We start from the raw sequence: 55,436 nt of genomic DNA, 5'->3' as shown, positions 1-55,436 counted from the left end.
AGAATGACGCCGACGGCCATCATCAGCAGGCCCGGCCAGTTCTGCGACAGGCCGAGAAAACGGAGCCCGCGTCGTCGCGGCTCCAGAGTCGGACCTGGTGTTGCGAGATTGGGCGTCGGACTGTCCGGCGCGGTGGAGACAGCGGCCGGCTCACTAAGCCGCCCGCGCATGATGGCCGCAATAGCCATATACACGAGGCCGGCGACAGTCAGTAACGCGCCGATGAGGATGACAGCCATTTCTCCTCGTTTTCCGATGGTTCTGCGCCCGATGCGGCAGCTGCGCTACGTTGACGACGTATCACGAGCAGCCGCTCAGGCGGACCTACCAACACAAACGGTCTAGCCGCCCAGCAAGTTCCGAAAACGGGGTTTTTGAGGTGCGTTCCACAGCGCCGCGTGCTCTGCGAGCCTTTTTGGAATCATGCACTGCCAGGCGCAACGCGAACTGGCACCAAATCCGTCAGCCAATATCCGAGGACGGCACCTTCTCGCCTTCGCGCTTGGCGCGTCTCGAATAGGCCCGCACGCTGAACGGCAAGAAGACCAGATAGCCGGCAACCGAGGCCGTCAGCGTATACCAGGGATAGGTCATCAAAAGCAGGACGTAGAGGACGACTGCGAGGATGATCGGCAGCACCCTGTCGCCCGGTATCCTGACGCTCTTGCCGGAATAGACGGGCAGTCTGCTGACCAGCAGGAACGCCACCAATATTGTAAAGCCGGTGGCAATGAAGGCTGCCAGGCGGCTGGGTTCAAGCCCAAGCCTGAGGAAGAACAGATAGAGCGGCAGCATTACAAGCACCGCACCCGCCGGCGCCGGCACGCCGACGAAATATTCGGTTTGCCACTGCGGACGGTCGAGCTCTTCGTCGAGCACGTTGAAACGGGCAAGCCTCATCCCACAGGCGATGGTGAACAGCAGCGCGGCGATCCAGCCCGGCGAACCTGCCCTGTCGAGCAGAAAGGCATAGAGCACCAGCGCCGGTGCCACGCCGAAATTGACGATATCGGCCAGCGAATCCATCTGGGCGCCGAATTTGGAAGTCGCCTTCAGCATTCGCGCTAGACGGCCGTCGATACCATCGAGGAAGGCGGCGAGCAGCACCATCACCACCGCTGGCTCGAAGCGGCCCTCGAAGCCGAAGCGAATACCGGACAGGCCGGCGCAGATGGCAAGCACCGTGACCAGATTGGGCAGCACCATGCGCATCGGGATTTCGCGAATGCGCGGGCCACCGCCGCCATGCGCCTCGAATTTCTTGAACGGCGGCGCCACCGGTCAGGAGACCCGCACGAGCGGCGTTGCGGCAACGCCGCCGAATTCCGCCAGCACCGTCTCACCGCCAACCGCGGTCTGGCCGACGGCGACACGCGGCGTCGCGGTCGAGGGCAGGAATACATCGACGCGCGAGCCAAAGCGGATCAGCCCGAAGCGCTGGCCGGTGCCGATGGCGCCGCCGGGCTCGGCCCAGCAGACGATGCGCCGCGCCACCAGGCCGGCAATCTGCACCGCGGCGACCGTTCCATTGGGGCTTTCGATGACCAGCCCGTTGCGCTCGTTCTCGGTGCTTGCCTTGTCGAGCTCGGCGTTGAGGAATTTTCCTGGTCGATGCTCGATCCTGGAAATGCGGCCACGCACCGGCGAGCGGTTAACGTGGCAGGAAAAGACGTTCATGAATACCGAGATGCGGGTCATTTCGCCGCCGCCGAGGCCAAGCTCGCGCGGCGGCACGGCCGGGCCAACCGCCGAGACGATGCCGTCGGCCGGGCTGACAACCAGCCGGTCGTCGATCGGCGTGACGCGCTCGGGATCGCGGAAGAAATAGGCGCACCAGGCCGTCAGGATGAGACCGATCCAGAACAGGGTCGAGGAGAAATAGCCAAGAAAGAGCGTCGCCGTGCCGAACGCAGCGATAAAGGGATAACCCTCGCGGTGGATCGGAACGAACGCATTCTTGATCGTGTCAACGAGGCTCATGGGATGAGGGCAACCTTGGTTCCAAGTCCGGCCTCAATAGCGGAAACACCCCGCGGTCGCAACGCGACAATGAGAGCGCTCGGGGGTGGCGGTCACCGCCGTTTCAGGATGCCGTTAGCAGCATCCGGACTGCCGAAGTGATCAACCGGAAATGTTCATTGCGATTGTCGGAACGCAGCACTCTCGCCCGTCCTTGGCAAGACGGCGCCTCTCATCGGCCTTTCGGCCATGACGATTTGCGCAAACCCGGAGGTTCTCGGCCCATGCAGAAATCAGCAGCTAGGCAAGTGCAAGTGGTGATGAACGGCTTGGCCTTCGGCGAGTCACCGCGCTGGCACGACGGCCGGCTGTGGCTCTGCAACTGGGGCACGGGCCAGATCATCGCCGTTGACGCCCTAGGCAACAGCGAGATCGTGCTCACCGTGCCGGCCACCCTGCCCTATTCCATTGACTGGCTGCCGGACGGGCGCCTGCTTGTCGTGTCCGGCCGCGAAGGGCTGATCCTCAGGCAGGAGGCAGACGGGACATTGGTCACCCATGCCGATCTGAGACAACTATCAAAGAGCCCCTGGAACGAGATGGTGGTCGATGGGCGCGGCAACATATACGTCAATGGCGGTGGGCCTGCTCCGGCCCTCGGCCAGCATTTCGGTCCCGGCACCATCGTGCAAGTTGCACCGGATGGCTCGGTTCAGCAGGTGGCTGAGAACCTCGCGTTCGCCAATGGCATGGCGGTGACGCCCGACAACAAGACGCTGGTCGTTGCCGAGTCCCACGCCAACCGGCTGACCGCCTTCGACATCGCTGCCGATGGTGGCCTTTCCAACCGCAGGATCTGGGCCAATCTCGGCAACGGTTTTCCCGACGGCATCTGCCTCGATGCCGAAGGTGCGGCCTGGTATGCCGACGTTCCGAACCGGCATTGCGTGCGGGTGCGCGAGGGCGGCGCGATGCTCGAAAGCGTCGATGTCGACCGCGGCTGCTTTGCCTGCATGCTCGGCGGCAGCGAGGGAAAAACGCTGTTCATCGTCGCCGCCGAATGGCGCGGCTTCGAACATATGATCAGCGATGCCCGTACCGGCCAAGTGCTCAGCGTCGACGCTACTGCGCCGGGCGCCGGCTGGCCGTAGAGAACTTACATCCCGGGAATCCGCTGATAGTTGGCAATATCGGCCTTGACGCCAAGTCGCGAAATGGTCTCCTGAGGATTGAAGCCGCTGCGCTCATGCGCAGCCTTGATGATCGGCACGACCTTGTCGACGGCGGCCTGCCCTTCCCATTCGACAATGGTCACGAGGTTGAACTCGCCCGGCCCCGAGAATTGCTCGAGCAGGAAATCCTGGACGAACCCTTGCTGCTGGCGCAGCAATTCATGCGTCATCCGGACCTTGGCAAGAATCTCCTCGCGGGCGTTGGCCGGAACGACAAACTTGTCCACCCGGAATACGCTGCCGCCAGTACCTGCCTGATTTATCCCATTCATATCGATTGTCTCCGTTTTTGAACGACGCATTTTGCTGCGATCCAAAACGGCCTACGATCTCAACTTAAGTTGAGGTCAAGCACGAATTTTCAGCTCACCTCCGAGGTGCGGCGGCGGACGACGACGCCGAACTCGTCGCTTTCGCGGGCAATGCGCAGCCGCTCCTCGGCCTCGCTTGCCTCGCGCTGGCGGTCCCACATCGATGCATAAAGGCCGCGCTTGGCTATCAAGGCGACATGGGTGCCGCGCTCGGCGATCTGGCCATCCTGCAGGACGATGATCTCGTCGGCCGAAATCACTGTGGACAGCCGATGGGCGATGACGAGGGTGGTGCGGCCCTGGCTGACCAGGTCGAGTGCCGCCTGGATCTCCTGCTCGGTGTGGCTGTCCAGTGCCGAGGTCGCCTCGTCGAGCATCAGGATCGGCGGTGCCTTCAAAATGGTGCGGGCAATCGCCACCCGCTGCTTCTCGCCGCCGGACAGTTTTAATCCGCGCTCGCCGACCATTGAGCGATAGCCGTCGGGCAGCCGCTCGATGAACGGTCCGATCTGGGCCAATTCTGCCGCCTTGCGCACATCCTCCTCGCTCGCGCCGACGCGGCCGTAGCGGATGTTGTAGGCGATGGTGTCGTTAAACAGCACCGTGTCCTGCGGCACCATGCCGATGGCAGCGCGCAAGCTCTCCTGCGTCACGTCGCGAATGTCCTGGCCGTCGATCAGAATCTTGCCGCGCTGGATGTCATAGAAGCGAAACAAGAGCCGCGAAATGGTCGACTTGCCGGCTCCGGAGGGGCCGACGATGGCCACCGTCTTGCCAGCTGGCACCTCGAAGCTGATGCCCTTCAGGATCTTGCGGTTGGGGTCGTAGGAAAAATGTACGTCGCGGAACTCGACCCTGCCGGCATCGACGACCAGCGGCTTGGCGCCCGGCCGATCGACGATCTCACGCTTGACGTCGAGCAGATCGAACATGTTTTCGATGTCGGTCAGGCCCTGGCGAATTTCGCGGTAGATCATGCCGATGAAATTCAGCGGCACCGAAAGCTGCATGAGCATGGCGTTGACGAAGACGAAATCGCCGACGCTCTGTGTGCCCGCCTTCACCTCGAGCGCCGACATCACCATGACGACGGTCATGCCGATGCCGAAGATCACACCTTGGCCGAAGTTCAGCCAGCCAAGCGAGGTCCAGGTCCTGGTCGCCGCCAACTCGTAGCGCGCCGTGGACCGGTCGAACCGCTCGGCCTCCATGGCTTCGTTATTGAAATATTTGACTGTTTCGTAGTTGAGCAGCGAGTCGATCGCCTTCGTGCTGGCTTCATTGTCGCTTTCGTTCATCTCACGGCGGATCGAAATACGCCAATCGCTCGCCCTGACGGTGAACCAGACATAGAGCCAGACCGTGACCGCGATCACCAAGACGTATAGCCAGCCATAGGTGACGGCGAAGATGCCGGCGGTGAGCGCGAATTCGACGATTGTCGGCGCCGTCGCCAGCATGGTGAAGCGGACGATCGTCTCGATGCCCTTGGTGCCGCGCTCGATTACGCGCGACAGTCCGCCGGTGCGCCGTTCGAGGTGGAAGCGCAGCGACAGTTCGTGCATGTGCACGAAGGTGCGGAAGGCGAGCCGGCGCACCGCGTGCTGGCCGACCCGTGCAAACAGGGCATCGCGTAACTGGTTGAAGCCGAGCTGCACCAGCCGTACGGAATTGTAGGCGACGACCAGCATGACCGGCGCCAGCAGCAGGGCCGGCAGCGGCGGCGGCGATTTGCTATCGCCGGCCAGTGCGTCGGTCGCCCATTTGAAGAAATAGGGTCCGGCCACCAGGGTCAGCTTGGCGACAACCAGCAGTACGGTGGCCCATACCACCCGGGCCCTCAGGTCCGCGCGGTCGGCCGGCCACATATAGGGCCAGAGATTGCGCAACGTTCTGAAGGTCGAGCCGGAATCTGCGGAAACGGTTTTCTCGGCCATTCTTGTTTACCTTATGATTTTAGCGGCCGGAGCAGCAGGAATCGACCAGCGCGGCCAGCGATGCCGAAACATCGGCGAGCGCGGCGCGGTCGAGCTCATAGCGGGAGCGCTGGCGGTCAGGCTCGAAGCGGATCAGCCCGGCCTCGACCAGGATCTTCAAATGCTGGGAAACGGTGGACTGCGCCAGGTCGAGATGTTCGACGACCTCGCGACAGCAGCAGGAACGGGTTGCGGAAAGGTGTTTGAGAATTTCGATCCGCGCTGGATGCGAAAGGGCCGCGAGCCGGACAGCGACGGCGCGGCTATCCGGCATGCAGTTGGCCGGCCAGTTGGCCGGCGGGCGTTCATCTGCCGCGCGGCTTCGGTCCGTTACGAGGGGGGATTCGGTCATCGTCCATCGGCGATAAACGATGACTGGCCCTGCCGCAAGCTATCCTGATGGGCAGAACGGCTATTCGGCCTTGACTGGCGCCGTCGTCATCTGGTCGCCCATTGCCTTGAGATCGGCGGGCTCGCCTTCCTTCGATTTCTCCGGCACCTTGAACACCTGCCCCGGCCAGATTCGGTTCGGATTGCTGATCTGGTCCTGGTTGGCGAGATAGATGGTCGAGTAGCGCATGCCCTGGCCATAGACCCGCCGCGAAATCCGCCACAGCGTGTCATGGCGGCGGATGATGACTGCGCCATCGGCATGTTCGAGCTTTGGCGCCACGGTCTCGGGCGTTTCGCCCGGAGGCGTTGCGACAGCCGTTTCGGCCGGGGCCTCGGTTGCAGGAGTGGGGGCAGTTGCGGGCGTTTCGGTGACCGTTGCCGGTGCGCCTTCGGTCGCCGGAGCATTCGGCTCGGCTGGTTTGATCCCGGCGGGCTTCTGCTCGGCCGGCGCCACGGCCGCAACCGCCTCACCAGGCTCGCGCTCGAACGGCACAGCCGCACGGGCAACCACCGTCACGCCGTCGGCATCGAGCGCATCGACGTGGATGGTGTAGGTGCCGACCGGGATGTCGCGTGTCGCTTCGACCAGGAAGTGGCGGTCGGGCGAGGTCTTCGCGTCACCGAGCAGGATATCGTTGGCATACGCACGCACCTTGCGGCCGGGATCGGCGACGCCGGCAACGAAAATCTTGTTGCCGTCGATTTCGACAGCTTCGACGACGATCTTCCGCTCCGCCGCGGAAGTAGCGGGCGCTGCCGGTGTGGCGGGCGCTGCCGGAGCCGGCGCGGCTTCAACAGCGGCCGGCGCGGCAGGAGCAGACGCTGCTGGAACATCAGCCGCCGGGGCGGCTGGCGCCGGCGCTGCGGCAGCCGGCAATTCGGTGCCCGTGGCGGGTGGCTGAACGGCCGCCTGTTCGCCGACAGGCGGCGAGGCGTCAGATTTCGCCTGAGGGGCCGGAACAGTGAGCAGTTCGGACGGCTTGCCCGGCTCCTCGACCATTGCCAGCACCTGGCCGGTGGAATTCTGGGGGATCGAAACGACCGCGGTCTGCGCCGAGGCGGTCACGACATTGCCAGCCGTCGAGCGCAGCGTGATCGTGTAGTCGCCGGGCTTCAGCGGATCGTCGAGAATAATGGCAAAGGCGCCGTCGGGACCGGCGACCGTCGAGCCGAGCACAGCCGAACCGTTGAGAATCTCGACCTTGGCGTTGGGCGCCGCATTGCCGGCGACGACGATCGAGCCGTTGCTTTCGACGCGCACGATGTCGAAGGTCGGCACGATTGCACCTGCTGTGGCCGGCGCGGCGGGCGCTGCCGCATCGGTGGACGCGGCAGACGCAGGCGGCAGCCGGTCCTCGGTCGCCGGAGCGGCCGGTTTCGAAGCCGGCGGCGTCAGCGCCGCGACCTCCGCAGGCCGGGTAGAATTGAGATACGGGTCGAGTGCGCCCGATACATAGGCGGTTCCCGCTGCTGCGACAGAGCCGCCAGCCGCGAACAAAAACGCCTTCAATGGATTAATTGCCATGTTTCCCTGCCCCTTAGCCACCTAATTTCGGTCTAGCCTGTTTTGCCAAAGCCGACAAGAAAAAGCCCGCCCCGGGGCTTGACCATGCCTATAGTCCCTATCACCAATCATAACATGAACACGATTCGATCTGTCTGCGTCTATTGCGGCTCGTCCCCGGGCCGAGATGAGACCTATATCAAGGCCGGACACCTGCTTGGCCGCTCGATCGGCAAGTCCGGCCTGCGTCTGATTTATGGCGGCGGCACTAAAGGGATCATGGGTGCCGTCGCTGAAGGGGCATTAAAGGCCGGTGGCAAGGTAACCGGCATAATTCCACGCTTTCTGATCAACCGGGAGGCGACCGAAACCGCGCTTAACCGGCTCGACGAGCTCGTCATCACCGACAACATGCACGAGCGCAAGCACAGGATGTTTGAGAAATCCGACGCCTTTGTGGCGTTGCCCGGCGGCATCGGCACGGTCGAGGAGATCGTCGAGATCATGACTTGGGCGCAGCTCGGCCATCACCGCAAGCCGATCGTCTTCGGCAACGTCGGAGGGTTCTGGGATCCGATGCTGGCGTTGCTCGACCACATGGCAACGGAGGGCTTCATCCACACGGCGCAACGGGTCAAGCCGCTGGTGGTCGAGGATCCGGAAGCAATCGTCGCCGCTATCATGGTGGCGGGATCCTCCGTCGATGCACCGACGGAGGGTGTGCAGTCGGTGATTGATAAGATGTAGAGTGAATGGTGAATGGTGAATGGTGAATGGTGAAGTAGAAGACTTTCCAAACCGGCGCCTGTCCATTCACTATTCACTATTCACTCCTTGCCTACTGCCTTCCTCAAGTCTCCGATGACCGCACGCTTGTCCTGACGCCGCCAGGCGAGATGGATCGAGACGGTGCGTTCAAACCACGGCAGATCGCGAAACACGGTCTGAGGCGGCGCGGCACTCCGCAGGCTGGCCTGCACCGTCGCCAGCCCAAGCCCGGCGCTGACCAGGCCCAACGACGTCAACGGATCGGTCGTCTCATAGGCAATGTCGGGCAGGAAGCCCGCCTTCGCGCAGGCGGCGAGAAATTGGCTGCGGTTGGTGTCGTCAGGCTGGCGCACCACCGTGATCCAGGTGCGTCCGTCCAGTTGCTGCGGCAGTATCTCCGCGATTTCTGCCAATGGATCGCCTTCCGGCATCGCCAGAACCAGCGGCTCGCGCATAATGAGCATGGCGGCGATGTCGGGATCGTCGGCAGGAGGAGGCGTGTAGACGAGGCCCAGATCGAGCGATCGTTCGCGCAGCGCTTCGATCTGGGCGGCGGAACGCTGACCCTTAAGTTGAAGATGAAATTCGGGCCGGTCGCGGCGAAACTGGCGCAGCATCCGAGCGACAAGCCCGGCATGGACCGCACCTTCCACATAACCGATGGCGAGACGGCCGACCGTACCGCTGGCGAGATTGCGGCTGAGCTCCTCCAGCCGTCTTGCATGGGCCAGCAGCGCACGCGCCTCGGCAAGAAAAGCGCGGCCCTCGGCATTGAGATGAACACGCTGCCTCGCCCTCTCGAACAGTGCGACGCCCAGCTGCTCCTCCAGCTGAATGATCTGACGGCTGAGCGGCGACTGCGAGATGTGCAGCAATTCGGCGGCACGCCCGACGTTGCCGGTTTCGGCCACCGTGATGAAATAGCGAAGCTGGCGCAGGTCGAACATTGTTGCTTCGATGCTCAAGTCCCGTGAGGTCTCAAATTTAGCCTAATCAGTCTTGGACTGTCTGGCCAGCAGAAGCGAATATTTCCGCCATTCCAACGGCCAACATCAGGAGATTCCGATGCAGTTCTTTGCCCTTCTTGCGCGCAACACCGAAAAGTTCACCGACGCCGATTTCGCGCCGCTGCTGCCTGGCGAGGCCGAGCAGCGCCGCACGCTCTATGCCGAAGGCGCCGTGCGTCAGGTGTGGAATCGGGGCGACATTCCCGGCAGCGGCATGATGTTCGAAGCCGGCAGCGATGTCGATGTGCGCCACCATCTTGCAACTTTACCGCTGGTCAAGGCCGGCATGATGGATATTGCCGCCGTCGTGCCGCTGCAGCCATATCCCGGCTTCGGGCCGAAGCGCTGAGCGCTCGTGAAAGACGCGGCTGCCGGCATTAAGACCGGCCAGCCGCCTTTCTTCGTTACGCGGCTCGAGCTGATGCGGAAACGGTCTTGCGCGCCGAAGAAAACATCGACCAGGAGTACATCGCCAGTGCCGCCCAGATCAGCCCGAAGGCTATGGCCTGAACACTGCCGAAAGGTTCGCCGAAAATCAGCACCGCGATCAAAAAGACGATCGTCGGCGCGATATATTGCATGATGCCGATGGTGGAGAGGCGCAGCAGCCTGGCGCCGAACGCAAACAACAGCAGAGGCACGGCGGTGACCGGACCGCAGCCGATCAGCAAGGCGGTGTCGTTCAGCGAGCTCGAGACGAAATGATCCTGTCCTGTGGCGATCAGGAAGATGATGTAGCCGAGTGCCGGCACCGACAGCAGCAGCACTTCAAGCAGGAAGCCCTGGCTCGGGCCGATTGGCAGCGTCTTGCGGAAGAAGCCATAGGCGGCAAAGGAAAAGGCCAGCACCAGCGACACCCAGGGCAGTTTGCCAGCGTCGATGGTCAGCACCGCGACCGCGATTGCCGCCAGCACCACCGCCGCGATCTGCAGACGGTCGAGCCGCTCGCCGAGGAGCAGCGCGCCGACAACGACGCTGACCAGCGGGTTGATGTAATAGCCGAGCGCGGTCTCGATGGTGCGGTCGACCGCGATCGCCCAGACATAGATGCCCCAGTTGACCGAGATCAGCGCCGCCGTCAGCACCGCCATCGAAATGATGCGCGGCGAACGAACTGCCGCTTTGAAATCGGCAGTGCGACCGGCCCAGACCAGGACAGCGGCCGCGATCGGCACCGACCAGACGATGCGGTGGGCGATAACTTCGGCCAGCGGCAGATGCGCGACAGCCTTCATGTAGAAGGGCAGCAGCCCCCAAAGCAGGTAGGCGCCGAGCGCCAGCAGGAAGCCGCGACAAGCTTTGGTGTCGGCCTCGATGTGAAGTGCTTGGGTAGTCATGGCCCAAGGCTATGCGCCAGCGGCTTGCCCAAAACCATCGCAAATTGCTGATGGATCAATGGAGTCTTGCTGATGGTTCAACACGACCGCTAAACGTCGAACAATTGCCGCTGTCTGCGAGAGTGATTGCAGGCCCGGCACGACACGGTCTCAAGGCGGAGCAGGCTTCTCCTTGAGTTCGAAAAAGACGTTGTCGGGCGAACCTTCATCGTGCCTAAAGCCCGTCAGTTCCGCCGCAAGATCGAGGGGAAGGTCAAAAACAAGATCGACCTCTGTACCTTTGCTATCTTCTTCATCCTGCTTTGAAAAACACTGTTGCTTCAGCGCTTCGAAAGACGCAGGGAGATCACCCGTGACATGCAAGTCCCGCACGGTCTTGTCGCCGCTGCGCCAGACTTTCCAGATGTTCCTTCCGTCGCGCCAGAGCTCGGCGCGCGCGAACATTACATGCTCCTCTATGTGCGCGATCACGATTTCCCGCTCTTGCGAAATCGCGGCCAGATATTGCTGAGGCGGGTTCGGAAAGCTGCAGGGATCGAGGATGATGATCGCCCAGTTCTTTTCGCTGGCATAGGCGTTCACAGGCGCTTCGAAAATCTCCGATGGATCGCCAATCTCGCGTCCGAACAACGCCGCAGCTTCCTTTATCCCGTAACCGCGAAAGCCCAGCCAACTTATCGAAAAGCCCATTTCTTACTCCGCCGCCGCCAAGCCCGCCATGTCGCGGTTCTTCATCAGCTTATAGACGATCGAATCCATCAGCGCCTGGAAGGAAGCATCGATGATGTTTTCGGAGACGCCGACCGTCCACCAGCGCGCACCGGTGCCGTCATGCGATTCAATCAGCACGCGGGTGATCGCCTCGGTGCCGCCGTTGAGGATACGCACCTTGAAGTCGGCCAGTTCGAGATCGGCGATCTCGCTCTGGAATTTGCCGAGATCCTTGCGCAGCGCAATGTCGAGCGCGTTGACCGGGCCGTGGCCTTCGGCCACCGACATCTTCTCCTCGCCCTCGACCAGCACTTTCACGATCGCCTCCGAGACCGTCTTCAGCTGGCCGTTGGCGTCGAACCGGCGCTCGACCATGCAGCGGAAAGAAGTGACGCGGAAGAATTCCGGCAGGCCGTGCAGCATCTTGCGCGCCAAAAGCTCAAAGCTGGCGTCGGCACCTTCGTAGGCATAGCCCTCGGCCTCGCGCTCCTTGACCACGGCGATCAGCGCGTCGAGGCGATGGTCGTCCCGGGGCATGTCGATGCCACGCCGTTTCAGCTCAGCCAGGAAATTGGCCTTGCCGCCCTGGTCCGAAACCATGACGCGGCGGCGGTTGCCGACGGTCTCTGGCGGCACATGCTCGTAGGTCGCCGGCTCCTTTGCCAGCGCCGAGGCATGGATGCCGGCCTTGGTAGCAAAAGCGGAGGCGCCGACATAGGGCGCCTGCGCTTCGGGCGCACGGTTCAGCAACTCGTCGAAGGCGCGGGACAGGCGCGATATACCGGTCAACGCCTCTGCCGAAATGCCTGTAGCAAAGCGGCGGGAAAAGGCCGGCTTCAACGCCAATGTCGGCACGATCGAGATCAGGTTGGCGTTGCCGCAGCGCTCGCCGATGCCATTCAGCGTGCCCTGGATCTGGCGGACGCCGGCCTCCACGGCGGCAAGCGAATTCGCCACCGCCTGGCCGGTGTCGTCATGGGCGTGGATGCCGAGATGGTCGCCCGGTATGCCAGTGGCGATCACCTTTTCGACGATGGCGCGCACCTCGGAGGGCTGCGTGCCGCCATTGGTGTCGCACAGCACCACCCAGCGCGCGCCGGCATCGTAGGCCGTCCTGGCGCAGGCCAGCGCATAATCGGGGTTGGCCTTGAAGCCGTCGAAGAAATGCTCGCAGTCGACCATCGCCTCCTTGCCGGCAGTGAGCGCCGCCTCGACCGAGGCCTTGATCGCCTCGAGGTTCTCCTCATTGGTGCAGCCGAGCGCGACGCGGACATGGTAGTCCCAACTCTTGGCGACGAAGCAGATGGCGTCCGACTTCGACTGGACCAGCGCGCCAAGCCCAGGATCGTTCGAGATCGACACTCCTGCCCGTTTGGTCATGCCAAAGGCAACGAACTTGGCATCGGCCGTGCGACGCTCGGCAAAGAAGGCGGTGTCGGTTGGATTGGCGCCGGGGTAGCCACCCTCGACGTAGTCGATGCCGAACTCGTCGAGCAGCTTGGCGATGGCGATCTTGTCCTCAACGGAGAAGTCGATACCCGGCGTCTGCTGACCATCGCGCAGCGTGGTGTCGAACAGATAAAGGCGCTCGCGAGCCATGGTCATTTCCCGGCAAACATGTCCGTTGCGCGGATCAGCCTGTCGAGGATGCCCGGCTCCGAATAGGCGTGGCCGGCGCCTTCGATCAGATGGAAATCCGCTTTCGGCCACGCCTTGTGCAGCGCCCAGGCGTAGCGCGCCGGGCACGGCATGTCGTAGCGGCCGTGAACGATGGTACCCGGGATATCCTTAAGCTTCCATGCATCGCGCAGCAGCTGTCCCTCTTCCAGCCAGCCGGCATGGACGAAATAGTGGTTCTCGATGCGGGCGAAAGCCAAGGCATAATCATCCTGGCCGAAGGGACCGCTGGTTTCCGGTTCCGGCAGCAGCGTGATCGTCTCGCCCTCCCACAGGCTCCAGGCGCGGGCGGCCTCGACCTGCGCCACAGGATCGCTGCCGACCAGCCGTTTGCGGTAGGCGGCCATCATGTCGCCGCGCTCGGCCTCCGGGATCGGCGCCAGAAACCGCTCCCACTTGTCGGGGAACATCTCCGACACGCCGAACTGGTAGTACCATTCGAGTTCGGCGCGGGTCAGCGTGTAGATGCCGCGCACGACCAGTTCGCTGACCCGCTCGGGGTGGGTCTCGGCAAAGGCCAGCGCCAGCGTCGAACCCCACGAACCGCCGAACACCAGCCATTTGTCGAAGCCGCACATTTTTCGCAGACGCTCGATGTCGGCGACCAGGTGCCAGGTGGTGTTGGCTTCAAGCGAGGCATTAGGCGTCGATTTTCCGCAGCCGCGCTGGTCGAACAGGATGACATCGTACAGCTTCGGATCGAACAGCCGCCGGTGCTTTGGCGAAATGGTGCCGCCCGGCCCGCCATGCAGGAAGACAGCCGGCTTGGCCCCTCTGGTGCCGGAGCGCTCCCAATAGACCTGATGGCCATCGCCAACGTCGAGCATGCCGGACTCGAAAGCCTCGATCTCGGGATAGAGGGTACGGAATTCGCTGCTCATAATTTCAGGCCCTGCTGCGGCCAGTTGGCCGTCTCGTGATCGGGATGCTGGAAGGAGATGATGGATTCCTGTCGCGCGTAGAAATCCGGGTCGTCATGGATCGGCGCGTCGAAGATCGTCTCGACCCAAGGCAGCCTGGCGGCGTAGTTAACCTGGATCTGCGGCGCCAGATCGGAACGGTCGTCGAAGGCGCCGATGGCGATCTCCAGCGCGCCGGGCTGGCGGTAGGTCAGCGGTGTGCCGCAGCGGGCGCAGAAGCCGCGATCGATGTTGACCGACGACTGAAAGTAACTCGGCTCCTCGCGCACCCATTCGACGCCGTCGCTCGGCACTGTCACCAGCGCGCCGAAAAACGACCCGAACTGTTTCTGGCACATGCGGCAATGACAAATGGACGGGCGGCCGAGCGCCCCGTGGATGCGAAAGCGCACGGCGCCGCACTGGCAGCCGCCGGTACGAACGGTTTCGGTCATGATTTTTCCTCCGGCGGCCATTGTTCGGTGTCGTGGTCGGGATGTTGGTAGGAGACGAGATCGGCGAGATAGGAGGCCGACGAGACGTCGGCCATCGTTTCCTCACCTGGCAATTCGTGGACGTGATCCACGTACGGGAGCTTGGCTTCGACACCCCATTGGATGGTCGGCGCAATCTCCTCGGGGTGGTCGAATGTGGCGATGGCGAGGGCCACCCCGTCGGGCGCTTCGAAGGTCAGCGGCGTGCCGCATTCGGCACAGAAACCGCGCAAAGCCGCGTTGGACGAGCGGAAGCGTTTGGGCTCACCGCGCGTCCAGTCCAGCCTTGCGCCGCGCACCGAGACCAGCGGCAGGTAGAAATTGCCGCTCGCCTTCTGGCACATGCGGCAATGGCATACGGAAGCATCGCCGAGAGCTCCTTCGACGCGGAAGCGCACCGCGCCGCACTGGCAGCCGCCTGTATAGACTGGTCTGTTGTCGAGGCTCATCGCGCACTACTCCGGGGCATGGCAAACCGCCTCGACATTGTTGCCGTCAGGATCGAAAACAAAAGCGCCATAATAGTTCGGATGGTAGTGCGGGCGCAGGCCCGGCCGGCCATTGTCCTTGCCGCCGGCGGCAATCGCCGCGGCGTGAAAGGCATCGACCTCGGCGCGGCTGCGAGCCGTGAAGGCGACATGCTGATGATCCTTCGGGTTGTCCTTGCCGGCATGCAGCCAAAACACCGGCCGGTCGCGGCCGTAGCCGCCGACCTTGGCGCCGCCGGTATATTCCTGCGGCACCATGTAGAGCAGCGAGGCGCCGAGCGGCGCCATCGCCTTGTCGTAAAAAGCCTTCGACGCGTCGAAATCCGAAACGGTGATGCCGAGATGATCGATCATCTTTTTACCTCCCAGGTGGTGATGCGTTCGCCGGTGACGGGGTCCTTGCCGTCCTTCAACTGGATGCCTTGCGTCAGCAACTCGTCGCGGATGCGGTCGGCCTCGGCCCAGTTCTTGGCGGCGATCAGCGCGAGGCGTTTGGCGATCGCCTTGGCAATGGCGTCTTCATCCACCTTGGCTGTTGCGATGTCGAAGCCGAGGAACAGAAGCGATGCCTTCAGTGAAGCGGCAGCATCGTTGTCTTCGGCGGCTGCGTTGCCGCTACCTGCGTTGAAATCAACAGCATCACCAGCCAACTGCGTCAGCAACTGGAATGCCGCGTAGGTGGCAAGGTCATCCGACAGCGCTTCGATCACATCCGCCGGCACCGGCTTTGCCGTCGGCGGCGCCAGATCGGCCGCCCGCTTCCATTTGCGCAGCGTATTCTCCGCCTCTTCCAGCTTGCGCACGGAAAAGTCGATCGGCTCGCGATAGTGCGTCATCAGCATCGCCAGCCTGAGCACCTCGCCCGGCCATTTGCGGCCGCCAAAGGTATCCATCTCCAGCAATTCGGTGATCGAATAGAAATTGCCCAGGCTCTTGGACATCTTCTGGCCCTCGACCTGCAGGAATCCGTTGTGCATCCAAACCTTGGCCATCGTTTCGGTGCCGTGGGCGCAACGCGATTGCGCGATCTCGTTCTCGTGGTGCGGAAAGATCAGGTCGAGACCACCGCCATGGATATCGAACACCTCGCCGAGATAGGCGGCCGACATCGCCGAGCACTCGATGTGCCAGCCCGGCCGACCCCTGCCCCACGGGCTGTCCCAGCCCGGCTCCTCGGGCGAAGACAATTTCCACAGCACGAAATCCTGCGGGTTCTTCTTGTGCTCATCGACGGCGACGCGGGCGCCGGCCTGCTGCTCATCGAGATTGCGCTTCGACAACTGCCCATAATCCGGCATGGAAGCGGTGTCGAACAAGACTTCTCCAGCCGCGACATAGGCATGGCCGCGTTCGATCAAGCGTTGAATCAAGAAGATCATGTCGACCTTGCCGTCGGGCCTGGGCTCGACGAACTCGGTGGCGCGCGGCTCGACCGTCGGTTCCAGGCAACCGAGCGCCGCGACGTCCTTGTGGAACTGACCGGCGGTCTTTTCGGTGACCCGCCTGATCGCTTCGTTCAGCGACAGCTTGCCCGATGCAATTTCGCCGCCGAAATCGTGCAGCGCGCGAGCGTTGATCTTGTCGTCGACGTCCGTAATGTTGCGGACGTAAGTGACGTGCGCTTGCCCGTAGAGATGGCGCAGCAAGCGGAACAGCACGTCGAAGACGATCACCGGCCGCGCATTGCCGATATGGGCGAAGTCATAGACCGTCGGGCCGCAGACATACATGCGCACGTTGCGCGGATCGATCGGGAAGAAATCCTCCTTGCTCCGCGTTAGCGTGTTGTAGAGGCGCAGGCTCTTCGATGCGTCAGACATACGTGCGTTCCCGGTGCGTTACTTTGGCATGACCTTTTGGGATCGTGCTCTGGATGGAGTCGGTTGCGCCGAGGCGCAAATCGGCTCCAGCCTGCTGGCCGGGGCGTTTGTCCAATCTGGGAGGAGATGAGGCGAAAACGTCCAGGACCAGCGCGAGGCTAGCCAATAATGCAAATGCCACAAATGGCGAAAGACGTTCTCATGGCCGGCTTTATCGCCTTGCCCGGTGTTGCCGTCAAGTCGCTACCTTCGCCAAAAATATCGTTGGCTCACAGGAATTGAGCCACTGAAACATTTTATTAAACAGGTCGGCACTGTGATGAAACATTCGCCGGCTAGATCAGCAAGCGTCACGATTTGGTCGGATTCGGCCAGCAAACGCAGACACGAAGACGTTACCAGGGAAGAGAACAATGCCTAAGCAAGAATCCAACCGCGCCAAGCAACCGGCGCTCGCCAGCCATTACCGGGCGATCGGCCCGGCAGCAATCGTCGCAGCTCTTCTGCACACCGCGAAGAAGAAGAAGCCGGCGCAAAAAATCGTTTCGCCGCGCGCTGCCTGAGAATGCCGTCGGGAAAGATTGAGGCGCTCACGGCGAACCAGTAATAGTAGCTTTTGCTAAAATAAACTCATCTGACTGTCGTTCGCGCCGGACTTCCGGCGCTTGACCTTGTCGGGCTCAAGCTCGACGACGCCCTTCTCCTGAATCTCCGGCCCGGTATTGGCGACCTTGTTGACGAGGTCGGAAATCGGGATCGCTTCGAAGAAATCGAGCTGGGCGGGTCTCAGCAGATCGGCCACGTCGCGCGGCTCGAGCGTGCGGCAATCCAGCCAGCGCGCGAAATCTTCGGGATGGATCACCACCGGCATGCGGTCGTGGATATGGGCAGTGTCGGCATTGGCGTGGGCGGTCAGAATGGCGCCGGTGTCCATTTCCGAGCCGCCCGGCTCGGCATAGGTCTCAATCAGCCCGGCGAAGGCGACAAGCCCGCCACGCCTTGGCCGCACCCAATAGGGCTGCCCTCTTCTTCCACCGGTTTGGTGCCATTCGTAGAATCCCGAAGCCGGTACCAGAGCGCGGCGATGGCGCATGGCAGCGCGAAACGACGCCTTTTCCGACGCCCCCTCAGAACGCGCGTTGAACAGCAGCGGGAAGTTACGCGTATCCTTGACCCAGGCCGGGATCAGGCCCCAGCGCACCAGCATCGAGCGGCGGGCGGGCAGGTTCGAGCCCGGCGCCTGCGGCAATCCGGCGAGCGCCATCAGCACCGGCTGCGTCGGCGCGATGTTGTAGCGGGCCGGAAACTCCTCAAGTTCCGCCAGGCTGAGAAAGGCGGCGGTCTGGTCCGGAGTGGCGGTCAAGGCAAAGCGTCCGCACATGAATTCAGCTCTCGAATTGGTGGCATGTGAAAGTGGCCATGGAACCCGCCTTTCGCAACCGCTAAAGCTGTTCGCCGACGGCCGGTCCACAACGGGCTATGCCAATCGAGCGATCCGAAGCCCATGGAAGCACGCAAGATCATTCCGGCAGTCTCGGTCTGCGTCGTGCGCGGGAACACGGTGCTGCTGGTCAAGCGGGCCAGGCCGCCCGCGCAAGGCCTCCATGCCTTTCCCGGCGGCAAGGTCGAAGCCGGCGAGACGCTGGAACAGGCAGCACGGCGCGAATTGCTGGAAGAGACCGGATTGCAGGCGTGCAGCTACCGGCCGCTGCGGGAAATCCACATCGACGGCAGCGGCGATGGGCATCCGGTCGACTACTGGCTGACGGTGTTTGGGGCCGATTATGCTGGCGGCGAGGCGGTGGCCAGCGACGACGCCGAAACCGCGGCTTTCTATACGCTGGCCGAAATGACAGCGATGCCGCTCGCCGATGCAGTGTTTGAAATTGCCGACGATCTACTCGGTCCCAACAAAGACGGCGAGACCTGAGCCAGAGAATCGCCTTGCAGGCGACAAATTGTTTCAGCACAAGGACTCATGAGCCGCACGTCTTCGTTTCTCGCCGCATGCCTCGCCGTCAGCGTGGTTGTCGGTGCGCGCTCGGCGATTGCCGCCGAAGCACCGTTCGAGCCCGGGCTGATGCGGCTGGCGGAAGTGCTCGGCTCGCTGCATTTCCTGCGTAATCTGTGTGGCGAGAAGGGCGATCGGTGGCGAGCCGAGATGGAAAAACTGATCGCATCGGAAAATCCGAACCCGGAGCGGCGCGCCCGCTTCATCGCCAGCTTCAACCGCGGTTACCGGTCGTTCGGCGGCACTTATACGCAATGCACCGCCTCGGCGGCGGAAGCCATCAGCCGCTACATGAAGGAAGGCGAGACGCTGTCTCGCGACATCGCCTCGCGCTACGGAAACTGACGGCGGCAGCCGCTTTGCGGAAAAGCCGCATCAAGGGTCGGCGCCGTTGCGGCGGACGCGTTCGACGCTTCTCCGCTTGCCTCGAGTGAGGTCTTGGTGCAAACCTGATGTTGCACTTTTGCAACTATGTTAACGAAACGTTAGCGCGCAGATGTGAAATTAACTCAAACTGAAGGTTTCCGTCCCCTTGGCCTGCCTAATCGGCTAAGTTTGAAACGGATCGGACGCAGGTTTGCTGGACGCGACGGAATTTGTAGACGACGACCAAAAAAATGTCGCATTTACAAATACTTACTGCGCCTGCGTGTAAAAGGGACAACTCAAGCTTGATCCCTGTCCAACGGATCACCGCTTGAAAGGGTGGACATCGCAATGGAACATGGCGTCAACGACATCGACGCGCTGGTCAGGGAAGAAAAGCGCCTGACCGCCGTGGAAAGCCACAGCGAAGCCTGGGCAGAAGGATTGTCGGCCGGGATCGAGCCGGAAATCATCGCCGAGGCGGCCCTCGAAACGGCATTCGGCGAAATGCTGCGCACCAATGGCGAGACCTCGGCGCTTGCCCTGCTCGATCGCATGCGTGAAAAGGTGATTGCCGGGGCCTTCGAGCCCGAAAGACTGCGGCACTGACCCCGGTTCTTTGACGACGGCGCGCCGCCGGACATCATGTCCGGGCACATGGATGGGCTGGAACCAGGGAGTAGCAGGCGGTGAATTTTTCGATATCAGGCAAGCCGCGCGGCCTGGTCCTCAGCATTTGGTTCACCGCTTCCTGCGCGATGATTCCTTCTGCACTGTTTCTTGCAAGCAGTCCCTCTCAGGCCCTCAGCGAGATCAAGCGCGAAGACCTCCCCTCACCGGTCACGCCGCCGCCCGACGGTGACATGTCGCCGCCCGGAAGTACCGTGCCGATGCCCGGCCCGCTCGGCACGACGCCACCACCGGCCAGCCAGCCGACGCCATCCGACGAGCCGGAACAAACCGAACCGAAAGGGCCGGCCAACGATGGCGGCATGGCCAATCCGCATGTCGATCCGGACGCGCCCGTGCCCGAAATCGTCTACGACCTGGCCAAGTTGCCGGAACCGGTCAGGCGCATGCACGATCTGATAGTCGAGGCCTGCAAAAGCGGCGACATCGAAAAACTTCGGCCGCTGATCGGCACGGGCGACATGATGACACAGTTGTCGCTGGGTGACATCGAGGGCGACCCGATCGCCTTCCTGAAGGGCCTTTCGGGCGATACGGAAGGCCAGGAGATCCTCGCCATCCTGGAAGAAGTGCTCAGTGCCGGTTTTGTCCATGTCGATGCCGGCACGCCGCAGGATCTCTATGTCTGGCCCTATTTCTTCGCCCTGCCACTGGACAAGCTCGACGCCAGACAACGGGTCGAGCTGTTCAAGATCGTCACCGCCAGCGACTATGACGACATGAAGCAGTTCGGTGCCTACATTTTCTACCGCGTCGGCATCACGCCGACCGGACAATGGACGTTCTTCGTCGCCGGCGATTGAGTGGCTAAGCATGGTCTCTTGGAGACAGGAGCCTAGCGCGCCAGCGCCTCGGAAAATTCCACCGCCCTGCCCTGGCTTGGCGTGACGATCTCGCCTTCCCACATCACGCGCCGGCCGCGCACGATGGTGCCGACGGGCCAGCCGGTCACCTGCCTACCGTCATAAGGCGTCCAGCCGGCCTTGGAGCCTTGCTGGGCGTTGGCGATGGTCTCGCGGCGCTTCAGATCGACGATGGTCAGATCGGCATCGTAGCCGGCGGCAATACGGCCTTTCCTGGCGATGCCGAAAATACGCTGCGGGCCGTGGCTGGTCAGGTCGACAAAGCGCTGCAACGTCAGCCGGCCGGCGTTGACATGATCCAACATGATCGGCACCAACGTCTGCACCCCGGTCATGCCGGACGGCGACGCCGGATAAGGCTTTGCCTTCTCGGCCAGCGTGTGCGGCGCATGGTCGGAGCCGAGCACATCAACGATGCCTTGCGCAACGCCGTACCAGACCCCGTCGCGATGGCGCGTGGCGCGCACCGGCGGGTTCATCTGGATCAGGGTGCCCAACTGCGCATAATCATCGGCGCTCAGCGTCAGATGATGCGGCGTCGCCTCGCAGGTCGCGACATCCTTGTGCTGTTCGAGGAAGCCTACCTCCTCGGCGGTCGAGATGTGCAGCACATGGATCCGGGCGCGGACCTGGCGCGCGATGCGCACAAGGCGCTCCGTGCAGCGCAACGCAGCGATCTCGTCGCGCCACACCGGATGTGAGGACGGATCGCCCGCGATGCGCTCGCCAAGCCGCTCGCGCAGCCGGAACTCGTCCTCGGAGTGAAAGGCGGCGCGGCGGCGTGTGTTCCTCAGGATCGAGGCAACGCCTTCGTCGTCCTCGACCAGCAGGTCGCCGGTGGACGAGCCCATGAAAACTTTTATGCCGGCCGCACCAGGCAGCCGCTCGAGATCGCCAGCGTCTTTTGCATTGTCGCGGGTCCCGCCTACCCAGAAGGCAAAGTCGCAATGCATGCGGCCGGTGGCACGCCGCACCTTGTCGGCAAGGGTTGCCTCACTGGTGGTCAGCGGATTGGTGTTCGGCATCTCGAAGACGGCGGTGACGCCGCCGAGCACCGCTGCCCGCGAGCCCGTCTCCAGATCTTCCTTGTGCTCCAGGCCCGGCTCGCGGAAATGCACCTGGCTGTCGACGACGCCCGGCAGGATGTGCAGCCCACGGCAGTCGATCGTCTCACCGGCCGACGCCTCGCGGAGATCGCCGATGGCAGCGATGCGCCCACCATTGATGCCGACGTCGCGAAAACCCTGGCCGTCGTGATTGACCACGGTGCCGCCTGTCAGGATGAGATCGTAGATGAGGGCCATACGGATCCGGTCTCTTGCGGGGGAAGTGCCAGCGGCTTACGTAATGGCCGATAGTTTTGCAAGATCAGGCTCGTTTTCCCACTATGCCCTTTGCCTCGCTCAGAGATCGCGCACTCGTTTCCGTGTCCGGGCCGGATGCCGAGCACTTTTTACAGAACATCCTGACCACCGACCTCGACGTGCTCGGCAGCAGCGAAGCAAAGCCCGGCGCGCTGCTAACGCCGCAAGGCAAGATCCTTTTCGACTTCCTGATCTCGCGCGCCGGCGAAAATGCTTTCCGACTTGAATGCCGTACCGAGACCGCCGATGATTTCATGCGACGGCTGACGCTCTACAAATTGCGCGCCAAAGCCGAAATTACCAAGCTGGATCAGCCGGTTGTGGCCGTCGCATGGGGAAGCGATTCAACCACTTCGCAATTTGAATCAGCACCGTTTGCTGATGCGCGGTTTGTCGATACTGCCGTCAAGCGCTTCTATGATGACACCGCAGATGGCGGCGACCTTGCCGCATGGCAAGCCTTTCGCATCGCCCATGGCATTGCCGAAAGCGGTGCGGACTACCAGCTCGGCGACGCTTTTCCGCATGACGTGTTGCTCGACGAGATCGGCGGTGTCGGCTTCAAGAAGGGCTGCTACGTCGGCCAGGAGGTCGTCTCGCGCATGCAGCATCGCGGCACTGCCAGGCGTCGGGTGTTGATTGTCTCGGCCGAACGCACCCTGCCCACTTCGCGCGCAGAGTTGACCGTGGAGGGGCGACCGGTCGGGCAGCTTGGCTCGACCGCGGCCAGGACAGGCCTTGCCATTGCCCGCATCGACCGGGTCAAGGCAGCGCTCGACGCCGGCCTGCCGATCCTTGCGGAGGACGTCGCCGTGTCGCTCGCTATCCCGTCCTGGGCGAAATTCAGCTTTCCGCGGGAAGCCATCGGCGCGGAGGACGCCTGATGGCTGCCGATCGCGCCGGGGCGCCGCCGCGCGCCTGGCAGCGCATGCTGTCCGGCCGACGGCTCGATCTGCTCGATCCCTCGCCGCTCGACATCGAGATCTCCGATATTGCCCATGGCCTTGCCCGCGTCGCACGCTGGAACGGCCAGACCAGAGGCGAGCACGCCTTTTCTGTCGCCCAGCATTCGCTGCTGGTCGAAACGCTTGTCGGCGAGCTGATGCCGGATGCCGACGCCGACGCGCGGTTGGCGGCGCTGCTGCACGACGCGCCGGAATATGTCATCGGCGACATGATCTCGCCGTTCAAATCCGTGATGGGCGGCAGCTACAGGGATTGCGAGATCAGGCTGCAGCGCGCCATCCATCTGCGCTTTTCACTGCCGGCCGAACTCGACGCGGGACTGCGCAAGGAGATCAAGCGAGCGGATCAGATCGCCGCTTATTTCGAAGCAACGCTGCTTGCGGGTTTTTCGACGGCAGAGGCGACGGAGTTCTTCGGCCGGCCGCGCGGCTTCAATGCCGAGCGCTTCGACGTCACGCCGCGCTCGGTGACTTGGGCGCAGAATGCCTTTCTCAAACGCTTTGCGGCGATCGAAAAGTCGCGACGCCAGACTGCCGTTCCAGCCGGCTGAAAACGGTAAATTAACCGGCAGGGACAACAGTGCCATGGTTAACCATGGTCCATAGGCTTGCCTCATGCCCGTTGCCGGTATCAAGGCTGGTTCGTCCGTCCGCCGACAGAGGGCCAAAGGCGTTGGTCAGCCGCAACCTATTGAAGACGAGCTGCGCGAACAGAACGAGCGTTTTTCGGCAGCGGTCGAGAACATGTCGCATGGCCTGTGCATGTTCGATGCCGATGAACGGATGATCATCTGCAACGGGAACTACATCAGTATCTTTCGCCTCGACGCCGAAGTGGTGCGGCCCGGCATCCGGTTTTTCGACATCCTCCAGCACAGCGTGGATATCGGCATCGCCTCGCAAAGCGCTGAGCAACTCTATGCTATCCGCAAGCCCTATATCGACCAGGCAAAACCTTCCACATATGAGGAAACGCTTGCAGACGGGCGTATCGTCAACATTTCGCACCGGCCGCTGGCGTCAGGCGGTTGGGTATCGATCTACGAGGACATCACCGAGCAACGGCGCGCCGAGCAGGAGTTGAAGGAGCAGCACCGCCGTTTCGACGCGGCACTTGCCAACATGTCGCAAGGCCTTTTGATGTACGATGCGGATGGCAAGCTGATCGTGCGCAACGAACGTTTCCTGGAACTTTATCATGTCAGGCCGGCCGACTTCCCGCTTGGTATGAGCCACCGTGATGCGTTCAAGCGGCTGCTGGAACTGGGCATTTATACAAAGCTCGACCCCGACAGCGAAATCTCGCAAATCGAAGCCTGCCTGCGGGCGGGGAAAACACACGTAACGCATCGCCATCTCGCTGATGGCAGAACGCTGCTGGTTGCGCGCCGGCCGATGAGCGGCGGCGGCTGGGTCGCGACGTTCGACGACGTCACCGAGCGCAGGCGCGTGGAAGAGCGCATGACCCATCTTGCGCACCACGACACACTGACCAACCTGCCCAATCGCTCGATGCTTCGCGAACGGCTCGACCAAGCCCTGAGTGAGACGAGAGACGGATCGCTGGCGATATTCTCGCTCGACCTCGATCACTTCAAGGCGGTCAACGATAGCTGGGGCCACCCCGCCGGCGACTGGCTGCTGAAATGCGTGGCCGAACGGCTGCAACGGTGCCTGCGCAATGAAACGGACGTTGTCGCCCGCTTCGGCGGCGACGAATTCGTCATCATCCAGTTCAATCTCAAAAGCCCGGGCGACGCGGAAAAGCTGGCCAAACGCATCGTCGAGATCATCGGAAAGCCGTTTCGCGACAAAAGACACGACATGCGTGTCGGCATCAGTCTCGGCATTGCGCTGTTTCCGAATGACGGCAAGGACGCCGACACTTTGCTGAAAAATGCCGATATGGCGCTCTATCGGGCAAAGAGCGAAGGGCGCAACCTGTACCGCTTCTTCGAACCAGCCATGGACGCGATGGTGCGGGCACGCCGGGCGCTCGAAATCGATCTCAGGGCAGCGCTGTCGCGACGGGAATTCGAGCTGGATTTCCAGCCGATCATGAACATCGCCTCCGGCGAAATCGTCGGTGCCGAAGCCTTGATGCGCTGGCGTTCGCCGGTGCGCGGCCTGGTGCGGCCGGACGACTTCATCCCGGCCGCCGAGGAGACCGGGCTGATCGTGCCGCTTGGAGAATGGGCGCTGCGAAAAGCCTGCACGACCGCGGCAGGCTGGGCGGCTTGGCGCATCGCCGTCAATGTCTCCGCCGTGCAGATCAAAAGCGGTACCTTTGCCCGCAGCGTTATCTCGGCACTGGCGTTCTCGGGCGTGCCGGCCAACCGGCTTGAACTGGAAATCACCGAAACGGTGCTGATGGACGAGAGCGATCTGGTGCTCAAGACACTCAGGCAGCTACGCGATCTGGGCGTCCGCATCGCGCTGGACGATTTCGGCACCGGCTATTCGTCGCTGGGCTACCTCAGGCGCTTTCCCGTCGACAAGATCAAGATCGATCGCTCTTTCACCCGTGACATCGACAGTCACGATACCGCGGCGATCGTGCGCACCATCATCGGGCTTGGCGCACAGCTGGGCATCACCGTCACCGCCGAAGGTGTCGAGACCGAAGCGCAGCTTGAATTCCTGCAAAAGGAGGGTTGTGTCGAGGCCCAGGGCTATTTGATCGGGGTGCCGTCAAAGGCGTCGGACATTAATCGGCTGCTGAAGTCGAGCGCGACGATCCGGCAGTCCGGCTAAGTGCGACAGTCGCGCGGAAGCGCGGGCAACCGGCTTAGATCTCCTTGGGATGACACTCGATCCGCGTGTTAATTCCTTGATAGAAGAAGGCGGCATTCAGCTGTGGCGAACCAGGAGGTTCCCAACGGGTCAGAGATGTCCGCTCAATGCCTCCACCATGTCCTTGTTCGTCGCCACGGGAACGATCTCGAATTCGACCAGATCCGCCCATTCGATGACCCACCGCTGCAGGAGCGTGACGTCATCGGCCTCCACCAGCAGGAAGCAGCGGCTCATATCCGCTGCGATCCAGCTGTGGTGCACGAGAAGCCCGTCCGGCTTCAGGCGGCCCTGGTCGCGGAAACGGCGGTAGATCTCCTTGCGGTCGCAGCCGCGAAAATCCTCGGTTACGAAGAACAGCATCTTTTTCCCCTCAGTTCGGATATTATCGCCCCGGCCGGTCCAGCCGCTCCAGGAACCACTGCGTCAGCCGCACCCAGACCTCGTCTTTTTCGCCGGAGTCTTCCCAGCCGTGGTCGAGGTTGGGGTTGTCGTTGACCTCGATGACGAAGACGCCGTCCCTGGTTTCCTTGAGGTCGACGCCGTAGAGGCCGTCGCCAATGCAGCGCGCCGCGCTCACCGCCGTCTCGACGACATGGGCCGGTGCTTCCTTCAGGGTGAACGTCTTGATGCCGCCCTGGTCGGGCTTGCCGTTGGCCTTATGATTGACGATCTGCCAATGTTTCTTGGCCATCAGATAATGGACGGCGAACAAGGGCTGGCCGCCGAGGACACCGACGCGCCAGTCATATTCCGTCGGAATGAATTTTTGCGCGATCAGGAGGTCGGAATCCTCCAGCCATTCGGTTGCGAGCGTCTTCAACTCTTCAAAGGTGCCGCATTTCTTGACGCCGCGCGAAAACGAGGAGTCCGGGATCTTCAGCACCAGCGGGAAGCCCAGCGTCTGTGCCGCAACTTCCAGGTCCGAAGTGCCAGCAATCATCACCGTCGGCGGCACCGGTACCTTGTTGTAGGTCATCAGCTCGTTGAGATAGACCTTGTTGGTGCAGCGGATCATCGACAGCGGATCGTCGATGACCGGCATGCCTTCCTGCTGGGCGCGACGGGCAAAGCGGTAGGTGTGGTTGGAGATCGAGGTGGTCTCGCGGATGAACAGCGCGTCGTAGTTGGCGAGCTTGGCCAGATCCCGCTTGGTGATCGGCTCGATTTCGACGCCCATCTTTTCAGCGATCTTGGCCCAGTGGCGCAGCGACGAAATCTCCGACGGCGGCAGTTCCTCATGCGGATCGACCAGCGTTGCGAAAGTGTAGCGCGCCGGCGTGCGGCCCTTGGTGTCGCGCCACTCGCGATTGGTGTAGGTCTCCAGGCACTGGAGAAAGTGCGTTTCCTCGTCCTCGGTCATCCTGGCCAGGGGATGGAAGCCAATCTTGCGGATCGAGGCCCATTCGGCGCTGTCCCTGATGTGGACCTCGAGTGCCGGGGCACGGAACCAGTCGAACAGAAGTTTTGCGAAGCGGTCCCAGATCCTGGACGGTCCGATGCCGAAGAAGATGCAGGCCTTCTGCGGGAAAGCGCCGCCCAGGTCCTTGCGGCACTTGTTGAGTGCGAGTTCGAGTTCCGGCAACGCGTGCTCATAGAGCTTGCGCTCCGACAGATCGATCATCGTTTCGACCGTCGGGATGACCTTATGGCCGCGCGAACCGGCAAGCAGCGACGCGTAATAGCCGCGGCTCTGGTAGCCGTAATTGTTCGACAGGTTGATGACCTTCGGCCGCTGACCGCGAAACAGTGCCGGATGGGCAAGGTAGTCGCGATTGGTGATGATCTTGTGCGGCGTCGCCACTTGGTCGAGATCGTTCTGTCGGCCGGTAAGGATGACCCAGGTCATTGGCTGTCGCGCTTTCCGAGAGTGATGGCGGCGCGCAATCCGTCGCGGCCGAATTGCGCCATGTTCATGAAGATGCCGTAAGGCACGGGAATGTTGGCAGCATCGAGGATCGTCTCCTGCCGCTCGTCCTCGACCCAAGGGTCGTGGATCAGGATATGATCGCCGTCGTCACCGATGGCCAATACCCAGTGCGGAACCTTCTTGCCGAACATCAGGAAGCCGCTGATCAGGACCAGTACCAGTTTTCCCTCTGCGATCGCGGTGCGAATGTCGTCAAGCCCGAATGAACGGTAATTCACCGGGATGCCGTAAAGTTCCGCGCGGCGGCGAAAGTCGACCTGCGCCAGCTCCATCACCCGGCGCTTGTCCTCGCTGCGAACCGACTGCAGGAACAGCGCGCCGTAGAAGGAGACATAGATCTCAGCAGCAAGCCCGCTCTCATAGCCAGCGACGGCCAGCCCGAACGGTTCGCAGCCGCCCGGCCCCGACATCATGAAAACGGTCGTCGCCTCACGCCACAGCCTGATTTCCATAACCGGATCCGGCACGAATCCGGGGTCGAAGTTAGCCATCGCCATCATCAGGCAGCATGGTCCGCAGGTGAATTCGCAAGTCTGCTGATAAAACGGCACTTCGGTGGCGACCGGAATGTCGCCGCGCAAGGTCTTTTCATAGCGCAGCGCAGTGGCGCCATCCTCATAGTAGTCCGGTTCACGACCGATCTTGCGGTAGCCGCTCTGCTCGTAGATCTGGATGGCGCGCGGGTTGTCCTCGCGGACTTCCAAACGAAGCATCATGCGGCCATGCTCGAAAGCGGCGGCTTCAGCCTGTTCCAGCAGCAGGCGGCCAACGCCGCGGCCGCCGAAAAATGGACCGACGGCGATCGAATAAAGCCGCGCGACGCCGCTGCCCTTGCGAAACAGCACGACCGCATAGCCGGCGACGTGGCCATCGTTCTCGCCAACCAGCAGTTCGGCGGTGTCGCGTTCGATCAGTTGGCGAAAAGAGCGGCGAGAAATGCGGTCGCTCGAGAAAACAGCTTTTTCGATGGCGGCGAGGTCATCGACGTCGGACGCGCGGGCCTTGCGAATCTCGGCAGGCATGCGGGCTCAGAAAACCTCGATTGGGTTGTGGAAACTGCCCTAGTCTAAACATCGGTCACACCAGCCGAAGTGCCAGCATTCAGCAAGCGCTATCGCACCTCGATTAGGGCCGAATTGTGACAGTTTTCAAGGCAGGCAGGTCGCGCAAAGGCTTTGAAACGACCTTCGTGTTTCGGCATCGGCGCGGCTCCGGAAAAACGAGATCCTGCTCAGCTTTTCAAGCCCGCCAGAAGCTGGCCATAGGCGCTCTTGGCCACTGCGGCCAGCTGCTCGCGCGGTAGCGATCCGACGACGGCGCAGCCATAACCCTTGTCCAGCCAGTAGACGGCCTCAGGACCATCTTCTTCCCCATAAGTGCCCTTGGCCTTGGCTGCCGATTCGGCGATGACGAAGAGCGAAATGCGCTCGCCCTTGTCGTCCTCGTAAAGCAGCATCGCGGCCTTGCCCTGGCCGGCAGGCAGCAGCCGGCCACCGACCAGTTGGAAACCTTGCGCCGCCAGATCCGGTGCGACGAGCTTCAAACCCACCTGGTTCGACAACCAGCTCTGCAAATGATCCTTATCGCTTGCCGGCACTTCCACCGCATGCCGCTTTTCGGCGGCATAGATGACATGGGCGGCGATCGCCTCTTCGGCAAGCTGGTCTTCGGCCGTGTTTTCCAGGCCGAGGCGGCCGATGCCGGCAAGGTAGCCGCCAGCGTCGCCAATCACCAGGATGGCGGCAGCGGCGGCCGCAAGCCACCAACGCGAGCGCGATGGCGACATTCTGACCACCGGCGCCTCACCAAGCACCACCTTGGTCAGCCGCACCGGGACGGGCTCGTCCAGCACGCCGTTAAAGGCTGCGCGCAACGCTGCCCGGTCGGCGGCGTAGCGTGCGCTCCTGGCCTTCATCTCGGCATTGGCCTCGAGCCATGCCTCATAGGCCGTCCGCTCATCGCCCGGCAACTCGCCATCGAGAGCCATGTGGATGTCGCGTTCGGAGAAATCGCGTCGGCTCATTTCTCGACGATCCTTATCGACCGGCGGCGCGCGGTATCATCAAGCAGCGCGCGCAGTTCCTCGCGCCCGCGCGCGATGCGCGACATCAAGGTGCCGGCGGGAACCCCAAGGATGTTGGCGGCTTCGGCGTAGGAAAACCCTTCGATGGCGACCATCACAAGTGCCGCGCGCCGGTCAGGGCTGATCGCCTGCAGCGCGTCGACGATCTCGCGCGAGGCGATGCTCTCGACCTGCTCGGCGGGTGCTGCCTGCGCCTCGCTCGCCTCGAGCGGCAGCATCGCTGCCTCGCCGCGCCGGTTCACCTTGCGCATCTGGTCGATGAACAAATGATGCATGATCGTAAACAGCCACCTCCTGGGGCTTTCTCCTGTCTGCCAATTGTCGAGCCGCACAAGTGCCCGCTCGAGACAATCCTGGACGAGATCGTCAGCGGAATCGCGGTCGCGCAACAGCGAGCGTGCATAGCGGCGCAGACGCGGTATTTCACCAAGGATTGCTGCCTTCTTTTCGTCCATGACCGCTGGTTCTGGAGGGCCCTGTCCGTGATGATTGAACGCGCCTTTGCAGCGCGGCGCAAGCGGCCAGCGCGAAGCGGTCCGCCGCCCCGGTCACCCAAGCAACTGAATAACGCTGCCAGTGGCAGGTTTATTCCCGGCCGATCCCCACCTGAAGACCCCTCTACAAATTCCCCTTCGAGAGGTGCTGAACTTCAAATTGCAATCCGGCCTTTACGACTGATACCGCAGCTGCGGTAAAGAACCATTGTACCTCGGCTGGCATAATAGACAACAATGCCACCGAAATCATAACGGGTCGCCCCACAGCATCCGGATGTTCTTTGTAGAATTGCCCTTCTAAAACGAAAACACAATATAGATTCAGTTTATTCTCTAGAAGTTCAAGATGATTTTCTACATCATCCCAATCGAGATCATCTACAATGCTGAGCAAATATTCACCATTTTTGCCTTTTGCGACAATATCGACGACGTCCGTATGCTGAACAGCCATCTGTCAATAGCCTTTTCCCGTGATCATAGACTCACACTAATTTACCTCTCTCGCGGCCCTTGTCAGCAGCCGCTGATAGAACAGGCCGATGCCGATGAGCACCGCGCCGAGGCCGATGAAGGACAGCGCCCGCAACACGCCTTCCAGTTCCGACATGTCGAAGATGAAGACTTTGAGCACGGCGATCGAGATCAGCGCCGCCGACGCTATGCGAAGCACCTGCGACTTCAGCCATACACCTGCGGTGAGCAGCGCCACGCCGATGACCAGCCACAGTGCCGAATAGGTATAGGTCTCGAGCTGGCCGAGACCGCTCCACAGCCCGATGAACTCGCCCTTGAACAGGCGCCTGACCGACAGCGTAGCATAGGCGAAGCCGAGCACCGCCGCCACCATCGCCAGCATCGCTGCATACCATTTCGGTCGTTTGTCGCGGGCATAGAGCGCCAGTGCGCCGGCCGCAACCGCCGGCAAGAGGTAGGCGAGGAACAGAAGATTGAACACCGGAATGCTGCCGGTCGATTCATCCGTCAGCAGCGGGTTCAGCGCCAGAAAATGCTGGAGGACGATGAACGCGACCGAGACCACGCCCGCTGCAATCGAGCCGTAGCGCAGCACCGAACTTGGCGAGCGCATGTCGATGGCGACCAGGATGGCACCGGCACCGATGGCGATCAGCGTGTAGATCGCCTGTTCGGCAAGCGTCGCAGCAGCCGTATCGATGACGCCGCCATGCATGGCATGGCGCACCAGCATGGCGACGGTGAGCAGGGCAAACAGCGCGGCGCCGGCCTCCATTGCGAGGCGCGGTCGGCCGTTGGTGGTTCGGGCAAGCTGCCAGGCGGCAAAACCGAAAGCGAGCGCCGGCACGCCATATCCAAGCAGCAGCCAGTTGAACACCGGCGTCTTCGACAGGAACTCGGCACCGACGATGGTCGGGTCGAAGGCAGCGCGACCAAGCACTGCAATCACCGCACCAACGGAAATCCAGCCAAGCACCGGATAGCTACGCCAGCGCGTCGCCAGCGCCGGCACGGCGGCGGCTGCTCCGAGCAGGATGGTTGTCCAGCCGGGACCAAAGGCCATGTGCAGCATCAGCAGGCCGGCAATCGCCGCCCCGCCGAGCGCAAAGGAGACAGCAGCGCCGCCGGTTAGCGGCGGCGCTTCGCCGCGCGCTATCCACTCGCCGCCGGCGACGAAGGCTCCGACCAAAACGGCTGCGACCGCCGCATAAGCAAGGTCTCGGTCGAGATTGCCGAAGGTAGACCAGAGCGCCAGCAGGATGACCAGTGGCGCGACAGCGCTCCAGGCCGCCCATGCGGCGGCGCGCAGCCAGCCAGAGGCCGCAAAACGGCGCGCCGCCCAAAAGCCGGCGCCGATGAAGACCAGGCCGAGAGCGATGCCGACCCTGAACATCAAGGCATCGGACGCCACGACCGGCATGCCGTCGACGCCGAGAGCGCCACCCGAAAAATCTGAAGCGATCGTGGTCGGCGGAATGATGCCGAGATAGACCAGTACCGTCGCCAGCCCGGCGGCGTGCAGCAGTGCAAGCGCCCGCGGCCGGTAGAGCGCCACCGCCACCAGGGCTGCGACAAGGGCGGCCCCCGGCAATGCACCGCGGATGGCGACGAAGGCCGGATCGAGAAACAGGGCCAGCGCCGAAAGGCCGACGAAGAAGCCCGGCGCGATCGACGGCCAGTCGAAGCCGCTGCCGGCGCCCGCATCGTCGCGGCGGCCAAGCCAGACGAAGGCGAGCGCGGCCAGTGTCACCCCGTCGATAAAGAGGATGACGGCAAGGTTCGCCCCCGGCGCGTCGGTCATATAGAAGATGGTCCAGATCCCCGTGGCGACGAAGGCTGCGGCCATCAAAAGCCTCCAGTCGCGGATGCGGGCAATGACGCAGGTGGCGGCGAGCACGATCGCCAGATAGCCGAACAGCGCCCACGGATTGGGCGCCTGCGAGGCGACCAGCAGCGGCGTCACCATGGCACCGAGCAGGCCGACGCCGGCCAGCGCCTGACCGTGGACCAGGCTTGCCGCGATCGTCGCCACCCCGATGGCGCCGAGCAGCGTGAAAGCGAGCGTCGGGCCGATGAAGCCGTAAATGCTGTACGCGGCGTAGACGGTACCGAACAGGATGAAAGCGCCGGCGGCCGTCAGTATCGCCGGGATATAGGCACCGGCAGCACCTTGCACCGGCACCCTGAAGCCGGTGCGCCGGATGAACTCGCCGCCGGCGACCAGCACCAGCCCGAGTGCCGCCGCCATGACAAGCCGCACGCGTGGCCCGAAAATGCCGGCCTCGATGGTGTAGCGGATCAGAAACAAGCCACCCAGCGCCAGCGCGATGCCGCCGACCCAGACCGCCCAGCGGGTACCGAGCGCCGTTTCGACGTCGGACTGGCGAGCTGCCTTCGCCGCTGCCGCCGGTTGCGCCGACTCCGGCGCGGACGGCGCCGTTGTATCGGCATCGGCCTCTGTAGCTGACACGACCGCTGCGGGCCGTGGCGATACGGCCATGTCGCCTGCGGCCGCAAGCGGGATTGCGGCATCCGCCGGTTTGCTGTCGTTTGCAGCCGGCTCCTTGGCTTGCGGCGGCAGCGCGGGCGTGCCCGAAAGCACAAGGCTGCGCAAGGCGCCAAGCTCGCGCTCGATCAGGCCGATGCGGCTCTGCTGGCGTGAAATGATGACGAACAGCGCGATGATGGCGACGAGGCCAATCAGGCTTTCAAACATGGCGGTCCCCCCAAACCAAGCCAGTTGTCACTGACATTCAATGTTCAGTGACATTCAAAAGCGGCGGCCAAACGGCCGGTCCATTCAACGTGCCGCCAGATTGGCCGGAAAGATCGAGCATGTTTCGGTGCCGAAAGCCAGCAGCTTGCCGTTGGCGTCGTTCAGCGCCGCTTCCGAAACCGTCAGCGTGCGGCCCTTGTGCACTACTTTGCCCTTGTGCACTACTTTGCCCTCGCACACCACCTCGCCCGTCCTTGGCGTGATCGGCCGCGTCAAATTCGCTTTGAACTCGGCCGTCGCATGGCCTCGCCCACCTGCGAAATGGTGCCAAGGCCGAGCGGCGAAACGTTTTCGGGATCAGGTTCAACTTCGCTCATCTGGTGGTTTCCCCGGTGGCGGTTTCCCCGGCGCTTGCCTTGCCGGATTCATGGCCGGGTGAATGATGCCTGCGCAAAGCGGCGAGAAACCCGGCGCGGGCGCCGGGAGGCTCGATGCCGCGCGGTTCGTAGACATGGCGGGTCAAAAAGAAGCCGGTCAGCTGGAAGGCGTCCTCGATCGCCGCCGGATCGGCGCGCAGCCCGGAGCCGCGCTGCAGGAAGGCAGGCAGCGCCAGCATCTTGTCGCGCCACGGCGCGCCCGCCGCCCGCGACACGGCGCGGCCGGATTTCGGCGAGACATAGGCAAGGTCCTGCCTGGTGCCGGTCGCCGCACACTGGCTGAGATCGAGGCCGAAACCGAGTTCGTCGAGTACCAGCAGCTCGAAGCGGGCCACCAACTCGCCGGCGGCATCGGCATCGTCGAGATGAGCGATCATCACCACAAGCGTCTCGTAAAGGCCGCCATGGGCGTCACGCTCAGGCAGAAGACGCAAATGCGCGGCCATCGTCTGCAGGCCGTAGACGGCAACGGCGCTGTCCATCAGCCGGGCGGCGTTCATCTCGATAGCCTCGACCTGGAAGGTGCCGAGATGCTCGTCGAGCCGCGCCCGCCACAATAGGTCGACGCGATTGCCGGGCTGCAAGACAGGCTGCTGTTTGCGCGAACGGCCGCCGCGCACGAGACCGAGATGGCGGCCATGCGCGCGCGTCATCACCTCGAGAATGGCGCTGGTTTCGCCATGCTTGCGGGTGCCGAGAATGATTCCCTCGTCGCGCCATTCCATGACGAGAGCTTGTCACCGGTTGGATGGCGAAATCAAGATGAGCGACGTATCCGCCGCCAAATCAAAACGGCCCGTAGCGTATCGCTACGGGCCGTTTTTTGCGAGATCGTCGTTTGATCAGAACGAGCGCTGGAAGCGGAAGATGCCGCCGATTGCGTCGGCATCGTCGGCATCGAAATTGTCGTAATAATCGACTTCGGCGGTGATCGTGTAACCAGGAACGATGGTGTAGGCGACGTTGGCCGCAACGGCGAAGTCTTGGTCGTCGGTATAGGAGACCTGGGCGTTCAAAGAGGTCTTCTTGTTGACGGCATAGCTGCCGCCGCCCCAGACGGCAAAGTTGCCAGTCCACGGCTTGTAGAAGTTCTTCGCGACGTTGTCGTCGCTGCCGTAGCCCGCCATCACGAACAGGGTCAGGTCAGTAATCGGCTTGACGTCGAGGCGACCTTTGCCGGCCCATTCTTCCGACGTGCTGTTATAGGCGCCGACCGCGGTGATCGCACCCCAGTCACCCTTGTATTTCACGCCGCCAGCGACAAACGGAACGTAGCTGTCGATCGACTGGTCAGCGCCGGAGCCCGTTTCGACCGAGGCGACTGCCGTAAAGCCATTACCGCCGTCGAAGTAGTAACTGATCAGGTTGGTGTCCTTGGTGCCGTAAGGAACGATAGTGTCCTGGACGACGTTGCCGGCGTAGCCGATGAACGAATCATAGACAGTCTCATCCTTACCGACGCGGAAACCTCCAAGCTGGATCCAGGCGAAGTTCAGGGTAACCGCCTTGTTGTCCTGCACGCTGAAATCAACACCGCTCACGGTGCGTTTGGTATTGCCGAAGTTGAAACGGGTCTCGGTATAGGTCTTCAACGTGCCGAGCTCGGTTTCCTGGCCGGTCCACGTCTTCAAATTGAAGCGGGCATTCTTGTTCCAGGTCTGCTGCTCGTCACCGTCCAAAAGGTCGTGTGTCGTCGCGCCATCGAAAACGCGGCCGGCGTCGCCGAAGCTGGCGTCATAGCGGACATAGCCGCCGATGCGCAGGCAGGTCTCGGTGCCGGGAATGTAGAAGTAGCCGGCGCCGTAGACGTCGCAGATCTTGACGTATTCGGCGGGTTCCGGCTCGGCGACCACAACAGCGTCGGCGGCGCGCGCACCGGAGACCGCGACGAATGCCGCGGCTGAGCCGAGAAGAAGGCTCTTGATATTCATTTTCTGACCTCTCCAGTCAAAGTTAAAAATGGCTTTGGTTTCATGGGTTGAACGGCTGAACGCCTCACCCACGTCGAAAAAGGCGCGCACCGCACCCCCTCTTCAGGCGGCGAACATACTCATCCGCATTCCAGTCTCAATGACGATTCCAAAAATAATCAATGTTTGCATAGCAGAATAAATCCATGTTGCACAAATATCACTTAATATTTCCTTCACATTTGCCCATCGGCACAAACGAGACACTGTCACAATTGTACAAAAATATACTTATGCCATTAGCCCGGCAAACCGATCTGCACCCGACATACATTCCTTCTACGTGTTCTTTTTTTGGAATAGGCTTCTAACGCTGGCAGCGAGATCAAGCCGACTTCGCCGTCGCTGCGTTCTGTGCGGCAAGAAAGACTTCCGCCACCAGATCCCGTTTGAGCAGTTCAATGGGAATACGTCCGGCGAGGCCGGGCGCGGGGCCGATCAGCCACGACCAGGCATGCCGTGGATCGGGCATCGCGGATAACACTTCCTTGATACCCGGCGCCGGCCTGCCGTCGATGAACTGGGCCAGGGGAAATACATGTTTGCGGCCACCGGTGCGCAACGCAACGACCGTGCCGCTGCGCTGCCAGCGATGCAGGGTCGAGCGCGATATGCCGAGATTTTGCTGCAGGAACGTCGACCCGGCGACCCGACCGGCCCAGTCCTCGACCCGCATCGAGTCGAGGTCGCCCGTTCCGGCCAGGGGTTGGATGTCTGCCCCTTGGCCTTCGTGCGCCGTCGACAGAGGCCTCCTGGCACGGCGTTCCGCAGCTTCGGCTGCCAATATCCGCACGAAACGCGACGCCATGCCGGGTAATCTTTCCCGCATGGTGTCGATCGCACTGATGTCGGTCGGCGCAAGCAAAGCGACGGCGGCGGCAATGGCGCCGGCGACCCTGCCCGCTGCAACGACCGCATCGCTGTTCGTCACCTTGCCTTGCCGCGCCAGCACGCGCTCGATCTCAACAGCGACGGCGTTTGCAAACTCGGTCTGACGGATGCGGTCGATGCGATTCCAAGTCCCTGTCATGTCCTGATCTGGCTGCTTGCCCGCCGGTTCCGGTTTGCTCGGAAGCGGGTCTTTCGCACAGCCTATAGGCAGAGTGTGTGACGGAGAGACGACGAACGGGAACCATGCACGATCGCAGTGTCGGCAGGTGCTCCAACCGGTCTAACTGGCCGGTTCTGCATGAAATATCGGAAATTTCTCAGAACCCGCTCAGGATTTCGGGCCGCGCCGGTGCCAATAAGAAACGGCTCGACCGACGTGGTCGACGCATGGCTTCCGGAATGATTCGGCGGCTGTTCAAGATGCAAGTCGACCGATCGGGCACCCCGGCGACCTCTCAAAATCCTGAGGCGGCCAACAGGCCGCTCTGCGGATCGCCCAAACAGGCTCAGTGCGGAAATTCGAGCCCCATTTCACGGTAGCGCTCGGGATCGTCGCCCCAGTTCTCGCGCACCTTGACGAACAGGAAGAGGTGCACCTTCTGCTCGAGTATGCCTGCGATTTCCATGCGCGCGGCCTGGCCGATGGCGCGGATCGTCTCGCCCTTATGGCCGAGCACGATCTTCTTCTGGCTGTCACGCTCGACATAGATTGTCTGGTCGATGCGCACCGAGCCGTCCTTCTTCTCTTCCCATTTCTCGGTCTCGATGTGGGAGGAATAAGGCAGTTCCTGATGCAGCCTGAGATAGAGCTTTTCGCGGGTGATCTCGGCCGCGAGCTGGCGCATCGGCAGGTCGGAGATCTGGTCCTCCGGATAGTACCAGGGGCCGGCCGGCAAGGTCTCGGCGAGATAGTCGAGCAGGTCCTTGCAGCCGGACCCGGTCAGCGCCGAAACCATGAAGGTGCGCTTGAACGGCACCCTTTCGTTGGCTGCCGCCGACAATGCCAGCAACGTCTCGTGCTTGACCCGATCGACCTTGTTGAGGATCAACACCATCGGCTGCCGGACATCCTTCAGCCGCTCGAGGATGGCGTCGGCATCGCCCCGGATGCCGCGCTCGGCATCGATCAAGAGCAGCACGATATCGGCGTCCTTGGCACCGCCCCACGCTGTGGTCACCATCGCGGTGTCCAGCCGGCGCTTCGGCTTGAATATGCCCGGCGTGTCGACGAAGACGATCTGCGCGTTGTTGTGGGTGGCAATGCCGCGCACGATAGCGCGGGTGGTCTGCACCTTGTGCGTCACGATCGACACCTTGGCGCCGACCAATTGGTTGACCAGCGTCGATTTCCCCGCATTGGGCGCGCCGATCAGCGCGACGAAGCCGGAGCGGGTCGCGGGAGCTTCTGTTGCCGGAGCTTCGGTGGCGGTCATGCGGCACTCCCTTGATCGAGCCAGACGCCTTCCCGCTGCAGAAGTGCCGCGGCTGCAGCCTGCTCCGCCTCGCGCTTGGAGCGCCCGCTGCCGGTCGCCGGCGGATAGGCGCCGACCTTGACACTGACGGTGAACAGCGGATCGTGGTCCGGTCCCTCGCGGCTGTCGATTATGTAAACCGGCACTGCGCCTGCCGCCTGATGCGCCCATTCCTGCAGTTCGGTTTTCGCATCGCGACGGGCGGCGTCAATGGCTTGCGAGCGCGGCTGCCAGTATCTGTGGATGAAGGCACGGGCCGCTTCCAACCCTCCGTCGAGATAGAGCACGGCGATCAGCGATTCCAATGCATCGGCGCGCAGATTGACGCGCTTGCGCCCGTCGAGGCCGCGTACGTCCGAACCGGCGCGAATAAGTTCCGGCAGGCCGATCTCCTCGGCAATTTCCGCCAGGGCTTCAGCGTTGACCAGAGCGTTCAATCTCAGCGACAGCTCACCCTCGGCGGCGTCGGGAAATGCCGCCAGCAGCATATCGGCAACGACAAGGCCGAGAACGCGGTCGCCCAGGAATTCGAAACGTTCGTAGTCGACGCCGGCGTGACTGCCGCGAGCGCTGGCATGGGTCAGCGCCCGCTGCAGGCGCTGATGGTCGCCAAAACTGTGGCCGGTGCGCTCCCTGAGCGCCTCGGCGAGCGCATCGGCGGTCAGCCGTTTCGTCGCCGCCATGGCCCTAATTGACGAAATGGAACAGGCGCGAGGCGCGCATCAGTGACGGCCATTTCCAGATTTCGAGCGGGCTGGCGCTGCCGCCGATCGAGAAGAAAATGAGGTTGGCGCGGCCGACCAAATTCTCGTCCGGCACGAAGCCGACGGTGAAGCGGCTGTCCGACGAGTTGTCGCGATTGTCGCCCATCATGAAATAGTGACCGGGCGGCACCTTGAACTCTTTGGTATTGTCGCCGATCGAAGCCTGCGTCAGGTCGAGCGTGTCGTAGCTGACGCCGTTCGGCAGCGTCTCGCGATAGACATCGACCGGCCCGTTCTCCTCGGTGATGTCGCGGTTGTCGATCTGCCCGACCTTGACGCGCGGCACGCCCACGTCATTGATGAAGAGCTGGCCATCCTTGACCTGGATCTTGTCGCCCGGCAGGCCGACGACGCGCTTGATATAATCGACAGAAGGATCGGGCGGAAACTTGAACACCACCACGTCGCCGCGCTTCGGCTCTGAGCCCCAGATGCGGCCCGAAAAGATGTTCGGCCCGAACGGCAGTGAATAGCGGGAGAAGCCGTAGGACCACTTGGTGACGAAGAGATAGTCGCCTTCGAGCAAAGTCGGCCGCATCGACCCGGACGGGATCGAGAACGGCTGGAACAGGAGCGTGCGGATGACCAGCGCAAGCAGCAGGGCCTGGACGATGACGCTGACGGTTTCGCCAAGTCCGCCGGATTTCTTCTGGGTTTTTTCAGCCACGCTCATGTCGTCCTCGATTGTGCGTTGGATGGTATAGAGTCTCGGCGCGCGCTGGGCAACGTCATGCCGGTGGTCAGATGCAATCAATGTGGCGCTTCTTCGACCGGCAACGCTTCAATGATCACAAAGGCTTGAGCGAGCGGAAAATCATCGGTGATGGTGAGGTGGATCACCGCGCGGTGCCCTTCAGGTAGAATTTCGTCCAGCCGCGCTGCCGCCCCATTGGTCAGCGCCATGGTCGGCTTGCCGCTGGCCAGGTTGACGACCCCCATGTCGCGCCAGAACACACCCTGCGCCATACCGGTGCCCAATGCCTTGGCGCAAGCTTCCTTGGCAGCGAAACGCTTGGCGTAGGAGGCCGCACGCGCCGCGCGGTTTTCGGACCGCGCCTGTTCGATCTCGGTGTAGATGCGCTGGATGAAGCGTTGGCCATGGCGTTCCAGCGACTTCTCGATGCGTCTGATGTCGATGAGGTCGCTGCCAATACCGATAATCATTCGGCAGGAACTTCCGGCCCGGTTTTTCCAGCCTTTGCCGCTCTTTCGGCCAGCCGCTTGCGGCGCTGCTCGTGGAAAGTGACCATGCCCCAGCGGGTGATGCCGTAAAACAGCAGGCCGAAAACCAGGCCGAGCGGTATTGCGCCGATCGTCATCGGCTTCAGCACCGGTCCCCACAATTGCGCAAAGGAAAGATTATGCAGCATGTCGCCGAGATGCGCGGGCGGGCCATGCGCCGGCAGGTGTTCATGCAGGATCAGCTTGCCGACCTCCCAGGAGGCGGCCCATAGCAGCGGAAAGGTCAGGGGGTTGCCGAAGACCGTGCCGAGTGCTGCCGCGACCAGATTGCCGGCGATCAGCCAGCACAGGATGGCAGCAATGATGAAGTGAAAGCCAAGCGGGAAAAACGACGCGAATACGCCCGCCGCAACACCGGCGGCCACGGCATGCGGCGTGGCCCTAAGCCGCAGGATGCGTTTGGAGAAATACCGCAGCGAGCGCGAGAACGAGCGGCGCGGCCACAAATAAGTACGCACCCGCTCGAAAAAACCATCAGGCTTGCGCCGTCGAAAAAGCACTCTGTTCCTGTTCCTAGTTCCATCGATGGCTTCACGCCGGCCTTTCCAGCCAGGCGCGACAGCCTATGCTGCGCTCTGCGGTCGCCGAAAAGCAACTACGGCTTTGATATAGCGATGCGCTGGCCGAAGAACAACGAGGCCGAGGGCATCCGCTCGGTGGCCGGTCGCGCCAGCCTTGGGTATCGCCGTTCTGAACAGGGCATGATCGCGGCGAATTTAAGGAGCGTCACTTAGGATCGATATTCGCTGACCTCGACGAGGTTGCCGTCCGGATCGCGGAAATAGACCGACATCATCGCGCCCCGAGCGCCGACACGCTCGACCGGGCCGACCTCTATCACCACACCATTGGCGGCGAGGTTGGCACATATCTCGGCGAGCGGCCGGGCAGCAATCAAGCAGAAATCTCCGGAGCCCGGCGTCGGCGCCTTGGCCTTCGGCTCGAAGGTACGCCCGACCTGATGCACATTGATCTTCTGCGTTCCAAACAGCAGCGCCGTTGGTCGGTCCGGCTCGTCGAGGCGCTCGAAGCCAAGCACGCGCTGATAGAAGGCGCAGGTATCGTCCACCGAACGAACTGTCAGCACGAAATGATCGATGCCAGCAATCACGGCAGCGTCTCTTGACTTGTTTTTATGCATGTCGTTGTCCCAAAACCGCCGCACATCCTCGGTTCAAGCCCGAGGACAAGCTTTGGGCGACATGCATTAGATGTTGCGGCTGCCCGGCTTGATCGCCGGTATGGCGGCGAGCTCGGGCGGCAGCCTGTCGGCCGGATAGGCCGGAACTTCATATTCGGCGAGCGCGATCAGCGGCACGCCGACATCGGTCTTGCCGGCCGAGCGGTCGATGATGCACGCAGCGGCAACGACATCGGCGCCAAGTGCGCGCAGACAGTCGATGGTCTCGCGGATCGACAGGCCGGTGGTGACGATGTCCTCGACAATGACAGCGCGCGATCCCTTGGCGATCTCGAAACGGCGCAGTCTGAATTCGCCCCCTTCCCGCTCGACCCAGATCGCCGGCGCACCAAGATGGCGCGAGGTCTCATAGGCCGGGATCAGCCCGCCGATCGCCGGGCCGACGACGTAGTCGATCCTGCCGGGTACGTCAGTGCGGATCTTTTCGGCGAGCGCCTTGCACAATCGCTCGGTCTTGTCGGCATGCATGAAAACACGCGCTTTCTGCAGAAAGACCGGGCTGCGCAGGCCCGACGTCAGGATGAAATGCCCTTCGAGAACGGCGCCGGCCTCGCGGAAAATACCCAGCACTTCATCGGTGTTCATCGTTCACTCCATGTCCATGGTGAATGGTGAATGGTAGTGAGAGCACCCTCTTCTATTCACTATTCACCCATTCACGCGCCTTGCGTCACTGACGCTCGAATTGTCCTTTAGCTGCGACAGCAGCCGGTTCAAGTGCTTGAGGTCCCACACTTCGAGATCGATGAGCATTTCGGTGAAATCGGGCGCGGTGCGCACCATCGACAAAGTGTGGATATTGGCGTCGTTGGATGCGACGACCTGTGCAATATCAGCCAGCGAACCCGGCGCGTTGATGGCGGTGACCGAGACGCGCGCCGGGAACCGCTCCTTGGTGCGCTCGTCAATGTCCCAGCGCACGTCGATCCAGCGCTCGGGCTGGTCGTCAAAGGCCTGCAGCGCCGGCGACTGGATCGGATAGATGGTGATACCGGTTCCTGGCTGCACGATGCCGACGATGCGATCGCCAGGCACCGCCCCTTCCGGCGCGAAGCGCACCGGCAGATCGCCGCGCACACCGCGGATCGGCACCGCGTCGTCGCGCGGCTGGTTCTTGTCCTTGCGTGCGGCGCGGCCCGGAATCTGGAACAGCATGCCGGCGGCGTTGCGGATCTTCGACCAGCCCTCCTCGCGCTGCTTGGGCGCGACCAGCGTGACACGCTCGTCCTTGTAGTCGGGAAACACCGCCTTCATGACATCGGTGGAGGCAACTTCGCCTCGGCCGACCGCGGCCAGCACATCCTCGATGTCCTTGCGCGCCAGCCGGTGCAGCACCGGCTTCAGGCTTTCCTTGGTGAAGGTCTTGCCGGACCGTTCGAAGGCGCGCTCCAGAATGCGGATACCGAGACCTGAATATTGCTTGCGAATGGCGTTCTTGGTGGCGCGGCGGATGGCCGAGCGTGCCTTGCCGGTAACGACCACCGATTCCCACGCCGCCGGCGGGACCTGCGCCTTCGAGCGGATGATCTCGACCTCGTCGCCGTTCTTCAGCTCCGTCATCAGCGGCATGATGCGGCCATTGACCTTGGCACCGACGCAAGTGTCGCCGACGTCGGTGTGGACGGCATAGGCAAAGTCGATCGGCGTGGCGCCGCGCGGCAGCGCGATCAGCATGCCCTTCGGCGTGAAGCAGAATACCTGGTCCTGAAACAGTTCCAGCTTGGTGTTTTCGAGGAAGTCCTCGGGATTGTCGCCTTCGGCAAGCTGCTCGATGGTGCGCCGCAGCCAGGCATAGGCATTGGTTTCCTTCGAGATCGCATGGGCGGCACCATTCATCTTGCCACCGGTATCCTTATAGATCGAATGAGCGGCGACGCCGTATTCGGCGATCTTGTTCATTTGATAGGTGCGGATCTGCAATTCGACGCGCTGGCGCGACGGGCCGACGATGGTGGTGTGGATCGAGCGGTAGTCGTTCTGCTTCGGCGTGGAGATGTAGTCCTTGAAGCGGCCGGGCACCATCGACCAGGTGGTGTGGATGGCGCCGAGCGCCCGGTAGCAGTCCTCGACGGTATCGACGACGACGCGAAAGCCGAAGATGTCGGACAGCTGCTCGAAGGACAACGCCTTGGCTTCCATCTTGCGGAACACCGACCACGGCTTCTTCTGCCGGCTCTTGACCTCGGCCTTGATCGAATATTTGTCGAACAGCGCGGAGAGCGCCTTCTCGATCTCCGACAGCACGCCCTTGTTGCGCTCGAAGATTTCGGCCAGCCGTGCGGTGACGGCGCGGTAGGCTTCCGGATTGATGAAGCGGAAGGCAATCTCCTCCAGCTCCTCGCGCATGCCTTGCATGCCCATGCGGCCGGCCAGCGGCGCGTAGATGTCCATCGTCTCTTCGGCGATGCGCAGGCGCTTGGCTTCCGGCACGTGGTCGAGCGTGCGCATATTGTGCAGGCGGTCGGCGAGCTTGACCAGAAGCACGCGCACGTCTTCCGAGATCGCCAGCAACAGCTTGCGCAGGTTCTCCGCCTGCTCGGCCTTCTTCGAGACGAGGTCGAGCTTCTTCAGCTTGGTCAGGCCCTCGACCAGCTTGCCCATTTCCGGGCCGAACAATTCGTCGATCTCGGCCCTGGTCGCCGTGGTGTCCTCGATCGTGTCGTGCAGCAAGGCAACGGCGATCGTCGCCTCGTCCATGTGCATTTCGGTGAGGATGGCGGCGACTTCGAGCGGATGCGAGAAATACGGGTCGCCGGAGGCGCGTTTCTGGTGGCCATGCTTCTGCATGGCGTAAACATAGGCCTTGTTGAGCAGCGCCTCGTTGACGTCAGGCTTGTAGCGCTGCACGCGCTCGACAAGCTCATACTGACGCATCATGGGCGGGATCTCGCAATGCTGAAATGAATCATGCGCCGCACTGGCGTACGGCGCATGTCATAGATAGCCACGAAACTGCCGACGCGAAAGTGTCGGCAGTTGTCGCTAATATCAATAATCGTCGCTTTTTTCCGGCGGCACCAGGCCTTCGATGCCGGCCAACAGGTCTTCTTCGGTCATGCGATCGAAGGTGACGTTATCCTCGGCGTCGTCGGCATCGGTGGCTGCAACGGCGCTGCCAGTCTGGTCGGCAATCGCCTCGCCGTCGGCTTCCGGCTCATCGACCTCGACATGCTTCTGCAGCGAATGGATGAGATCTTCCTTGAGATCGTCCGGCGACAGCGTCTCTTCGGCGATTTCGCGGAGCGCAACGACCGGGTTCTTGTCGTTGTCGCGCGGTACGGTGATCTGCGCGCCCTGGCTGATCTGACGGGCGCGGTGGCCGGCCAAGAGCACCAGCTCGAAGCGGTTGTCGACCTTGTCGATGCAATCTTCAACGGTTACGCGGGCCATGAGTTGCCCCTTTCATGCCTGGATTTGATGGAAAACAGGCGCGGTCCATAACCCGAACGCCGCCAAAATACAAGCTTTTATGGCGGTGCGCAGCTCTGACGCGGGCCGCCTGCGGCGACACAGCGCCGATCACAATTGCTTGCGGTGCGGCATGGTGCCTTGGATTGCCGTAAAACTGGCGTTATCTCGAACGATGAAGGCCAACAGGTCTATTATCAGACCGGCCGATAGTCGCCACGCATTTAGACGACCGCTTATTTCGAAAAAGGACATTTTCCATGTTCGATCCTCGTGAAAAAATCGCTCTCTTTATCGACGGTGCCAATCTCTACGCCACCTCGCGCGCGCTGGGCTTTGACATCGATTACCGCAAACTTCTGGCGAGCTTCCAGAAACGCGGCTATCTGCTGCGCGCTTATTACTACACCGCGCTGGTCGAGGATCAGGAATACTCCTCGATACGGCCGCTGATCGACTGGCTCGACTATAACGGTTTCAAGGTGGTGACCAAACCGGCCAAGGAATTCACCGACTCGACCGGCCGACGCAAGATTAAGGGCAATATGGATATCGAGCTGACCGTCGATGCGCTCGAGCTTGCCGATGTCGTCGACCATTATGTCATCTTTTCGGGCGACGGCGATTTCCGCACGCTGGTCGAGGCGCTGCAGCGGCGCGGGCGCAAGGTGTCGATCGTCTCGACCATGGCTTCGCAGCCGCCGATGATCTCCGACGATCTGCGCCGCCAGGCCGATCATTTCATCGACTTGATGACGCTCAAGAATGAAGTCGGCCGCGATCCGTCGGAGCGGCCGGTGCGCCGGCCCGAACCGGCCGAAGTCGACGAGGAAGACTATTGACGGTCGTTGCCTTGACCGAGCCCCTGGTCGTCTCCCCCGAACCCGATCGCGATTGCCCGCTCTGCCCGCGGTTGCACGACTTCATCGCCGAGTGGCGGCGGCGCGAGCCGTCCTGGTTCAACGCGCCGGTGCCGACCTTTTTGCCGCCGGAAGGCGAGGATGCAGTGCGTCTGCTGATCGTCGGGCTGGCGCCGGGCCTGCGCGGGGCAAACCGGACGGGGCGCCCCTTCACCGGCGATTTTGCCGGCGACCTGCTCTACAACACGCTGATCGCGCACGGCTTTGCGCGCGGCGAATTCAAAGCGCGACCGGATGACGGGCTGGAGCTTGTCGGTACGGCGATTACCAATGCGGTGCGCTGCGTGCCGCCGGACAACAAGCCGGTTGGCGCCGAGATAGCGACCTGCCGGACGTTCCTGGTGCCGACGATCGCGCGATTTCCAAATCTGCGCGCTGTGCTGGCGCTTGGCTCGATCGCGCACCAGTCGACCGTGCGGGCGCTCGGCCAACGCGTTGCCGCCTATCCGTTCCGGCATGGTGGGCAGCAGCAGGCCAATGGCATCACGCTGTTTTCCAGCTATCATTGCTCGCGCTACAACACCAATACCGGCGTGTTGACGGAAGCGATGTTCGTCAACGTCTTCAGTCAGATAGAAGCTTTTCTGAAGACATAGAGTCGGACGACGCCCGCCAGGGCACGAGCCCTAGATTCGGGCGATCGCGAACAACCAGGCCAGGAGATCCAGCAACCACAGAAACAGTGCAAGCTGCAGCGCGACACGCAGGCGTTGGATGATCCGCCAATTGCTGGCCATGTCGGATTTGATGCGCAGCGCAAGCGCTCGGTGCATCCCGTCCAGGGTTGCGGGAGGGTGCTGATCGACGAAGTCCTGGAGCAGCTTCTCTGGATCGAAACGGAACGTATAGTTATAATACGGCCACACCATAATCGCGACCAGCAGCCCGATAAGAAAAAGCAATATCAGCGCCAGCCAGTCCCAAGGCCCCACGCCATCCAGGAGCGCCCTGCCTCCGAGGAGAGAACTCGCGAACGCGGTTGCGAAGATCAGATTGCCGGCGCGCGTATTGAGACTTTCAACCACGCCCTGCTGGTGCTGGAGGCCACGCACCGCCTCCGCATAGACAAATGCCAGGCGGGGGTCGCCGCCGTCCATCGCAGCAGGCGGGGCGTTGCTGTCATTGGTTGATGAAGGTCGCTCCGGCATCAAAATGTACTTAGCACGGCGCCGCCTGCGATATGAATAGCCACAAGGGGAACGCATCGTCGCTCTGTCTTCGTGCCATCGAGGGTGTTTTGGTGGACAGGAATAGCATCAATCCGACGCTGTCGCTTCAGGCGCTGCGGCAAACAATGCGGCCAGCGTCGCAGGTCCGCCCTGGAGAACATTCAAGTCGACGTCGCCGCTGATGCCGTCGACGCGGCCCCGGTTGTGGTACTGCCAGTAGATCCAATCGTCATGGCCCGGCCGCAGCGCCAGCGAACGCAGCCAGCGCGGGCGGCCGGCTAGCTGCCCGGCATAGGCTTGCGCCGCCTCGTCGGTCACATAGAGGATCGCCGTCTTGCCGAACGCCGCCTCCACCGGGCCGAGGAAGGCGGAGAGTTCGGCGCTCAGCTGTTCGGGAGTTGGCCGCTGCGGGCAATTGCCGCCGAACTCGATGTCTACCACCGGCGGCAGCAAAGGCTGATCGTGCGGCACCACCGAGATGAAGTTGCGTGCCTGATCCGCACCCGGTCTGCAGAAGGTGAAGAAATGATAGGCACCGACGGCAAGACCGGCGGCGCGGGCCGCGCGCAAATTGGCGGCGAAGGCATCGTCGACATGATCGCCGCCTTCCGTCGCCTTGATCACGGCGAAGGCGACATCGTCGGCGGCAACACGGCGCCAGTCGATCTGCCGCTGATGATGGGAGACGTCGATGCCCCTGACCGGATATTTGTCGCGGTCCGGAGAAAACGTCTGGAAGTAGGTATAGCCGCCGGCCAGAACGAGGCCGGCCACGAGCAGACCGGCCGCGCCCCATAAGACGATCCGGTTTTTCAAACGAGACCTACCCCTTTTGGTCCGCCCTGCCCGCCGCTATGGCTCCGGGCGTTCGTCGCTCGAAAAGCCAAATCGCTGGCTTTTCGTCCGCCTCGCGGACCGCGCCTCACCCTCGCTCCTTCAGCAGCCGGCCCTTCTCGCGCGACCAGTCGCGCTGCTTTTCGGTCTCGCGCTTGTCGTGCAGCTTCTTGCCGCGGCCAACGGCGAGCAACAGCTTGGCACGGCCTTGGTCGTTGAAGTAGATCTTCAGCGGCACCAGCGTCATGCCTTCGCGGTCGACGCTTTGCGCCAGCTTGGCCATCTCACGCTTGTTGAGCAGCAGTTTGCGGCGGCGGCGCGGCTCATGGTTGAAGCGGTTGGCCTGCAGATACTCCGGCAAATAGGAGTTGATCAGCCAGATCTCGCCGCCCTCGACCGAGGCGTAGCTGTCCTGGATATTGGCCTGGCCCTGGCGCAGCGATTTCACTTCCGTACCGGTCAGCACCAAGCCGGCCTCGATCGTGTCGAGCACCTCATAGGAAAACCGCGCCTTGCGGTTTTCCGCAACGGTCTTGTTGTTGGGATCGGCTTTTCTGACTTGATTCATGATGCGGAGAAGTGGCGCCTCATCCCTAGTTTATCAAGCCGGCGTGCTTCATCGCCGCGTCGATCTTCTCGGCGGTCGACGGCTCGACCGTCATTAGCGGCGAGCGCAGCACGTTCTCGACCTTGCCCAGCTTCGACAGCGCATATTTCGCGCCGGAAACGCCGGGCTCCATGAAAATCGCCTTGTGCAGCGGCAACAGACGGTCCTGCAGGTCGAGCGCCTTGGCGCTGTCGCCGGAAAGCGTTGCCTCCTGGAATTCAGCGCAAAGCCTGGGTGCGACATTTGCCGTCACCGAAATACAGCCGACGCCGCCATGCGCGTTGAAGCCGAGCGCCGAGGCGTCTTCGCCGGAGAGCTGGATGAAATCCTTGCCACAGGTGGCGCGCTGCTCCGAAACCCGCTCGACCTTGCCGGTGGCATCCTTGACGCCGACGATGTTCTTGAAGTCATGCACCAACTGGCCCATCGTCTCGGGGCTCATGTCGACCACCGAGCGCGGCGGAATGTTGTAGATGATGATCGGCAGACTGGTTGCCTTGGCGACGGCGGCGAAATGCGCATAGAGGCCGCGCTGTGTCGGTCTGTTGTAATAGGGCGTGACGACAAGGGCCGCGTCGGCGCCCGCCTTCTCGGCATACTGGACTAGGCCGACCGCCTCTTCGGTGTTGTTGGAGCCGGCGCCGGCGACGACCGGAACCCGGCCCTTGGCGACCTCGATGCAAACCTTGACGACTTGGCGGTGCTCGTCATGCGACAGCGTCGGCGACTCGCCGGTGGTGCCGACCGGGACCACGCCCGTCGTGCCTTCGGCGATCTGCCAGGTGATGAACGCGCGAAAGGCTTTCTCGTCGAAACGGCCGCTCTTTTCGAACGGTGTGACGAGCGCGGTCAGCGAGCCTCTTAGCATGTCGTCCAACTCCTTGGGACTAGCACATGACCCCGAAAATCGCAGTCGATTTCGGAAAGGGTTATGCGCCAAATTTAAATTGCTACAACGTCCTTTGCGCGTCTGAGAAGACCCGCGGCGCTGTAGGTGTTTGTCGTGCGCGCCTTCTAGCCGAAAGCGAAGCGGCGCACCATAGTCTCGACATTGTTGCGCGGCAAGCATTGCGCCAGCAATTGCAATTCGAACGACCTCGATAAGGTTTTCTTTACGGGCCCTTCATCACAGACGAATAGGCTGCAGTTCATCTGTGCCAGTGGTAGCATCGAAGAATAGGAAATGACCAAATCCATGCCGACCAGGCGGCCTCATCTTTTCGCGCTTCTCGGCGCGATCGTTGTGCTTGTCCCCGGCGCGGCGATCGGCGGCAGCGTCGATGGGCAGGTCACGTCGGCGATCCCGATGACGGAGCCGCAGAACGATGCACTGCAGCAGTCCCCTTCGCCATCCGCCAGCGTCGCGGCGCTGAAGAGCGGTCTCGATGCGCTTGCGGCAAACGACATTCAGCGCGCGCGCCAGGTGCGCGAAGCGCTGCCGGCCAAATCGCTCGATCGGCACATCCTTGCCTGGGCGATTGCGCTCTATGGCGGCGACCAGGTGCCGAGCGGCGACATCGCCGATGCCGCGAAGATGCTGCCGAACTGGCCGGGCACGATCGCCTTGCGCAAGAACAGCGAGCGCGCGCTCTATCGCGAGAACCCCGCGCCACAGGTCGTGGTGCGGGCGTTCGACGGCAGCCAGCCGCTGACCTTCGAGGGCGTGGTGATCCTTGCGCGCTCCTATGTAGCGCTAGGCAATACCAAGGCGGCGCGCTCGGTGCTGTCGCCATTCTGGCGCACCGAAAAGCTCGAAGCCGGGGACGAGGCGGCGGTCATCCGCGAGTTCGGCGCGCTGATCCCGGCCGCCGACCATCGCTTCCGCATGGAGCGCATGTTTTATGCCGACCGGGTCGCTTCGGCGCTACGCGTCGCCGGTCTCGCCGGCGCCCAGCAATTGGCCGACGCCTGGGCGGCGGTCAGCAAGGGCGACAAGAACGCGGCCAAGCTGCTGAAGGCGGTGCCGGCAGCGCAGCGGGCGGTCGGCTATCTCTTTGCCGAAGCCGAATATCTGCGCAAGCAACAGAAATTTTCCGACGCGGCCGCGCTGGTGATGAAGGCGCCGGGCGATCGTGACGCTCTGGTCGATGCGGACGCCTGGTGGGTCGAACGCCGGGTGCTGTCGCGCGAGCTGGTCGACCAGGGCGACATGAAGACCGCCTACAGAATAGTCGCCGCGCATGCCGCCGAAAGTCCCGCCAATGCCGCCGAGGCGGAATTCCATGCAGGCTGGTACGCGTTGCGCGGCCTCAACGACCCGAGCACCGCCGCCAAGCATTTTGCGCAAATCGCGGAGCTCGCCCAAGGGCCGATGTCGCTGTCGCGCGCCTATTACTGGCTCGGCCGTGCCGCCGAAGTCGGCGGGCCCGGCAATGCCAAGGATTTTTTCAGCCGCGCCGCCAGCTACGGCACGACCTTTTACGGCCAGCTCGCCGGCGAGCGTGTCGGCCGGCAGACCCTCAATATCGTCTACCCCCAGCCAAGTGCCGCCGACCGCCGGAATTTTGCCACCCGCGAGGCGGTCAGCGCCATCGAGCGGCTGCAGCAGGCAGGCTATGACCGCTATGCCGAAACCCTCTACCGCGACCTTGCCGGGCAGCTGAACAGCCCCGGCGAACTGGCGCTGCTTGCGGTGTTGGCGGAAAGACAAGGCAACCATTTCATGGCGCTGAAGGTCGGCAAGATCGCCGGCGCCCGCGGCATCGACGTCGGCGCGCTGTCGCATCCGCTCGGCGTCATTCCCGACACCGCCAACGTCTCCGGCTCGGGCAAGGCGCTGGCCTATGCGATTGCCCGGCAGGAAAGCGAGTTCAACATCGGCGCCGTCTCCAGCGCCGGCGCGCGCGGACTGCTGCAGCTGATGCCAGGCACGGCCAAGCAATTGGCGAAGAAGGCCGGCATGACTTTCTCGCAGGCGCGGCTGACCACCGATGCCGGCTACAATGCAACGCTGGGCGCCGCCTTTCTCGGCGAGCAGCTCGGCCGCTTCGACGGCTCCTACGTGCTGACCTTCGCCGGCTATAATGCCGGCCCCGCCCGCGCCGCCCAGTGGGTGACGAAATACGGCGACCCGCGCGGCAAGGACGTCGACGCAGTCGTCGACTGGATCGAGCGGATTCCCTATACGGAAACAAGAAGTTACGTTCAGCGCGTGATGGAGAATTACGAGGTCTACAAGATGCGTATCTCCGGCAAGTACGATATTGTCGGAGATCTGGTGAACGGCCGGGGTTAGCCTTTCCTTCTCTCCTTGTGGGAGAAGGTGGCCGAGCGAAGCTCGGTCGGATGAGGGGTGCTCCAGCTTGGTTCCGACAACGCTCCGTCCAACACCCCCAATCGTCTCGGCGCTAACGCGCCGATCCACCTTCTCCCACAAGCAGAGAAGGAGCCCCAACTTGACCGCCCCTGCCCTCGCCTGTAGCAGTCGCAACGATCTGACAGCAGCACGGAATCGAGTGTACATGCCAAACGACGAAGGCTTCTCCGATTTCTTCTACGCCGCGCCGGACGGGCTGTCCCTGCACGCCCGCATCTACGGCGAAGCGAATTCCGGCCGCTGGCCAGTCGTTTGCCTGCCCGGCCTGACCCGCAATTGCCGTGACTTTCACGAATTGGCGCTTTTCCTGTCGACGCGGGCGAAGCGCAACGTCGTCGCCTTCGACTATCGCGGGCGCGGGCAGTCTGCCTACGATGCCGATATCGGCCATTACAATATCGGCATCGAGGCGGGCGATATCCTTGCCGGGTTGGCGGCGCTGAGCATCGAGGAGGCAGCCTTCATCGGGACGTCGCGCGGCGGACTGATCATTCATGTGCTCGGGGCGATGCGGCCGCCCGTGCTGAAGGCCATCGTCTTCAACGACATCGGCCCGGTGATCGAGGCGCAAGGTCTCGCCCATATCCGCTTCTATCTCGATCCCGCGCCCAGGCCGAAGACGTACGCAGAGGTGGTCCGCGGCCTGCGCAGCACCCATGGCGCGGATTTTGCGGCGCTGACCGATGCGGATTGGGAGCGGATGGCGTCAGCTCTCTGCCGCGAGACAGAGGAGGGATTTTTGCCCGATTTCGATCCGAAACTGGTCGAGACGCTGGCGGGGCTCGATCCCAGCCGGCCGCTGCCCGATCTTTGGCCACAGTTCGACGCGCTGGCGGCCATCCCGATGCTCGTCATACGCGGCGCCAACTCGAAGCTGCTGTCCGCCGAAACGCTCGAGCAGATGCGGACGCGCCATACCGATATCGAGACGATCACCGCCGACGGCCAGGGGCATGCACCGTTTTTGGAGTCCGGGATCCTGCCGGGCAGGATCGCTGGTTTTTTCGATCGGGCGGAGCAGCGGGGTGGTTAGAAGTAAAGCTCGACCGAGCGAAGTAATTCACGCGCAGGTTTTGCGTCGGTCAAAGCATTCCGGCGGCCGTTGATAGTTCCGTTGGAATTAGCGGTGAAATAATTTTATCGATGTCGGCGCTGCCCCTCATCCGCCGGCCGGCACCTTCTCCCCGTATCGCGACGGGGAGAAGGGAGGTGTCTGCAACGCTGGGGATTAGCGAAATCTTTCGCAAGGGGCCTTTCTCCCCGTCGCTATACGGGGAGAAATGCCCGGCAGGGCAATGAGGGGCAGCGCAACCCTGAGCGGCCGCTGATATCTCACGTCAGATCCGTCAGGATTTGGCGCTTCTCTTCGCTGGCTTTGGGGCGTTGCTTGCGGCCGGCTCGCCTTTTGGCCCTCGCCTTGCCGGAGGTGGAGCAGACAAAGCGCTTGCGCCGCCACTGTCCGCGCCACTGCACCGCGGCGTCTCCAGCACAGTGACGCAGCCGTCGAGATCGTTGGTGGCCAGATGGGCGTAGCGCATGGTCATCGACAGCGTCTGGTGACCGAGCCACATCTGCACGCGCCTGATGTCGATGCCGCCCTGGACGAGACGCGAGGCGCAAGTATGGCGCAATATATGCGGCACGACCTGATCGTCGGCGCCAAGCCCGACTTCGGCCTTGGCATCGTTCCAGATGGCGCGAAACTGCGCCTGGCTGAGCTTGGTGAACGGGCCTTTGGGCCGGCGGCCCTCGGTGGCCGGCAGCTTGATCACCTCTTTTACCCGCTCGGTCATCGGGATGGTGCGGCTGCGGCCGGATTTGGTGATCCAGAAACTGACGCGGTGCTCCTGGATATCGTTCCAGATCAAGCCCAGCGCTTCGCCGAGGCGGCAACCGGTGTCGACGAGAAAGACGGAAAGCCGATAAGCGTCCTCGCTGCGGCTCTTGATGGCGGCGAACAGCCTGGCTTCCTCGTCCCTTTCGAGGAAACGAATCCGTCCCGCCCGCTCCTTCTGGCGGCGGAACTCGGGCAGGCTGTGGATATCTCCCATCTTGTGAGCCTTGCGCAGCAGTTTGCTGAGGGCAGCCATCTTCCGGTTGATGGTTGCGTTGCTGTTGCCGCGCTGGCGCAAGGTGCCGATAAGATTGTCGAGGGTGCTTTGGTCAAAGGCGCTGAAACGCTCCCCAAGGAGGATCTCGTCTATCTCGCCGATGAAGGAGCTGACATTGTATTTATGCCGCCCGTCATCCCAAAGTATATCCCGGTATGCTGAAAAAAGTTCTCCGATCCTATGCGACTTTACTTCTCGTATCTTGTTGTAGCTGTATTTTATCTTTGCAGTTTGAGAAGAAAACATCGAAAAATGATCAGAGGTTCCTCCCTCTTGAATCGCATCGTTCGTCATTATTCGCCACACCCCCGAGTGGATAGGCCTAGACCTACCTGCTTGGCGGTGCCCTTTCAAGAGTTTTAAGCGTTGCGGCCGATTTCATCCACCAGTGGCGGATCCCAACGACATCGTTCCACAACCCTGTTCAGCTACCGAACCCCCTTTTCCTTCTGTTTGCTACCAGTCGCGAAAACAAAACAGCCCGGGCGTTTAAGCGCCCGGGCTGGATTTCACTTGCCTTAAGTCCAGCCCTTAGAACGAGCGCTGGAAGCGGAGCATACCGCCAACGGCGTTTTTCTTGTCGCCCGGGATGCCGGTCCAGTTGTATTCATAGCCGGGCAGCGAGTCGCTATCGATGTGGTGGCTGTTATGAGCCCAGTCCACTTCGGCCGTGATCGTGAAGCCGGGAACGATGTCGTAGGCGATATTGGCCGCAACGCCAGCTTCCTTGGCTTCGTCATACGACGCCTGGAGGTTGAACGAGGTCTTCTCGTTGATGGTGTAAGTGCCACCACCCCAGACTGCCCAGTTACCGCCCCACTGCTTGTAGAAGTTGCGCGGGAGATTGTCGTCAGAGCCGTAGCCGGCCATCAAGAACAGCGACAGGTTCTGCATCGGCGTCACGTCGAGGCGAACTTTGCCGGCCCATTCTTCCAGGCTGCTGTCATAGGCAACAACACCGCTGATGGAGCCCCAGCCCTGCGTGTACTTCACGCCGCCGACGACATACGGGACGTAGCTGTCTACCGAGTCGTGACCGAGATGGAGCGCGGTGTTGGCGTCGTTGAGGATAAAGCCTTCACCGGTTTCCAACGAAGCCACGGCCGAGAAGCCGTTGCCAGCATCGAAGTAATACTGGACGACGTTGGTGTCGAAACCGCCGTAGGGAACGATCGTATCCTGGATGACGTTGCCGGCGTAGCCGGTGAACGTGTTGAAGGCTGTTTCGTCCTTACCGACGCGGAGACCACCAAGCTGGATCCAGGCGAAGTTCAGCGAAACGCCTCTGCTGCCAAAGCTGGAGAATTGCAGATCAGGGGTGGTCGGGTCGAGGTCGGTATCGACCCCGTGATAACCGGTTCCCCAGTTGAAGCGGGTCTCGGTGTAGGTCTTCAAGGTGCCGAGCTCGGTTTCCTGGCCGGTGTAGGTCCTCAGCGTGAAGCGAGCCTGCTTGTAATAGCCGTCGTTGACGTTGTCTTCACCATTCAAGGCATCCAACAGGTCCTGATACCTGGCGCCGTCGAACGAGCCAGCCTGGCCCACGCCGATGTCATAGCGGACATAACCGCCGATGCGCAGGCAGATTTCGGTGCCGGGGATGTAGTAGTAGCCAGCGCCGTAGACGTCGCAGATCTTGACGTATTCAGCGGGTTCCGGCTCGGCGACGACGACGGCGTCGGCGGCGCGCGCACCGGAAACTGCGATCAGTGCCGCAGCGGAGCCGAGAAGAAGGCTCTTGATGTTCATTTTCTGACCTCCAGTCA

Annotated in this window: 59 protein-coding genes (1 of these 59 running past the window's edge); 15 read left to right on the top strand and 44 right to left on the bottom strand. The window is 62.4% G+C overall.

What is annotated here, in order from left to right; translation table 11 throughout:
* From NKI41_RS19350 to NKI41_RS19340, 3 genes are all read right to left on the bottom strand, one after another.
* Positions 1-239, bottom strand: partial view of a hypothetical protein gene (locus tag NKI41_RS19350; protein WP_352471079.1) — the 5' portion only. 25 nt of this gene lie to the left of the window's left edge; 239 of the gene's 264 nt are visible here — the first part of the coding sequence; it begins with the start codon at positions 237-239; its stop codon lies off the left edge, out of view.
* Between the two features lie 223 nt (positions 240-462).
* A complete protein-coding gene (locus NKI41_RS19345) occupies positions 463-1,278 on the bottom strand; it encodes a CDP-alcohol phosphatidyltransferase family protein (protein WP_023677728.1) in 816 nt (271 codons plus the stop codon).
* A gap of 3 nt (positions 1,279-1,281) precedes the next feature.
* Positions 1,282-1,980, bottom strand: a complete 699-nt coding sequence (locus NKI41_RS19340) for a phosphatidylserine decarboxylase (RefSeq protein ID WP_352471078.1) — start codon at positions 1,978-1,980, stop codon at positions 1,282-1,284.
* Between the two features lie 263 nt (positions 1,981-2,243).
* Between NKI41_RS19340 and NKI41_RS19335 the strand changes: the two genes are divergently transcribed.
* Entirely contained in the window at positions 2,244-3,110 is an 867-nt protein-coding gene (locus tag NKI41_RS19335) for an SMP-30/gluconolactonase/LRE family protein (protein WP_352540792.1), read from the top strand.
* Positions 3,111-3,115: 5 nt separating this feature from the next.
* Here NKI41_RS19335 and NKI41_RS19330 read toward each other — a convergent pair whose 3' ends face one another.
* From NKI41_RS19330 to NKI41_RS19315, 4 genes are all read right to left on the bottom strand, one after another.
* On the bottom strand, positions 3,116-3,463 hold the full coding sequence (locus tag NKI41_RS19330; protein WP_352471114.1) for an antibiotic biosynthesis monooxygenase: 348 nt from the start codon (positions 3,461-3,463) through the stop codon (positions 3,116-3,118).
* An 89-nt stretch (positions 3,464-3,552) separates the two neighbouring features.
* Positions 3,553-5,439: an ABCB family ABC transporter ATP-binding protein/permease gene (locus NKI41_RS19325; RefSeq protein WP_352684586.1), complete on the bottom strand. Its 1,887-nt coding sequence runs from the start codon at positions 5,437-5,439 to the stop codon at positions 3,553-3,555.
* Positions 5,440-5,458: 19 nt separating this feature from the next.
* Positions 5,459-5,830, bottom strand: a complete 372-nt coding sequence (locus tag NKI41_RS19320; protein WP_352684584.1) for an ArsR/SmtB family transcription factor — start codon at positions 5,828-5,830, stop codon at positions 5,459-5,461.
* A gap of 60 nt (positions 5,831-5,890) precedes the next feature.
* A complete protein-coding gene (locus tag NKI41_RS19315) occupies positions 5,891-7,396 on the bottom strand; it encodes a LysM peptidoglycan-binding domain-containing protein (RefSeq protein WP_352684582.1) in 1,506 nt (501 codons plus the stop codon).
* Between the two features lie 114 nt (positions 7,397-7,510).
* Between NKI41_RS19315 and NKI41_RS19310 the strand changes: the two genes are divergently transcribed.
* Positions 7,511-8,122, top strand: a complete 612-nt coding sequence (locus NKI41_RS19310; protein ID WP_352471073.1) for an LOG family protein — start codon at positions 7,511-7,513, stop codon at positions 8,120-8,122.
* A gap of 80 nt (positions 8,123-8,202) precedes the next feature.
* On the opposite strand, the gene NKI41_RS19305 is transcribed toward NKI41_RS19310, so the two are convergent.
* Complete coding sequence (locus NKI41_RS19305) at positions 8,203-9,108, bottom strand: LysR family transcriptional regulator (RefSeq protein ID WP_352684580.1); 906 nt, start codon at positions 9,106-9,108, stop codon at positions 8,203-8,205.
* Positions 9,109-9,208: 100 nt separating this feature from the next.
* Here NKI41_RS19305 and NKI41_RS19300 point away from each other — a divergent pair, with 100 nt between their 5' ends.
* Positions 9,209-9,499: a muconolactone Delta-isomerase family protein gene (locus tag NKI41_RS19300; protein WP_352569658.1), complete on the top strand. Its 291-nt coding sequence runs from the start codon at positions 9,209-9,211 to the stop codon at positions 9,497-9,499.
* 55 nt (positions 9,500-9,554) lie between these two features.
* Here NKI41_RS19300 and rarD read toward each other — a convergent pair whose 3' ends face one another.
* The 8 genes from rarD to cysS form a co-directional block, all read right to left on the bottom strand.
* The gene (gene rarD, locus NKI41_RS19295) at positions 9,555-10,487 is read right to left on the bottom strand and encodes an EamA family transporter RarD (protein ID WP_352684578.1); all 933 of its coding nucleotides are present in this window, start codon (positions 10,485-10,487) and stop codon (positions 9,555-9,557) included.
* Between the two features lie 150 nt (positions 10,488-10,637).
* A complete protein-coding gene (locus tag NKI41_RS19290) occupies positions 10,638-11,177 on the bottom strand; it encodes a hypothetical protein (RefSeq protein ID WP_352684576.1) in 540 nt (179 codons plus the stop codon).
* Positions 11,178-11,180: 3 nt separating this feature from the next.
* Positions 11,181-12,803 (bottom strand): citramalate synthase, encoded by a 1,623-nt coding sequence (gene cimA, locus NKI41_RS19285; protein ID WP_352684574.1) that lies wholly within the window; start codon positions 12,801-12,803, stop codon positions 11,181-11,183.
* A complete protein-coding gene (gene pip / locus NKI41_RS19280) occupies positions 12,800-13,756 on the bottom strand; it encodes a prolyl aminopeptidase (protein ID WP_352684572.1) in 957 nt (318 codons plus the stop codon). The genes cimA and pip overlap by 4 nt, the downstream gene beginning before the upstream one ends.
* Complete coding sequence (locus tag NKI41_RS19275) at positions 13,753-14,229, bottom strand: GFA family protein (RefSeq protein WP_352448982.1); 477 nt, start codon at positions 14,227-14,229, stop codon at positions 13,753-13,755. The genes pip and NKI41_RS19275 overlap by 4 nt, the downstream gene beginning before the upstream one ends.
* Complete coding sequence (locus NKI41_RS19270; RefSeq protein WP_023677742.1) at positions 14,226-14,717, bottom strand: GFA family protein; 492 nt, start codon at positions 14,715-14,717, stop codon at positions 14,226-14,228. Before NKI41_RS19270 ends, NKI41_RS19275 begins: the two co-directional genes overlap by 4 nt.
* A 6-nt stretch (positions 14,718-14,723) precedes the next feature.
* A complete protein-coding gene (locus NKI41_RS19265; RefSeq protein WP_352684570.1) occupies positions 14,724-15,110 on the bottom strand; it encodes a VOC family protein in 387 nt (128 codons plus the stop codon).
* Positions 15,107-16,576 (bottom strand): cysteine--tRNA ligase, encoded by a 1,470-nt coding sequence (gene cysS, locus NKI41_RS19260; protein WP_352684568.1) that lies wholly within the window; start codon positions 16,574-16,576, stop codon positions 15,107-15,109. The genes NKI41_RS19265 and cysS overlap by 4 nt, the downstream gene beginning before the upstream one ends.
* A gap of 413 nt (positions 16,577-16,989) precedes the next feature.
* Here cysS and NKI41_RS19255 point away from each other — a divergent pair, with 413 nt between their 5' ends.
* Entirely contained in the window at positions 16,990-17,139 is a 150-nt protein-coding gene (locus tag NKI41_RS19255) for a hypothetical protein (RefSeq protein ID WP_023677745.1), read from the top strand.
* Between the two features lie 56 nt (positions 17,140-17,195).
* On the opposite strand, the gene NKI41_RS19250 is transcribed toward NKI41_RS19255, so the two are convergent.
* Positions 17,196-17,957, bottom strand: coding sequence for an SOS response-associated peptidase (locus NKI41_RS19250; RefSeq protein WP_352471063.1), 762 nt, complete (start codon positions 17,955-17,957; stop codon positions 17,196-17,198).
* A 123-nt stretch (positions 17,958-18,080) separates the two neighbouring features.
* Here NKI41_RS19250 and NKI41_RS19245 point away from each other — a divergent pair, with 123 nt between their 5' ends.
* The 4 genes from NKI41_RS19245 (at position 18,081) to NKI41_RS19230 (ending at position 20,446) form a co-directional block, all read left to right on the top strand.
* A complete protein-coding gene (locus NKI41_RS19245) occupies positions 18,081-18,506 on the top strand; it encodes an NUDIX hydrolase (protein ID WP_352684566.1) in 426 nt (141 codons plus the stop codon).
* A 48-nt stretch (positions 18,507-18,554) separates the two neighbouring features.
* Entirely contained in the window at positions 18,555-18,932 is a 378-nt protein-coding gene (locus NKI41_RS19240; protein ID WP_352684564.1) for a TIGR02301 family protein, read from the top strand.
* 372 nt (positions 18,933-19,304) lie between these two features.
* Positions 19,305-19,562, top strand: coding sequence for a hypothetical protein (locus NKI41_RS19235; protein WP_023677749.1), 258 nt, complete (start codon positions 19,305-19,307; stop codon positions 19,560-19,562).
* Between the two features lie 80 nt (positions 19,563-19,642).
* Positions 19,643-20,446 carry a hypothetical protein gene (locus NKI41_RS19230; RefSeq protein ID WP_352684562.1) on the top strand — a complete coding sequence of 268 codons (804 nt, stop codon included), beginning with the start codon at positions 19,643-19,645 and terminating at the stop codon, positions 20,444-20,446.
* 32 nt (positions 20,447-20,478) lie between these two features.
* Here NKI41_RS19230 and NKI41_RS19225 read toward each other — a convergent pair whose 3' ends face one another.
* The gene (locus NKI41_RS19225; protein WP_352684560.1) at positions 20,479-21,810 is read right to left on the bottom strand and encodes a dihydroorotase; all 1,332 of its coding nucleotides are present in this window, start codon (positions 21,808-21,810) and stop codon (positions 20,479-20,481) included.
* 83 nt (positions 21,811-21,893) lie between these two features.
* Between NKI41_RS19225 and ygfZ the strand changes: the two genes are divergently transcribed.
* From ygfZ to NKI41_RS19210, 3 genes are all read left to right on the top strand, one after another.
* Positions 21,894-22,754 (top strand): CAF17-like 4Fe-4S cluster assembly/insertion protein YgfZ, encoded by an 861-nt coding sequence (gene ygfZ / locus NKI41_RS19220; RefSeq protein WP_352684558.1) that lies wholly within the window; start codon positions 21,894-21,896, stop codon positions 22,752-22,754.
* Complete coding sequence (locus NKI41_RS19215; RefSeq protein ID WP_023719870.1) at positions 22,754-23,386, top strand: YfbR-like 5'-deoxynucleotidase; 633 nt, start codon at positions 22,754-22,756, stop codon at positions 23,384-23,386. Before ygfZ ends, NKI41_RS19215 begins: the two co-directional genes overlap by 1 nt.
* 64 nt (positions 23,387-23,450) lie before the next feature.
* Entirely contained in the window at positions 23,451-25,589 is a 2,139-nt protein-coding gene (locus NKI41_RS19210) for a putative bifunctional diguanylate cyclase/phosphodiesterase (RefSeq protein WP_352684556.1), read from the top strand.
* Positions 25,590-25,718: 129 nt separating this feature from the next.
* Here the strand turns inward: NKI41_RS19210 and NKI41_RS19205 are convergent, their stop codons facing one another.
* From NKI41_RS19205 to rpoZ, 20 genes are all read right to left on the bottom strand, one after another.
* Positions 25,719-25,991, bottom strand: coding sequence for a DUF3303 domain-containing protein (locus NKI41_RS19205; RefSeq protein WP_352684554.1), 273 nt, complete (start codon positions 25,989-25,991; stop codon positions 25,719-25,721).
* Between the two features lie 22 nt (positions 25,992-26,013).
* Positions 26,014-27,477 carry a RimK family ATP-grasp domain-containing protein gene (locus NKI41_RS19200; protein WP_352490911.1) on the bottom strand — a complete coding sequence of 488 codons (1,464 nt, stop codon included), beginning with the start codon at positions 27,475-27,477 and terminating at the stop codon, positions 26,014-26,016.
* Entirely contained in the window at positions 27,474-28,580 is a 1,107-nt protein-coding gene (locus NKI41_RS19195; protein WP_352471055.1) for a peptidase C39 family protein, read from the bottom strand. The genes NKI41_RS19200 and NKI41_RS19195 overlap by 4 nt, the downstream gene beginning before the upstream one ends.
* 209 nt (positions 28,581-28,789) lie before the next feature.
* The gene (locus NKI41_RS19190) at positions 28,790-29,581 is read right to left on the bottom strand and encodes an anti-sigma factor family protein (RefSeq protein ID WP_352684552.1); all 792 of its coding nucleotides are present in this window, start codon (positions 29,579-29,581) and stop codon (positions 28,790-28,792) included.
* Positions 29,578-30,096 (bottom strand): sigma-70 family RNA polymerase sigma factor, encoded by a 519-nt coding sequence (locus NKI41_RS19185; RefSeq protein ID WP_023719875.1) that lies wholly within the window; start codon positions 30,094-30,096, stop codon positions 29,578-29,580. Before NKI41_RS19185 ends, NKI41_RS19190 begins: the two co-directional genes overlap by 4 nt.
* A 163-nt stretch (positions 30,097-30,259) precedes the next feature.
* The gene (locus NKI41_RS19180) at positions 30,260-30,592 is read right to left on the bottom strand and encodes a DUF6572 domain-containing protein (protein ID WP_352684550.1); all 333 of its coding nucleotides are present in this window, start codon (positions 30,590-30,592) and stop codon (positions 30,260-30,262) included.
* Positions 30,593-30,628: 36 nt separating this feature from the next.
* Complete coding sequence (locus NKI41_RS19175) at positions 30,629-33,331, bottom strand: DUF2339 domain-containing protein (RefSeq protein ID WP_352684548.1); 2,703 nt, start codon at positions 33,329-33,331, stop codon at positions 30,629-30,631.
* An 84-nt stretch (positions 33,332-33,415) separates the two neighbouring features.
* Positions 33,416-33,607, bottom strand: a complete 192-nt coding sequence (locus tag NKI41_RS19170) for a hotdog fold domain-containing protein (RefSeq protein WP_352471052.1) — start codon at positions 33,605-33,607, stop codon at positions 33,416-33,418.
* Positions 33,608-33,704: 97 nt separating this feature from the next.
* Positions 33,705-34,493: a DNA repair protein RecO gene (gene recO, locus NKI41_RS19165; RefSeq protein ID WP_352684546.1), complete on the bottom strand. Its 789-nt coding sequence runs from the start codon at positions 34,491-34,493 to the stop codon at positions 33,705-33,707.
* 117 nt (positions 34,494-34,610) lie between these two features.
* Positions 34,611-35,699 carry a porin gene (locus NKI41_RS19160; protein WP_352684544.1) on the bottom strand — a complete coding sequence of 363 codons (1,089 nt, stop codon included), beginning with the start codon at positions 35,697-35,699 and terminating at the stop codon, positions 34,611-34,613.
* A gap of 364 nt (positions 35,700-36,063) precedes the next feature.
* Positions 36,064-36,768: an antitoxin Xre/MbcA/ParS-like domain-containing protein gene (locus NKI41_RS19155; protein WP_352684542.1), complete on the bottom strand. Its 705-nt coding sequence runs from the start codon at positions 36,766-36,768 to the stop codon at positions 36,064-36,066.
* Positions 36,769-37,135: 367 nt separating this feature from the next.
* Positions 37,136-38,062 carry a GTPase Era gene (era, locus tag NKI41_RS19150; RefSeq protein WP_023677765.1) on the bottom strand — a complete coding sequence of 309 codons (927 nt, stop codon included), beginning with the start codon at positions 38,060-38,062 and terminating at the stop codon, positions 37,136-37,138.
* Positions 38,059-38,784 (bottom strand): ribonuclease III, encoded by a 726-nt coding sequence (gene rnc / locus NKI41_RS19145; RefSeq protein ID WP_352471048.1) that lies wholly within the window; start codon positions 38,782-38,784, stop codon positions 38,059-38,061. Before rnc ends, era begins: the two co-directional genes overlap by 4 nt.
* A gap of 4 nt (positions 38,785-38,788) precedes the next feature.
* A complete protein-coding gene (lepB, locus tag NKI41_RS19140; protein WP_352471047.1) occupies positions 38,789-39,538 on the bottom strand; it encodes a signal peptidase I in 750 nt (249 codons plus the stop codon).
* Between the two features lie 77 nt (positions 39,539-39,615).
* Positions 39,616-40,029: a holo-ACP synthase gene (acpS, locus tag NKI41_RS19135; protein WP_352467214.1), complete on the bottom strand. Its 414-nt coding sequence runs from the start codon at positions 40,027-40,029 to the stop codon at positions 39,616-39,618.
* Positions 40,026-40,607, bottom strand: a complete 582-nt coding sequence (locus NKI41_RS19130) for a DUF2062 domain-containing protein (protein WP_023677769.1) — start codon at positions 40,605-40,607, stop codon at positions 40,026-40,028. The genes acpS and NKI41_RS19130 overlap by 4 nt, the downstream gene beginning before the upstream one ends.
* Positions 40,608-40,837: 230 nt before the next feature.
* On the bottom strand, positions 40,838-41,248 hold the full coding sequence (locus NKI41_RS19125) for a VOC family protein (RefSeq protein ID WP_352684540.1): 411 nt from the start codon (positions 41,246-41,248) through the stop codon (positions 40,838-40,840).
* 66 nt (positions 41,249-41,314) lie between these two features.
* Positions 41,315-41,893: an orotate phosphoribosyltransferase gene (gene pyrE, locus NKI41_RS19120; RefSeq protein WP_352684538.1), complete on the bottom strand. Its 579-nt coding sequence runs from the start codon at positions 41,891-41,893 to the stop codon at positions 41,315-41,317.
* Between the two features lie 63 nt (positions 41,894-41,956).
* The gene (locus NKI41_RS19115; protein ID WP_352501814.1) at positions 41,957-44,185 is read right to left on the bottom strand and encodes a RelA/SpoT family protein; all 2,229 of its coding nucleotides are present in this window, start codon (positions 44,183-44,185) and stop codon (positions 41,957-41,959) included.
* A 111-nt stretch (positions 44,186-44,296) separates the two neighbouring features.
* Positions 44,297-44,698 (bottom strand): DNA-directed RNA polymerase subunit omega, encoded by a 402-nt coding sequence (rpoZ, locus tag NKI41_RS19110; protein WP_023677773.1) that lies wholly within the window; start codon positions 44,696-44,698, stop codon positions 44,297-44,299.
* 278 nt (positions 44,699-44,976) lie between these two features.
* Here rpoZ and NKI41_RS19105 point away from each other — a divergent pair, with 278 nt between their 5' ends.
* Positions 44,977-45,558 carry a LabA-like NYN domain-containing protein gene (locus NKI41_RS19105; RefSeq protein ID WP_023677774.1) on the top strand — a complete coding sequence of 194 codons (582 nt, stop codon included), beginning with the start codon at positions 44,977-44,979 and terminating at the stop codon, positions 45,556-45,558.
* Positions 45,555-46,232, top strand: a complete 678-nt coding sequence (locus NKI41_RS19100) for a uracil-DNA glycosylase (protein ID WP_352684536.1) — start codon at positions 45,555-45,557, stop codon at positions 46,230-46,232. The genes NKI41_RS19105 and NKI41_RS19100 overlap by 4 nt, the downstream gene beginning before the upstream one ends.
* Positions 46,233-46,262: 30 nt before the next feature.
* On the opposite strand, the gene NKI41_RS19095 is transcribed toward NKI41_RS19100, so the two are convergent.
* The 4 genes from NKI41_RS19095 to dapA all read right to left on the bottom strand — a co-directional run bounded on the left by NKI41_RS19095 (position 46,263) and on the right by dapA (position 49,114).
* The gene (locus NKI41_RS19095; protein WP_352615918.1) at positions 46,263-46,784 is read right to left on the bottom strand and encodes a hypothetical protein; all 522 of its coding nucleotides are present in this window, start codon (positions 46,782-46,784) and stop codon (positions 46,263-46,265) included.
* 108 nt (positions 46,785-46,892) lie between these two features.
* Entirely contained in the window at positions 46,893-47,621 is a 729-nt protein-coding gene (locus NKI41_RS19090; protein ID WP_352684533.1) for a GH25 family lysozyme, read from the bottom strand.
* 106 nt (positions 47,622-47,727) lie between these two features.
* Positions 47,728-48,207, bottom strand: coding sequence for an SsrA-binding protein SmpB (gene smpB, locus NKI41_RS19085; RefSeq protein WP_023768487.1), 480 nt, complete (start codon positions 48,205-48,207; stop codon positions 47,728-47,730).
* Between the two features lie 25 nt (positions 48,208-48,232).
* A complete protein-coding gene (gene dapA / locus NKI41_RS19080; protein WP_352540767.1) occupies positions 48,233-49,114 on the bottom strand; it encodes a 4-hydroxy-tetrahydrodipicolinate synthase in 882 nt (293 codons plus the stop codon).
* A 327-nt stretch (positions 49,115-49,441) separates the two neighbouring features.
* Here dapA and NKI41_RS19075 point away from each other — a divergent pair, with 327 nt between their 5' ends.
* Together NKI41_RS19075 and NKI41_RS19070 are read left to right on the top strand one after the other, a co-directional pair.
* A complete protein-coding gene (locus tag NKI41_RS19075; protein WP_352684621.1) occupies positions 49,442-51,481 on the top strand; it encodes a lytic transglycosylase domain-containing protein in 2,040 nt (679 codons plus the stop codon).
* A 226-nt stretch (positions 51,482-51,707) separates the two neighbouring features.
* Entirely contained in the window at positions 51,708-52,595 is an 888-nt protein-coding gene (locus tag NKI41_RS19070) for an alpha/beta fold hydrolase (RefSeq protein ID WP_352684531.1), read from the top strand.
* A gap of 313 nt (positions 52,596-52,908) precedes the next feature.
* Here the strand turns inward: NKI41_RS19070 and NKI41_RS19065 are convergent, their stop codons facing one another.
* Both NKI41_RS19065 and NKI41_RS19060 read right to left on the bottom strand, forming a co-directional pair.
* Complete coding sequence (locus NKI41_RS19065) at positions 52,909-53,967, bottom strand: tyrosine-type recombinase/integrase (RefSeq protein ID WP_502901221.1); 1,059 nt, start codon at positions 53,965-53,967, stop codon at positions 52,909-52,911.
* A gap of 237 nt (positions 53,968-54,204) precedes the next feature.
* The gene (locus NKI41_RS19060) at positions 54,205-55,419 is read right to left on the bottom strand and encodes a porin (RefSeq protein WP_352684529.1); all 1,215 of its coding nucleotides are present in this window, start codon (positions 55,417-55,419) and stop codon (positions 54,205-54,207) included.
* Positions 55,420-55,436: the final 17 nt, after the last annotated feature.

Source organism: Mesorhizobium sp. M0601, assembly GCF_040320845.1.
Lineage (GTDB): Bacteria > Pseudomonadota > Alphaproteobacteria > Rhizobiales > Rhizobiaceae > Mesorhizobium.
This window is presented reverse-complemented; position numbering and strand designations above follow the sequence as displayed.

Bases quoted from the DNA above. Each gene is read 5' to 3' on its own strand.
- era (WP_023677765.1), bottom strand. From the start codon at position 38,062: ATGACCGCCACCGAAGCTCCGGCAACAGAAGCTCCCGCGACCCGCTCC.
- NKI41_RS19270 (WP_023677742.1), bottom strand. From the start codon at position 14,717: ATGAGCCTCGACAACAGACCAGTCTATACAGGCGGCTGCCAGTGCGGC.
- NKI41_RS19065 (WP_502901221.1), bottom strand. From the start codon at position 53,967: ATGACGAACGATGCGATTCAAGAGGGAGGAACCTCTGATCATTTTTCG.
- cimA (WP_352684574.1), bottom strand. From the start codon at position 12,803: ATGACCATGGCTCGCGAGCGCCTTTATCTGTTCGACACCACGCTGCGC.
- NKI41_RS19200 (WP_352490911.1), bottom strand. From the start codon at position 27,477: ATGACCTGGGTCATCCTTACCGGCCGACAGAACGATCTCGACCAAGTG.
- dapA (WP_352540767.1), bottom strand. From the start codon at position 49,114: ATGCTAAGAGGCTCGCTGACCGCGCTCGTCACACCGTTCGAAAAGAGC.
- NKI41_RS19225 (WP_352684560.1), bottom strand. From the start codon at position 21,810: ATGGCCCTCATCTACGATCTCATCCTGACAGGCGGCACCGTGGTCAAT.
- rarD (WP_352684578.1), bottom strand. From the start codon at position 10,487: ATGACTACCCAAGCACTTCACATCGAGGCCGACACCAAAGCTTGTCGC.
- NKI41_RS19340 (WP_352471078.1), bottom strand. From the start codon at position 1,980: ATGAGCCTCGTTGACACGATCAAGAATGCGTTCGTTCCGATCCACCGC.
- NKI41_RS19125 (WP_352684540.1), bottom strand. From the start codon at position 41,248: ATGCATAAAAACAAGTCAAGAGACGCTGCCGTGATTGCTGGCATCGAT.
- NKI41_RS19330 (WP_352471114.1), bottom strand. From the start codon at position 3,463: ATGAATGGGATAAATCAGGCAGGTACTGGCGGCAGCGTATTCCGGGTG.
- NKI41_RS19190 (WP_352684552.1), bottom strand. From the start codon at position 29,581: ATGAGCCGACGCGATTTCTCCGAACGCGACATCCACATGGCTCTCGAT.
- NKI41_RS19105 (WP_023677774.1), top strand. From the start codon at position 44,977: ATGTTCGATCCTCGTGAAAAAATCGCTCTCTTTATCGACGGTGCCAAT.
- NKI41_RS19315 (WP_352684582.1), bottom strand. From the start codon at position 7,396: ATGGCAATTAATCCATTGAAGGCGTTTTTGTTCGCGGCTGGCGGCTCT.
- rpoZ (WP_023677773.1), bottom strand. From the start codon at position 44,698: ATGGCCCGCGTAACCGTTGAAGATTGCATCGACAAGGTCGACAACCGC.
- NKI41_RS19115 (WP_352501814.1), bottom strand. From the start codon at position 44,185: ATGATGCGTCAGTATGAGCTTGTCGAGCGCGTGCAGCGCTACAAGCCT.
- acpS (WP_352467214.1), bottom strand. From the start codon at position 40,029: ATGATTATCGGTATTGGCAGCGACCTCATCGACATCAGACGCATCGAG.
- NKI41_RS19265 (WP_352684570.1), bottom strand. From the start codon at position 15,110: ATGATCGATCATCTCGGCATCACCGTTTCGGATTTCGACGCGTCGAAG.
- NKI41_RS19075 (WP_352684621.1), top strand. From the start codon at position 49,442: ATGCCGACCAGGCGGCCTCATCTTTTCGCGCTTCTCGGCGCGATCGTT.
- NKI41_RS19290 (WP_352684576.1), bottom strand. From the start codon at position 11,177: ATGGGCTTTTCGATAAGTTGGCTGGGCTTTCGCGGTTACGGGATAAAG.
- NKI41_RS19205 (WP_352684554.1), bottom strand. From the start codon at position 25,991: ATGCTGTTCTTCGTAACCGAGGATTTTCGCGGCTGCGACCGCAAGGAG.
- NKI41_RS19095 (WP_352615918.1), bottom strand. From the start codon at position 46,784: ATGCCGGAGCGACCTTCATCAACCAATGACAGCAACGCCCCGCCTGCT.
- NKI41_RS19180 (WP_352684550.1), bottom strand. From the start codon at position 30,592: ATGGCTGTTCAGCATACGGACGTCGTCGATATTGTCGCAAAAGGCAAA.
- NKI41_RS19325 (WP_352684586.1), bottom strand. From the start codon at position 5,439: ATGGCCGAGAAAACCGTTTCCGCAGATTCCGGCTCGACCTTCAGAACG.
- NKI41_RS19245 (WP_352684566.1), top strand. From the start codon at position 18,081: ATGGAAGCACGCAAGATCATTCCGGCAGTCTCGGTCTGCGTCGTGCGC.
- NKI41_RS19235 (WP_023677749.1), top strand. From the start codon at position 19,305: ATGGAACATGGCGTCAACGACATCGACGCGCTGGTCAGGGAAGAAAAG.
- NKI41_RS19060 (WP_352684529.1), bottom strand. From the start codon at position 55,419: ATGAACATCAAGAGCCTTCTTCTCGGCTCCGCTGCGGCACTGATCGCA.
- NKI41_RS19335 (WP_352540792.1), top strand. From the start codon at position 2,244: ATGCAGAAATCAGCAGCTAGGCAAGTGCAAGTGGTGATGAACGGCTTG.
- cysS (WP_352684568.1), bottom strand. From the start codon at position 16,576: ATGTCTGACGCATCGAAGAGCCTGCGCCTCTACAACACGCTAACGCGG.
- NKI41_RS19195 (WP_352471055.1), bottom strand. From the start codon at position 28,580: ATGCCTGCCGAGATTCGCAAGGCCCGCGCGTCCGACGTCGATGACCTC.
- rnc (WP_352471048.1), bottom strand. From the start codon at position 38,784: ATGGCGGCGACGAAACGGCTGACCGCCGATGCGCTCGCCGAGGCGCTC.
- ygfZ (WP_352684558.1), top strand. From the start codon at position 21,894: ATGCCCTTTGCCTCGCTCAGAGATCGCGCACTCGTTTCCGTGTCCGGG.
- NKI41_RS19070 (WP_352684531.1), top strand. From the start codon at position 51,708: ATGCCAAACGACGAAGGCTTCTCCGATTTCTTCTACGCCGCGCCGGAC.
- NKI41_RS19185 (WP_023719875.1), bottom strand. From the start codon at position 30,096: ATGGACGAAAAGAAGGCAGCAATCCTTGGTGAAATACCGCGTCTGCGC.
- NKI41_RS19215 (WP_023719870.1), top strand. From the start codon at position 22,754: ATGGCTGCCGATCGCGCCGGGGCGCCGCCGCGCGCCTGGCAGCGCATG.
- NKI41_RS19210 (WP_352684556.1), top strand. From the start codon at position 23,451: ATGCCCGTTGCCGGTATCAAGGCTGGTTCGTCCGTCCGCCGACAGAGG.
- NKI41_RS19255 (WP_023677745.1), top strand. From the start codon at position 16,990: ATGCCTAAGCAAGAATCCAACCGCGCCAAGCAACCGGCGCTCGCCAGC.
- NKI41_RS19320 (WP_352684584.1), bottom strand. From the start codon at position 5,830: ATGACCGAATCCCCCCTCGTAACGGACCGAAGCCGCGCGGCAGATGAA.
- NKI41_RS19310 (WP_352471073.1), top strand. From the start codon at position 7,511: ATGAACACGATTCGATCTGTCTGCGTCTATTGCGGCTCGTCCCCGGGC.
- NKI41_RS19160 (WP_352684544.1), bottom strand. From the start codon at position 35,699: ATGAATATCAAGAGCCTTCTTCTCGGCTCAGCCGCGGCATTCGTCGCG.
- recO (WP_352684546.1), bottom strand. From the start codon at position 34,493: ATGGAATGGCGCGACGAGGGAATCATTCTCGGCACCCGCAAGCATGGC.
- NKI41_RS19250 (WP_352471063.1), bottom strand. From the start codon at position 17,957: ATGTGCGGACGCTTTGCCTTGACCGCCACTCCGGACCAGACCGCCGCC.
- NKI41_RS19240 (WP_352684564.1), top strand. From the start codon at position 18,555: ATGAGCCGCACGTCTTCGTTTCTCGCCGCATGCCTCGCCGTCAGCGTG.
- lepB (WP_352471047.1), bottom strand. From the start codon at position 39,538: ATGAGCGTGGCTGAAAAAACCCAGAAGAAATCCGGCGGACTTGGCGAA.
- NKI41_RS19300 (WP_352569658.1), top strand. From the start codon at position 9,209: ATGCAGTTCTTTGCCCTTCTTGCGCGCAACACCGAAAAGTTCACCGAC.
- pip (WP_352684572.1), bottom strand. From the start codon at position 13,756: ATGAGCAGCGAATTCCGTACCCTCTATCCCGAGATCGAGGCTTTCGAG.
- NKI41_RS19155 (WP_352684542.1), bottom strand. From the start codon at position 36,768: ATGACAGGGACTTGGAATCGCATCGACCGCATCCGTCAGACCGAGTTT.
- NKI41_RS19275 (WP_352448982.1), bottom strand. From the start codon at position 14,229: ATGACCGAAACCGTTCGTACCGGCGGCTGCCAGTGCGGCGCCGTGCGC.
- smpB (WP_023768487.1), bottom strand. From the start codon at position 48,207: ATGAATCAAGTCAGAAAAGCCGATCCCAACAACAAGACCGTTGCGGAA.
- NKI41_RS19175 (WP_352684548.1), bottom strand. From the start codon at position 33,331: ATGTTTGAAAGCCTGATTGGCCTCGTCGCCATCATCGCGCTGTTCGTC.
- pyrE (WP_352684538.1), bottom strand. From the start codon at position 41,893: ATGAACACCGATGAAGTGCTGGGTATTTTCCGCGAGGCCGGCGCCGTT.